The sequence below is a fragment of the Siculibacillus lacustris genome, assembly GCF_004328075.1.
Classification (GTDB): Bacteria; Pseudomonadota; Alphaproteobacteria; order Rhizobiales; family Ancalomicrobiaceae; genus Siculibacillus; species Siculibacillus lacustris.
The window spans coordinates 1-55,256 of record NZ_SJFN01000028.1 but is presented as its reverse complement, the minus strand read 5'-3'; the positions used below and the strand labels follow the sequence as shown (position 1 = coordinate 55,256).

At 68.3% G+C, this 55,256-nt stretch carries 55 protein-coding genes (1 of these 55 running past the window's edge); 22 read left to right on the top strand and 33 right to left on the bottom strand.

The genetic code is table 11. The features are described 5' to 3' along the window. Together EYW49_RS16870 and EYW49_RS16865 are read left to right on the top strand one after the other, a co-directional pair. A protein-coding gene (locus EYW49_RS16870; protein WP_131310797.1) for a peptidoglycan -binding protein crosses the window boundary here: on the top strand, positions 1 to 489 show its 3' end. 537 nt of this gene lie to the left of the window's left edge; only the last 489 of its 1,026 coding nucleotides appear in the window; its start codon lies off the left edge, out of view; it ends in the stop codon at positions 487 to 489. A 23-nt stretch (positions 490 to 512) separates the two neighbouring features. Further along, positions 513 to 1,103, top strand: coding sequence for a GNAT family N-acetyltransferase (locus tag EYW49_RS16865; protein ID WP_228259654.1), 591 nt, complete (start codon positions 513 to 515; stop codon positions 1,101 to 1,103). Between the two features lie 69 nt (positions 1,104 to 1,172). Here EYW49_RS16865 and EYW49_RS16860 read toward each other — a convergent pair whose 3' ends face one another. Further along, positions 1,173 to 1,442, bottom strand: a complete 270-nt coding sequence (locus tag EYW49_RS16860; RefSeq protein WP_131310796.1) for a hypothetical protein — start codon at positions 1,440 to 1,442, stop codon at positions 1,173 to 1,175. Between the two features lie 555 nt (positions 1,443 to 1,997). Between EYW49_RS16860 and rcdA the strand changes: the two genes are divergently transcribed. Next, positions 1,998 to 2,537: a protease adaptor protein RcdA gene (gene rcdA / locus EYW49_RS16855; RefSeq protein ID WP_407695481.1), complete on the top strand. Its 540-nt coding sequence runs from the start codon at positions 1,998 to 2,000 to the stop codon at positions 2,535 to 2,537. A 102-nt stretch (positions 2,538 to 2,639) separates the two neighbouring features. Here rcdA and EYW49_RS16850 read toward each other — a convergent pair whose 3' ends face one another. Next, complete coding sequence (locus EYW49_RS16850; protein ID WP_165498303.1) at positions 2,640 to 3,575, bottom strand: PfkB family carbohydrate kinase; 936 nt, start codon at positions 3,573 to 3,575, stop codon at positions 2,640 to 2,642. A 144-nt stretch (positions 3,576 to 3,719) separates the two neighbouring features. Then, complete coding sequence (locus tag EYW49_RS16845; protein ID WP_131310794.1) at positions 3,720 to 5,537, bottom strand: cation:proton antiporter domain-containing protein; 1,818 nt, start codon at positions 5,535 to 5,537, stop codon at positions 3,720 to 3,722. Positions 5,538 to 5,658: 121 nt separating this feature from the next. Between EYW49_RS16845 and EYW49_RS16840 the strand changes: the two genes are divergently transcribed. Continuing rightward, complete coding sequence (locus EYW49_RS16840) at positions 5,659 to 5,901, top strand: hypothetical protein (protein ID WP_131310793.1); 243 nt, start codon at positions 5,659 to 5,661, stop codon at positions 5,899 to 5,901. Beyond that, on the top strand, positions 5,898 to 6,374 hold the full coding sequence (locus EYW49_RS16835; RefSeq protein WP_131310792.1) for an SRPBCC family protein: 477 nt from the start codon (positions 5,898 to 5,900) through the stop codon (positions 6,372 to 6,374). The genes EYW49_RS16840 and EYW49_RS16835 overlap by 4 nt, the downstream gene beginning before the upstream one ends. Positions 6,375 to 6,381: 7 nt before the next feature. Here EYW49_RS16835 and EYW49_RS16830 read toward each other — a convergent pair whose 3' ends face one another. From EYW49_RS16830 to EYW49_RS16820, 3 genes are all read right to left on the bottom strand, one after another. Further along, the gene (locus tag EYW49_RS16830; RefSeq protein ID WP_131310791.1) at positions 6,382 to 6,996 is read right to left on the bottom strand and encodes an HAD family hydrolase; all 615 of its coding nucleotides are present in this window, start codon (positions 6,994 to 6,996) and stop codon (positions 6,382 to 6,384) included. Positions 6,997 to 7,084: 88 nt separating this feature from the next. Beyond that, positions 7,085 to 8,311 carry a polyphosphate kinase 2 gene (ppk2, locus tag EYW49_RS16825; protein WP_131310790.1) on the bottom strand — a complete coding sequence of 409 codons (1,227 nt, stop codon included), beginning with the start codon at positions 8,309 to 8,311 and terminating at the stop codon, positions 7,085 to 7,087. Positions 8,312 to 8,450: 139 nt separating this feature from the next. Beyond that, entirely contained in the window at positions 8,451 to 9,245 is a 795-nt protein-coding gene (locus tag EYW49_RS16820; protein ID WP_131310789.1) for a class II glutamine amidotransferase, read from the bottom strand. Positions 9,246 to 9,545: 300 nt separating this feature from the next. Here EYW49_RS16820 and ettA point away from each other — a divergent pair, with 300 nt between their 5' ends. Then, positions 9,546 to 11,213 (top strand): energy-dependent translational throttle protein EttA, encoded by a 1,668-nt coding sequence (gene ettA, locus EYW49_RS16815; RefSeq protein WP_131310788.1) that lies wholly within the window; start codon positions 9,546 to 9,548, stop codon positions 11,211 to 11,213. Positions 11,214 to 11,384: 171 nt separating this feature from the next. Here ettA and EYW49_RS16810 read toward each other — a convergent pair whose 3' ends face one another. Next, positions 11,385 to 12,776, bottom strand: a complete 1,392-nt coding sequence (locus EYW49_RS16810) for an MATE family efflux transporter (protein WP_165498302.1) — start codon at positions 12,774 to 12,776, stop codon at positions 11,385 to 11,387. Positions 12,777 to 13,104: 328 nt separating this feature from the next. Here EYW49_RS16810 and lysA point away from each other — a divergent pair, with 328 nt between their 5' ends. Then, positions 13,105 to 14,391 (top strand): diaminopimelate decarboxylase, encoded by a 1,287-nt coding sequence (lysA, locus tag EYW49_RS16805; RefSeq protein ID WP_131310786.1) that lies wholly within the window; start codon positions 13,105 to 13,107, stop codon positions 14,389 to 14,391. A 253-nt stretch (positions 14,392 to 14,644) separates the two neighbouring features. On the opposite strand, the gene EYW49_RS16800 is transcribed toward lysA, so the two are convergent. Both EYW49_RS16800 and EYW49_RS16795 read right to left on the bottom strand, forming a co-directional pair. Beyond that, a complete protein-coding gene (locus tag EYW49_RS16800) occupies positions 14,645 to 15,694 on the bottom strand; it encodes an Ldh family oxidoreductase (protein ID WP_131310785.1) in 1,050 nt (349 codons plus the stop codon). 96 nt (positions 15,695 to 15,790) lie between these two features. Beyond that, entirely contained in the window at positions 15,791 to 17,611 is a 1,821-nt protein-coding gene (locus EYW49_RS16795; RefSeq protein ID WP_131310804.1) for an ABC transporter transmembrane domain-containing protein, read from the bottom strand. Between the two features lie 368 nt (positions 17,612 to 17,979). On the opposite strand from EYW49_RS16795, the gene rpmE reads away from it, so the two are divergent. Beyond that, the gene (gene rpmE, locus EYW49_RS16790) at positions 17,980 to 18,201 is read left to right on the top strand and encodes a 50S ribosomal protein L31 (protein ID WP_131310784.1); all 222 of its coding nucleotides are present in this window, start codon (positions 17,980 to 17,982) and stop codon (positions 18,199 to 18,201) included. Between the two features lie 129 nt (positions 18,202 to 18,330). On the opposite strand, the gene EYW49_RS16785 is transcribed toward rpmE, so the two are convergent. The 5 genes from EYW49_RS16785 to EYW49_RS16765 form a co-directional block, all read right to left on the bottom strand. Next, positions 18,331 to 18,636, bottom strand: coding sequence for a hypothetical protein (locus EYW49_RS16785; RefSeq protein WP_131310783.1), 306 nt, complete (start codon positions 18,634 to 18,636; stop codon positions 18,331 to 18,333). Between the two features lie 124 nt (positions 18,637 to 18,760). After that, positions 18,761 to 20,365 (bottom strand): peptide chain release factor 3, encoded by a 1,605-nt coding sequence (locus EYW49_RS16780; RefSeq protein WP_131310782.1) that lies wholly within the window; start codon positions 20,363 to 20,365, stop codon positions 18,761 to 18,763. A 75-nt stretch (positions 20,366 to 20,440) separates the two neighbouring features. Then, positions 20,441 to 22,918: a leucine-rich repeat domain-containing protein gene (locus tag EYW49_RS16775; RefSeq protein WP_131310781.1), complete on the bottom strand. Its 2,478-nt coding sequence runs from the start codon at positions 22,916 to 22,918 to the stop codon at positions 20,441 to 20,443. 68 nt (positions 22,919 to 22,986) lie between these two features. Further along, positions 22,987 to 23,880, bottom strand: coding sequence for an RNA polymerase sigma factor RpoH (rpoH, locus tag EYW49_RS16770; protein ID WP_131310780.1), 894 nt, complete (start codon positions 23,878 to 23,880; stop codon positions 22,987 to 22,989). A gap of 151 nt (positions 23,881 to 24,031) precedes the next feature. After that, positions 24,032 to 25,150 (bottom strand): RluA family pseudouridine synthase, encoded by a 1,119-nt coding sequence (locus EYW49_RS16765; RefSeq protein ID WP_131310803.1) that lies wholly within the window; start codon positions 25,148 to 25,150, stop codon positions 24,032 to 24,034. Between the two features lie 93 nt (positions 25,151 to 25,243). Here EYW49_RS16765 and EYW49_RS16760 point away from each other — a divergent pair, with 93 nt between their 5' ends. From EYW49_RS16760 to EYW49_RS16750, 3 genes are all read left to right on the top strand, one after another. Continuing rightward, positions 25,244 to 25,606, top strand: a complete 363-nt coding sequence (locus tag EYW49_RS16760; RefSeq protein WP_131310779.1) for a DUF6476 family protein — start codon at positions 25,244 to 25,246, stop codon at positions 25,604 to 25,606. Positions 25,607 to 25,708: 102 nt separating this feature from the next. Beyond that, a complete protein-coding gene (locus EYW49_RS16755; RefSeq protein ID WP_228259652.1) occupies positions 25,709 to 26,545 on the top strand; it encodes an inositol monophosphatase family protein in 837 nt (278 codons plus the stop codon). A gap of 319 nt (positions 26,546 to 26,864) precedes the next feature. Next, entirely contained in the window at positions 26,865 to 28,010 is a 1,146-nt protein-coding gene (locus EYW49_RS16750) for a glycosyltransferase family 4 protein (RefSeq protein ID WP_131310777.1), read from the top strand. Between the two features lie 92 nt (positions 28,011 to 28,102). Here EYW49_RS16750 and EYW49_RS16745 read toward each other — a convergent pair whose 3' ends face one another. Continuing rightward, positions 28,103 to 30,004: a propionyl-CoA synthetase gene (locus EYW49_RS16745; RefSeq protein ID WP_131310776.1), complete on the bottom strand. Its 1,902-nt coding sequence runs from the start codon at positions 30,002 to 30,004 to the stop codon at positions 28,103 to 28,105. A gap of 264 nt (positions 30,005 to 30,268) precedes the next feature. On the opposite strand from EYW49_RS16745, the gene EYW49_RS16740 reads away from it, so the two are divergent. From EYW49_RS16740 to EYW49_RS16725, 4 genes are all read left to right on the top strand, one after another. Continuing rightward, positions 30,269 to 31,183 carry a universal stress protein gene (locus EYW49_RS16740; protein WP_131310775.1) on the top strand — a complete coding sequence of 305 codons (915 nt, stop codon included), beginning with the start codon at positions 30,269 to 30,271 and terminating at the stop codon, positions 31,181 to 31,183. A 65-nt stretch (positions 31,184 to 31,248) separates the two neighbouring features. After that, positions 31,249 to 32,520 (top strand): phosphopyruvate hydratase, encoded by a 1,272-nt coding sequence (eno, locus tag EYW49_RS16735; protein ID WP_131310774.1) that lies wholly within the window; start codon positions 31,249 to 31,251, stop codon positions 32,518 to 32,520. Positions 32,521 to 32,651: 131 nt separating this feature from the next. Next, positions 32,652 to 33,089, top strand: a complete 438-nt coding sequence (locus EYW49_RS16730; protein WP_131310773.1) for an EamA family transporter — start codon at positions 32,652 to 32,654, stop codon at positions 33,087 to 33,089. 108 nt (positions 33,090 to 33,197) lie between these two features. Then, a complete protein-coding gene (locus EYW49_RS16725) occupies positions 33,198 to 33,959 on the top strand; it encodes a sulfite exporter TauE/SafE family protein (RefSeq protein WP_131310772.1) in 762 nt (253 codons plus the stop codon). Between the two features lie 7 nt (positions 33,960 to 33,966). Here EYW49_RS16725 and EYW49_RS16720 read toward each other — a convergent pair whose 3' ends face one another. From EYW49_RS16720 to EYW49_RS16710, 3 genes are all read right to left on the bottom strand, one after another. After that, positions 33,967 to 35,970 carry a methyl-accepting chemotaxis protein gene (locus EYW49_RS16720; protein WP_165498300.1) on the bottom strand — a complete coding sequence of 668 codons (2,004 nt, stop codon included), beginning with the start codon at positions 35,968 to 35,970 and terminating at the stop codon, positions 33,967 to 33,969. Between the two features lie 172 nt (positions 35,971 to 36,142). Continuing rightward, on the bottom strand, positions 36,143 to 37,270 hold the full coding sequence (locus EYW49_RS16715; protein ID WP_165498299.1) for an HD-GYP domain-containing protein: 1,128 nt from the start codon (positions 37,268 to 37,270) through the stop codon (positions 36,143 to 36,145). A 162-nt stretch (positions 37,271 to 37,432) separates the two neighbouring features. Continuing rightward, a complete protein-coding gene (locus EYW49_RS16710; protein WP_131310769.1) occupies positions 37,433 to 37,612 on the bottom strand; it encodes a YdcH family protein in 180 nt (59 codons plus the stop codon). A gap of 364 nt (positions 37,613 to 37,976) precedes the next feature. On the opposite strand from EYW49_RS16710, the gene EYW49_RS16705 reads away from it, so the two are divergent. From EYW49_RS16705 to EYW49_RS16680, 6 genes are all read left to right on the top strand, one after another. Beyond that, positions 37,977 to 38,183, top strand: coding sequence for a YdcH family protein (locus tag EYW49_RS16705; protein ID WP_131310768.1), 207 nt, complete (start codon positions 37,977 to 37,979; stop codon positions 38,181 to 38,183). Positions 38,184 to 38,285: 102 nt separating this feature from the next. Next, positions 38,286 to 38,783 (top strand): 5-(carboxyamino)imidazole ribonucleotide mutase, encoded by a 498-nt coding sequence (gene purE, locus EYW49_RS16700; RefSeq protein WP_131310767.1) that lies wholly within the window; start codon positions 38,286 to 38,288, stop codon positions 38,781 to 38,783. Beyond that, positions 38,776 to 39,870 carry a 5-(carboxyamino)imidazole ribonucleotide synthase gene (locus tag EYW49_RS16695; RefSeq protein ID WP_131310766.1) on the top strand — a complete coding sequence of 365 codons (1,095 nt, stop codon included), beginning with the start codon at positions 38,776 to 38,778 and terminating at the stop codon, positions 39,868 to 39,870. The genes purE and EYW49_RS16695 overlap by 8 nt, the downstream gene beginning before the upstream one ends. Positions 39,871 to 40,085: 215 nt before the next feature. Then, complete coding sequence (rpsU, locus tag EYW49_RS16690) at positions 40,086 to 40,325, top strand: 30S ribosomal protein S21 (RefSeq protein WP_131310765.1); 240 nt, start codon at positions 40,086 to 40,088, stop codon at positions 40,323 to 40,325. A gap of 142 nt (positions 40,326 to 40,467) precedes the next feature. Next, entirely contained in the window at positions 40,468 to 41,322 is an 855-nt protein-coding gene (locus EYW49_RS16685) for a tetratricopeptide repeat protein (protein ID WP_131310764.1), read from the top strand. A gap of 308 nt (positions 41,323 to 41,630) precedes the next feature. After that, complete coding sequence (locus tag EYW49_RS16680) at positions 41,631 to 41,900, top strand: YMGG-like glycine zipper-containing protein (protein ID WP_131310763.1); 270 nt, start codon at positions 41,631 to 41,633, stop codon at positions 41,898 to 41,900. A gap of 137 nt (positions 41,901 to 42,037) precedes the next feature. Here the strand turns inward: EYW49_RS16680 and EYW49_RS16675 are convergent, their stop codons facing one another. The 9 genes from EYW49_RS16675 to EYW49_RS16635 form a co-directional block, all read right to left on the bottom strand. Continuing rightward, positions 42,038 to 43,438, bottom strand: coding sequence for an NAD(P)(+) transhydrogenase (Re/Si-specific) subunit beta (locus tag EYW49_RS16675; RefSeq protein WP_131310762.1), 1,401 nt, complete (start codon positions 43,436 to 43,438; stop codon positions 42,038 to 42,040). Positions 43,439 to 43,448: 10 nt separating this feature from the next. Further along, positions 43,449 to 43,913, bottom strand: a complete 465-nt coding sequence (locus EYW49_RS16670) for a proton-translocating transhydrogenase family protein (protein ID WP_131310761.1) — start codon at positions 43,911 to 43,913, stop codon at positions 43,449 to 43,451. Positions 43,914 to 43,937: 24 nt separating this feature from the next. After that, complete coding sequence (locus tag EYW49_RS16665; RefSeq protein ID WP_131310760.1) at positions 43,938 to 45,068, bottom strand: Re/Si-specific NAD(P)(+) transhydrogenase subunit alpha; 1,131 nt, start codon at positions 45,066 to 45,068, stop codon at positions 43,938 to 43,940. A gap of 246 nt (positions 45,069 to 45,314) precedes the next feature. After that, on the bottom strand, positions 45,315 to 45,449 hold the full coding sequence (locus tag EYW49_RS16660) for an aa3-type cytochrome c oxidase subunit IV (RefSeq protein WP_131310759.1): 135 nt from the start codon (positions 45,447 to 45,449) through the stop codon (positions 45,315 to 45,317). Between the two features lie 153 nt (positions 45,450 to 45,602). After that, entirely contained in the window at positions 45,603 to 46,964 is a 1,362-nt protein-coding gene (locus tag EYW49_RS16655; RefSeq protein WP_131310758.1) for an ABC1 kinase family protein, read from the bottom strand. Between the two features lie 101 nt (positions 46,965 to 47,065). Beyond that, the gene (locus tag EYW49_RS16650; RefSeq protein WP_131310757.1) at positions 47,066 to 47,473 is read right to left on the bottom strand and encodes a type II toxin-antitoxin system death-on-curing family toxin; all 408 of its coding nucleotides are present in this window, start codon (positions 47,471 to 47,473) and stop codon (positions 47,066 to 47,068) included. Then, positions 47,470 to 47,694: an AbrB/MazE/SpoVT family DNA-binding domain-containing protein gene (locus tag EYW49_RS16645; RefSeq protein ID WP_131310756.1), complete on the bottom strand. Its 225-nt coding sequence runs from the start codon at positions 47,692 to 47,694 to the stop codon at positions 47,470 to 47,472. The genes EYW49_RS16650 and EYW49_RS16645 overlap by 4 nt, the downstream gene beginning before the upstream one ends. 405 nt (positions 47,695 to 48,099) lie before the next feature. Continuing rightward, positions 48,100 to 48,774, bottom strand: a complete 675-nt coding sequence (locus EYW49_RS16640; protein WP_165498298.1) for a uracil-DNA glycosylase family protein — start codon at positions 48,772 to 48,774, stop codon at positions 48,100 to 48,102. Between the two features lie 44 nt (positions 48,775 to 48,818). Continuing rightward, complete coding sequence (locus EYW49_RS16635; RefSeq protein WP_131310754.1) at positions 48,819 to 49,286, bottom strand: peptidoglycan-binding domain-containing protein; 468 nt, start codon at positions 49,284 to 49,286, stop codon at positions 48,819 to 48,821. Between the two features lie 349 nt (positions 49,287 to 49,635). Here EYW49_RS16635 and EYW49_RS16630 point away from each other — a divergent pair, with 349 nt between their 5' ends. Beyond that, positions 49,636 to 49,959, top strand: coding sequence for a hypothetical protein (locus EYW49_RS16630; protein WP_131310753.1), 324 nt, complete (start codon positions 49,636 to 49,638; stop codon positions 49,957 to 49,959). A gap of 58 nt (positions 49,960 to 50,017) precedes the next feature. Here the strand turns inward: EYW49_RS16630 and EYW49_RS16625 are convergent, their stop codons facing one another. The 6 genes from EYW49_RS16625 to EYW49_RS16600 all read right to left on the bottom strand — a co-directional run. Beyond that, a complete protein-coding gene (locus tag EYW49_RS16625) occupies positions 50,018 to 50,614 on the bottom strand; it encodes a hypothetical protein (RefSeq protein WP_131310752.1) in 597 nt (198 codons plus the stop codon). A gap of 20 nt (positions 50,615 to 50,634) precedes the next feature. Next, positions 50,635 to 51,216, bottom strand: a complete 582-nt coding sequence (locus EYW49_RS16620) for a hypothetical protein (protein ID WP_131310751.1) — start codon at positions 51,214 to 51,216, stop codon at positions 50,635 to 50,637. Continuing rightward, the gene (locus EYW49_RS16615) at positions 51,216 to 53,090 is read right to left on the bottom strand and encodes a terminase gpA endonuclease subunit (protein ID WP_131310750.1); all 1,875 of its coding nucleotides are present in this window, start codon (positions 53,088 to 53,090) and stop codon (positions 51,216 to 51,218) included. The genes EYW49_RS16620 and EYW49_RS16615 overlap by 1 nt, the downstream gene beginning before the upstream one ends. Further along, the gene (locus EYW49_RS16610; protein WP_131310749.1) at positions 53,090 to 53,689 is read right to left on the bottom strand and encodes a hypothetical protein; all 600 of its coding nucleotides are present in this window, start codon (positions 53,687 to 53,689) and stop codon (positions 53,090 to 53,092) included. The genes EYW49_RS16615 and EYW49_RS16610 overlap by 1 nt, the downstream gene beginning before the upstream one ends. Before the next feature lie 2 nt (positions 53,690 to 53,691). Further along, positions 53,692 to 54,237, bottom strand: a complete 546-nt coding sequence (locus EYW49_RS16605; RefSeq protein ID WP_131310748.1) for a hypothetical protein — start codon at positions 54,235 to 54,237, stop codon at positions 53,692 to 53,694. 877 nt (positions 54,238 to 55,114) lie between these two features. After that, the coding region (locus EYW49_RS16600; protein ID WP_228259569.1) for an ATP-binding protein at positions 55,115 to 55,256 on the bottom strand (142 nt) is incomplete at its 5' end.

Genomic DNA, 55,256 nt, shown 5'->3' with positions numbered 1-55,256 from the left:
CTCAATCTGGCCCTCGCCCAGCGCGTCCAGGAACTGCAGAAATACCGCTCCGACTTCTTCGGTCGCCTCAAGGAGATCCTCGGCACCCGTCCCGACATCCGCGTGGTCGGCGACCGCTTCGTGTTCCAATCGGAGGTGCTGTTCCCGGTCGGCTCGGATCAGATCGACGACGCCGGCCGCGCCGCCGTCGATCGGCTGGCCGCCGCCGTGCTCGATCTCGAGCGCGAGATCCCGCCGGAAGTCGCCTGGACGCTGCGCATCGACGGCCACACCGACGCCCGCCCGATCTCCGGCGGCCGCTTCCGCTCCAACTGGGAGCTCTCCGCCGCCCGCTCGATCGCCGTGGTGCGCCGCCTCGCCGAGGACGGCGTCAGCCCGCGCCATCTGGTGGCCGCCGGCTTCGGCGAGTTCCAGCCGCTGGAGGAGGGCACCAGCGAAGAGGTCCACGCCCGCAACCGCCGCATCGAGATCCGCCTCACCGACCGTTGAAGCCCCGCACCTTCGGAGCGCCCATGAACGACGACGACGAACGCCGCGCCGGTTATCTGAGGCTCGCCATGGTCGCCCCGGCCGATCGTCCGCCGCTCGTCGCGCCGCTCGACGAACCCGTCGGTTTCGAGGACGCCGCCGACCGGCCGGACCTCGCCCGCCGTCTGCACCGGGTCCTCGCCTTCGACTTCGCCCACTTGCCCGAGATCGCCGATCTGTGGGTCGAGTCCTGGGCGCGCACGTTGCCGGCGATCGACTTCGAGGCCCGCCGCGTGTGGTTCTGCACCCATGTCGACGAGGCGCTGCGCAAGGGCGCGAAAATCCGTGTGGCGCTGGTCGAGACCGGCGACGTCGTCGGCTTCGTGCTGATCGATCCCGCCACCGGCTATCTCGACCAGATCGCCGTGCATCCGGATCTGTGGGGCGAGGGCATCGCCGAGGCTCTGCTCGATGCCGCCCGCGCGCTGTCGCCCGCCCGCATCCGCCTCGACGTCAACACCGACAATCCGCGCGCCGTCGCCTTCTATCTGCGCGAGGGCTTCCGCGAGATCGGGCGCGGCGTCAACCCGCGCTCCGGCCTCGCCACCATCGCGCTCGAATGGCGCCCCGGCTGAGGCGCGCCGACGCGAACGCCCGGCGCCGTCACCGGCACCGGGCGTCTCCGTTTCGATCGAAGTTCGATTTCAGCCGCAGCGCTTGAACAGATCGTCGAGCGCCTGCAGACGGCTGTTCATCGACTCGTTCATGGCGCGGGCCACCGGAATCGCCGCCAGCTCGATGCGTTTGCCGGTATGGAGGTCGACGCAGATCTCGCCGCCCGGACCGTCGACCGCCACGCCGCGCACGGTGGGCAGATCGGAGACCATCGAGGCGATGAGGTCGGTCATCTCGGTGACCGTGAGGCGGGCCTTGGAAAGAAGTTGCTCGGAATGAGCGATGCGCTCGGCGGTCATGGGTCGCAAGTCCTCGTTCCCGCCGTTGCCCTTGCGGCAACGGTCTTCGAATTCATGGACATCCTACACACCGGATCTTGAACCGATCTTAAGAACACGCCGGCCCGAGCGAAATATTTCGCTGAATGGGACGAGAGCGAGGGTCTCGGATCGTCGAAGTCTCGGGGCATCGACGGGAAGACCTCTGCGAGGGCTCATGCCGATACCACCGTTCTGTGGCCGGCCCTGATGGCTTTTTTGCGAATGCGAAGCGGCCGCGGTGGCGTCGCGCCTCAGGTCCGCTCCCGAAGCGGGACTCCGTCCCGATTTGGCACGGGTTCGCGCGCCCCCATCCCGAACCGAACGGCGCGCGATCGGCGGTGCCCACCGCCGCGCCCCGCGGCGAGGGCCGCCGGCGGTGGGTGTTAACCATGCCGCGAGGTTCCGGAGGAGCCTTTGCGCCGCCCGGCCCGGCGTGGCACTGCGCCTGCTATGCATCTCGCGACCATCCCGGAGGGAGACGCGTGGACCCGCGACCCACTCTTCGCTTATGATGCGTCGAGGAGAGCGCGAACGATGACTCAGGACGTCCCCATGGATTCCGACGACGGGCGCGGCGAAACCATCGACTTCGGAACACGTTTCGCCAATTCCGAGACGTTCCGGACCCTGTTTCGCGAAGGCATGGCACTGGTCGAGGAGACCGCGTCCTATCTCGACGGCCCCGGCCGCGCCGAGAGCCGCGGGTTGTCGCGTTCCGCCTCGCTGATCTACGCCACCGAGTCGATGCGCCTGACCACCCGGCTGATGCAGCTGGCCTCGTGGCTGCTGCTCCAGCGCGCCGTCAACGAAGGCGAGATGACCCAGGCCCAGGCCGGCGCCGAGAAGTCCAAGGTGCGCATCGAGAGCCCCAAGAGCGAGCGCTCCGGCCCCGGCTGGGACGAGGTGCCGGAGATGCTGCGGTCGCTGGTGGAACGCTCCCAGCGCCTCCAGGACCGCATCCGGCGCCTCGACGAGGCGATCTTCAGCGACGACCGCCCGGACGCCGAGGTCGCCCCCAATCCGGTCGGCGAGCAGCTCGGCCTCCTGACCCGCGCCTTCGGCTCCGACGACTGAGGCGCGGCCCCGCCGCCCTCCCCTCGCCCGATCCCGGCTCCACAGACGACGACGCCCGCGAAGGTCGCTTCGCGGGCGTCTCGATTCGGGACATCGACGGGCTCACTGCGCCGGGACGACGCCGTAGCCCATGGACGGATCGATCGGCTGACCGATCAGGAAGCCTGTGACCTCGTCGCGGTTCGGCACGCCGGCACGGCCGCCGAAGCGCGAGCACTTGATCGCCGAGACGGCGGAGGCGAAGCGCAGGGCTTCCGGCTCCGACTTGCCCTCGGCCAGCGCCAGGGCGAAGGAGCCGTGGAAGACGTCGCCGGCGCCGAGCGTGTCGACGGCATGGACCGGGAAGGACTGCATGCGGCGGACGACGTCGCCGTCGAGCCACAGCACGCCGCCCGAGCCGAGCGTCACGGCGAGGAAGGCGTCGGTGACGCCGTGCATCGCCTTGAGGCCCTTGATCGGATCGGAGATGCCGGAAGTGCCGCGCAGGCCGGGGGTGCCGAACACCACGTGGCTGGCGGCCTGCAGCATCTGCGGGGCGTCACCCTCGGCGCGGTCGCCGTCGAGCACGCCGGGGATGCCCTTGCGCTTGGCGGCTTCGAGCAGCGGGATGGCGATGGTCGGATAGCGGTCGTCGGTCAGGACCGCGTCGACGTCGGCGACCAGCGCGTCGGCGTCGTCGATCTCCGGCGGCGCGACATGGGGCGGATGCCAGGTCAGGATGGTGCGCTCGCCGTCACCGTCGACGATCGCCGAGCAGACCGGCGAGGCGCGGCCGGGGATGCGCAACACCTTGGAGGTGTCGACGCCTTCCTTCACCAGCCCCTGAATGATCATTTCGCCGATCAGATCGTCGCCGAGCGGCGCGAGCACTTGGCCCTTGCCGCCGAGACGGACGACCGCGACCGCGGCGTTGGCGCCCGAGCCACCGCCGATCGACGCGAAGTCCTTGGCCCGGCCCTTGGTGCCGCGCGCGGGCGCGGCGTCGAACCGGTAGATGAAATCCTGCACGGCGGCGCCGGCGACGAGAACGGTCGGCATGGGGGACATCTCACATTCGATTCAGCAAGAAATTCCTAGCACCCGAACTATTACCATTTCGAGACCGGTCGAACCCTCATGGTAGTCCTCCGAAGGAATTACGACTCGACGCGTACGCCTTGCACCGCGGCCTGAATTTCATCATCAGCTGCGCGGCCGGCGGCGCGCCCCCAGGCTGCCACGCCGCGCATCGGCCGAGGCGTTGGGAGACTGTTCGGCGGCGTGCGACAGCTCGTGGCGGAAGACGTCGCGCTTCTCGTGGATCGAGGCGATCACCGGCCCCATCGCCACGCCGAGCCCGACCAGCGCCGCTTCCGACAGCTGCAGGCTCGCTTCGATCGTCTCCGGCACCGCATGGGTCACGCCCTTGCGATAGAGCCGGCGGGCGTGCGCCGCGTCGCGGGCGCGGGCGATCAGCACGATGTCCGGCCGCAGTTTGCGCACCGCATCGACGATGCCGTCGGCCGCGGCGGTGGCATCGACGGTGACCACCACCGCCGAGGCCTCGGCGATGCCGCAACTGGTGAGGAACAGCGGATTGGCGGCGTCGCCGTAATAGACCGGTCGACCGGCCCGCCGCCCGGCCGCGACCACCGCGGCATCGCGATCGATGATCAGATGCGGCAGGCGGTGTTCGGTCAGCATGTCGGCGACCAGCGTGCCGACGCGGCCGTGGCCGACCACCAGCGCCCGCACCGCGCCGTCGACCGGCGGCACGATGGTGGTGACCGGATCGGCCGGAGCGTGGCGCTCGATCTCCCGCGACAGGCGCTTGCCGAGAAAGTCGAAGGCCGGAATCGCCGCCATCGACAGCGACACCACCGCGAGCACGTAGGACGAGGTCGCGGCGTCGACCAGTCGCAGCCCGCCCGCCAGCCCGACCACGATGAAGGCGAATTCGCCGCCGGCGCCGATCAGCAGGCCGGTCTTGACCGAATGGCTGAGCGGAATCCCGAAGGCCCGGGCGCCGAGCGCCGTCACCGCGGTCTTGACGCCGACCAGACCGAGGGCCCCGGCGACCACCGAGAGCGGGTGCGCCGCCACGAAGTCGAGATCGACGCTCATCCCGACCGAGAAGAAGAACACGCCGAGCAGCAGGCCCTTGAAGGGCTCGATGGTCGCCTCGATGGCGCGGCGGTATTCGGTCTCGGCCAAGAGCAGGCCGGCGACGAAGGCGCCGAGCGCCATCGACAGGCCGGCCAGCGCCGTGGCGACGCCGGTGGCGATGGCCACGAACAGGATCGCCGCCATGAACAATTCCGCCGAGGCGGTGTCGGCGACGGTGCGGAACAGCGGCCGCAGCAGCAGCCGCCCGGCGACGACGATCGCCGCGACCACCGCCACGCCCTGCGCAAGTGCCAGAGCGATGCCGAGCCAGATCGAACCGCCGTCGTCGGCGCCGCCCATGGTCTCGACCATGAACAGGATCGGCACCACCGCCAGATCCTGGAACAGCAGGATCGCGAAGGCGGTGCGGCCGGTGGTGGTGGACAGTCGCTTCTGTTCGGCCAGCACCTCGACCACCACCGCGGTCGAGGACAGCGCGAGACAGGCCCCGAGCACCAGCGCGGCCCGCGGCGACTGCCCGAACTGCAGCGCGAAGGCGCCGATCAACGCCCCCGACAGCAGCACCTGGAAGCCGCCGAGCCCGAACACCAGCCGCTTCAGCGACGACAGACGGGCGAGCGACAGTTCCAGGCCGATCACGAACAACAGGAACACCACCCCGAAGTCGGCGATGCCGGCGATCTCGTCGCGTTTCTCCACGGTGATCCAAGAGATCCAAGGAATTTCGGAGGTGAAGCGGGCGAGGCCGAACGGCCCGAGCACCGCACCGGCGAGCAGGAAGCCGAGCACCGACCCGACCTTCCAGCGATGCATCAGCGGCACCACCACCCCGGCGGTGCCGAGCACCACCAGGACATCCTTCATCACCGCGACGTCGAGCGTCGTTCCCGCCATGCCGTCTCCTCTGCGTGCGAACCGAATACGTAGTCTGGACCATCGCGACCTCCGGCGAAAGGCGCGAGGGCCGATCGGATCGACCTTGTGTGTACCAAGGTACAATAGTACAGATTATCCCATGCAGATCGAACGCATCCAGACCGGCATCCGGCTCGAGAAACGACTGGTCAAGGTCCTCAAGGGCCTCGCCGAGGCCAAGGACCTCGGCCTCGGCGACCTCGTCGAGGGCATCCTGCTCCACGCCCTGGAGGGCCGCGCGCCCTTCTCGCCGGCGACTCTGGAGATCGTCGCCAGCCTGCGCGCCATCTATGGGCTCGACCTCACCGCCGCCGACGCCCATCGCCTGGAGGAAGCGCCGTGACCACCCCCTCGCCCACCCACGTCGACCGCCGCTACGATTTCGTGCTCGCCCGTCCCATCGCGGCGGTGTTCCCGCTGTTCACGCCGCGCGGTGAAGAGGCCTGGGTGCCGGGCTGGGATCCGGAGTACCTGCACCCCATCGACGGGACGATCGGCGAGGGCTTGGTGTTTCGCACCGGGATCGGCGGCGAGTGCACGCTGTGGGCCTGCGTCGCGTGGCACCCCGAGGACCACCGGGTGCGATATGCCCGGGTCAGCCCCGACAGCCGCTTCGCCTTCGTCGAGGTCGCCTGTCGGGCGCTCGACGCCGCCACCACGCAAGTGACGGTCGCCTACGCCATCACCGCGCTCAACGCCGCCGGCGAGGCGGTGATCGCCGCGACCACGCCCGAGGTCTTCGCCGCGACCATCGACGGCTGGCGGCAGCGCATCGAGACCGCCTGGGCGGCCGAGACGGCGGGGACTGCGGCCTGACCTCGCCTCAGGCGAGCGCCACGCCATGGGCCGCGAGGTCGGCGACGAAGGCCGCCGGCGAGGTGAACAGCACCGCATTCAGCCCGACCGCGCGGGCGCCGGCGACATTGGCGGCGAGGTCGTCGACGAACAGGCAATCGGCCGCATCGAGACCATTGCGGTCGAGGAACAGCCGGTAGATCGCCGGATCGGGCTTGACCAACCCGACATGGGCCGAGACCACCGTGTCGCGAAAGCCGGTGAGAAACGGAAAGCGCGCCAGCGTCTCGGCGAACTTCTCGCTGGAGAAATTGCTGATCGCCCAGGTCGGCACGCCGCGGGCCCGGAGCGTCTCGAGGATCTCGACCATGCCGTCGATCGGCCCCGGTACCATCTCGTGCCAGCGCTCGTCCCAGGCACGGATCTCGTCGACCCAGTCGGGGAAACGTTCGATGCGTTCGGCGATCCCCTCGGCCATCGGCCGGCCGCGATCCTGCTCGAGGTTCCACTCGGCATCGCAGATCTCGGCGAGAAACCGCTCGGCGTCGGCGGCGTCGCCGAAGATCCGGTCGTAGAGAATGTGCGGATCCCAGCGCACCAGGACGTTGCCGATGTCGAAGACGACGTGGGTGACGACGGGCAAGGGGAGCCTCCTGGGCAGCGAATCGCCGATGGCGACGGGAGGCCGACCCTCGTCGCCATCTGCGTCGGAACGATGAAGCGAGCGACCGTCAGCGCCCGCGCTTCAGATCGGGATGCAGCGCCTTGCCCAGAACCTTGGTGTCGCGGCCGATCACGTGCTCGGTCGAGCCGACGATCAGTGGATCCGGGCCGACCAGCAGCGAGCGGTCCTTGTTGGGATAGGGCATGTTGATCAGGAAATGCTGCATGCAGTTGAGCCGCGCCCGCATCTTGTCGTTCGACTTGACGATCGTCCAGGGCGCGTCGGCGGTGTCGGTATAGAAGAACATCGCCTCCTTGGCCTCGGTATAGTCGTCCCACTTGTCGAGCGAGGCCCGGTCGATCGGCGACAACTTCCACTGCTTCAGCGGATCGTTCTCGCGGCTGGCGAAGCGGCGGCGCTGCTCTTCCTGGGTCACCGAGAACCAGTATTTGAACAGCCGGATCCCCGAGCGCACGAGCATCCGTTCGAACTCGGGGCATTGGCGCATGAACTCGAGATATTCGTTGGCCGAGCAGAAGCCCATCACCCGTTCGACCCCGGCCCGGTTGTACCAGGACCGGTCGAACATCACGATCTCGCCGGCCGAGGGCAGGTGATTGATGTAGCGCTGGAAGTACCACTGGGTGCGTTCCCGCTCGGTCGGCTTCTGCAGCGCGACGACCCGGGCGGTGCGCGGGTTGAGGTGTTCGGTGAAGCGCTTGATCGTGCCGCCCTTGCCGGCGGCGTCGCGCCCCTCGAACAGCATGATGATCCGCTCGCCGGTCTCCTCGACCCAGCGCTGCAGCTTCAGCAGTTCCCGCTGCAGCTCCAGCTTGTGCGCCTCGTAGGCGTGGTTGCGCATCTTGGTCTTGTAGGGGTACTCGCCGCTCTCGAAGACATGGGCGATCGCGTCCGGATCGCGCCGCATCTCGGCCAGCATGTGACGGGTCTCGCCGCCGTCCTTGGGGGCCCGCGCGATCGCCGGCGCCGCGATCGGCGCGATGGGCTCGGCGGGCTCGGCATTCGGAGCCGCTGCCGGTGCGGCGACGACCGCAACGGGCGCTGCCGGAGCAACGACGGCTTCGACCGGCGGCGGCGCGTCGGGAGCGACCGGCGCGGCGGCGCGGGGCCGACGGGGGGCGCGCGGCGGCCGATCGGCCGCGGCGACGCGACGGCGCCGCAGCGGAGCGGCGAGTTCGACGGGAGCGACGGCTTCCGCGGGCGGGACGGCTTCGTCGGGCGGGACGGGACGTTCGCTGATGAGCGTGTCGTCGACGCGATCGGAAGTCGTCATGGCCTGTCCTCGGTCCCTACCCGGGCGACGGATCGGATCGACCGTCGCACTCCGAACCGCAGACTAGACCCGCGACGGTTGCCACTTCCTTGATCGCACTGGAATTTCGGCGGATTTCAAGGGTTTTCCGACGAAGGACTCAGTCGCGGCAGTCGCAGATCGCCCGGTCGAGGCTGCCGTAGGTCGGGCTGCCGTCGCGGGGGATCGACACCCAGCCGCAGCGCGGCACCTCCGACCAGTCGCCGCCGCCACAGCCGTCGATCGGTTCGGAGACCACCACCGTGCCCTCGTCGCGGCCGCGCAGATAGAGCGTCGGCATCTCGCGGTCGGACGACCAGCGGAAGGCCCACAGCCGATCGCCGTCGGTGAAACAGGCGGCGAAGCGGAAGGCCTCGGTGATGCCGGCTTCCTTCTGCAACTCCAGCACCAGGCGCAGGGCCCGGGCGATCGCCCCGACCGGATCGGTCTCGAGACCCTGGCCGAGGGCGGCGAGAAAGATGCTCTCGGAATCGGTCGAGCCGGCCCGCGCCGAATAGAGCTCGTCGGGGATCAGCGCCTCGACCTTGCGGCGGATCTGCCTGTGGCCGCCGATCTGGCCGTTGTGCATGAACATGAAACGGTCGTGGACGAAGGGGTGGCAGTTGACCCGCGCCACCGCCGCTTCGGTGGTCGCCCGGACATGGGCGAAGAACAGACCGGAGCGCACCTGGGCGCAGATCGAACGCAGGTTCTCGTCGGACCACGCCGGCAGGGTCTCGCGATAGCAGCCGGGGATCGGTCGTTCGCCGTACCAGCCGATGCCGAAACCGTCGCCATTGGTGACGGTGCGAGCTTCCTGGGCGGCCAGAGCCTGATGGATCAGGGAATGATCGGGCCGGCAGACCAGATCCTCGAGCAGGATCGGGCGGCCGGTATAGGCGAGGAGACGACACATGCGGGCGAATTCCAGACGTCGACTTTGCCGAGAATCACAATGTACTGAAAACAGATGCTCGAATCTCGCCCAAAATGCGAATGGCACGCCTGCACTCTGCGTCGATCACGCAAACCGGTTCCGATCGCCGTCCCGGCCGGCGGCCGCCGCCCGCCGACGCCGCGACCATTGCCCCGGCGGCTGCGGATCGCTACATGATGCAGCGAGATCCGGCCTTTTCCGGAGAGCCGCGCGCGCCGCGAGCCCTCCCCCCGTTTGCGACCGTCCCGACGGATGGTCGATCCGAGAAAGCGACCTTCCATGGCGAGCTACCAGTACATCTATTACATGCACGGCCTGTCGAAGGCCTACCCCGGCGGCAAGAAGATCCTCGACGACGTCCACCTGCAGTTCTTCCCGGACGCCAAGATCGGCGTGCTCGGCGTCAACGGCTCGGGCAAGTCGACGCTGCTCAAGATCATGGCCGGCATCGACAAGGAGTACCAGGGCGAGGCCTGGGTCGCCCAGGGCGCCACCGTCGGCTACCTCGAGCAGGAGCCGCACATCGATCCGGCGCTGTCGGTGGTGGAAAACGTCAAGGTCGGCGTCGCCGACAAGACCGCGCTGCTCGACCGCTTCAACGAGATTTCCATGCAGCTCGCCGAGGATTATTCCGACGAGCTGATGGAGGAGATGACCGAGCTCCAGGACAAGATCGAGCATCAGGGCCTGTGGGATCTCGACAGCCAGGTCGAGATGGCGATGGACGCCCTGCGCTGCCCGCCGGCCGACGCCGACGTCGCCAAATTGTCGGGCGGCGAGCGTCGCCGCATCGCCCTGTGCCGGCTGCTGCTGTCGGCCCCCGACCTGCTGCTGCTCGACGAACCGACCAACCATCTCGACGCGGAATCGGTCGCCTGGCTCGAAACCCACCTGCGCGACTACAAGGGCGCGGTGCTGATCGTCACCCATGATCGCTACTTCCTCGACAACGTCACCAGCTGGATCCTCGAGCTCGATCGCGGCCGCGGCATCCCCTACGAGGGCAACTATTCCTCGTGGCTCGGCCAGAAGCAGAAGCGCATGGTCCAGGAAGGCCGCGAGGAGGAGGGCCGCCAGCGCTCCCTCGCCCGCGAGCAGGAATGGATCTCGGCGTCGCCCAAGGCCCGTCAGGCCAAGTCCAAGGCGCGCATCCAGCGCTACGAGGATCTGGTCCAGAAGGCCGCCGAGAAGCAGGTTTCGACCGCCCAGATCATCATCCCGGTGGCCGAGCGGCTGGGCAACAACGTCGTCCACTTCGAGAACCTGTCGAAGGGCTACGGCGACCGCCTGCTGATCGACGATCTGACCTTCAAGCTGCCGCCCGGCGGCATCGTCGGGGTGATCGGCCCCAACGGTGCCGGCAAGACCACGCTGTTCCGCATGCTGACCGGCCAGGAGCAACCCGACAAGGGCACCATCACCATCGGCGAGAGCGTCCAGCTCGGCTATGTCGATCAGTCGCGCGACGCCCTCGACCCCAAGAAGAACGTCTGGGAAGAGATCTCCGGCGGCAACGACGTGATCTATCTCGGCAAGCACGAGATCAATTCCCGCGCCTATTGCTCGACCTTCAACTTCAAGGGCGGCGACCAGCAGAAGAAGGTCGGGATGCTCTCCGGCGGTGAGCGCAACCGCGTCCATCTCGCCAAGATGCTGAAGACCGGCGCCAACCTGCTGCTCCTCGACGAACCGACCAACGACCTCGACGTCGAAACCCTGCGCGCGCTCGAAGAGGCGCTCGAGGACTTCGCCGGCTGCGCCGTGGTCATCTCCCATGATCGCTGGTTCCTCGACCGCTTGGCCACCCACATCCTGGCCTTCGAGGACGACAGCCACGTCGAATGGTTCGAGGGCAACTTCCAGGACTACGAGGCCGACAAGATCCGTCGTCTCGGCGCCGGCGCGGTGCTGCCGCACCGGGTGCGCTACAAGCCGCTGACCCGCTGAGGCGGCGTCCCGACGCGATAACGAAAGAACCGGTGGATCGCGGAGATCCACCGGTTCGAGTCGATCGTCGACAATTCGGAAGCTGAAACAGGCCGCGACGATCGTGTCGTCGCGGGCCCCGTATGCCCGACATCGATCACGATCCGATGACGGCCGCGATCGCACCCGTCCTCACGCCGCCACCGGCCGCCGGAACAGACCCCAGCGCAGATCGTGCCGCCGGGCGTTCCAGCCGAGCAACGCGGCGGCCACCGCCAGCATCAGCACGTCGCCGATCGGCGTGGAGAGCCAGATGCCGCGTTCGCCCAGCAGCGACGGCATCGTCGACAGGAGCGGCAGTCCGATCGCATAGGTGCGCGCCAGACTGAGCACCGCGGCGTTGCCGGCCATGCCGAGCGCCTGGAAATAACCACCGACCACCATCATCGGCATGGCGACGGCGTAAGTGGCGCAGATCACCGGCATGATCCGGGCGATCTCGCCGACCACCCGGGGCGCATCGACGAACAGCCCGCCGATCGCCGCCGGCCACAGCAGGAACGCCGTTTCGAAGGCCGCGGCATAGACCAGGGCGCAGCCGACGCCGATCCGCAGTACCGCGCCCGAGCGGTCGAACCGCCCGGCCCCGGCGTTGTTGCCGGCGATCGACTGGCAGGCCATCGACATGCCGAGCAGCGGCAGATAGGCGAAGGTCAGGATGCGGTTGATGATGCCGTAGGCGGCGACCGTGTCGGCATAGCCGCTCGGCGACCACAGCTGCACCTCGACGATCACCAGCCCGGTGGTCAGGCTGATGCCGAGGAAGCCGAGCGACTGCGGCGCGCCGAGCGCGAGGATGGCGCGCCAGTCGGCGAGGATCGCGCCGCTGCCGCGGGCGAACAGCGGCAGGCGGGTGTGGCCGGACAGGCGCAGCCCGACCACCCCGGCCATCGCCAGGGCCTGGGCGAGGATGGTACCGGCCGCCGAGCCGGCGACGCCGTAGTCGAACACGCCGATCAGCAGGTAGTTGAACAGGATGTTGAGCACCGTGGCGACGACCGCCAGCAGCGCCATGGCGCCGACGTGGCCCTCCGAGCGCAACGTGTCGGCCTGGATGCCGAGAAAGAAGCTGAACGGCGCGAACACCACCATGATCGACAGGAAGACGATGCCGAGCCGGGCGATCTCCGGATCGTCGCCGGACAGCGCCCGCGCCATCGTGCCCCCGGTCAGCGCCAGACCGAGGATCAGCACGGCGCAGACCGCGACCGCCAGGAGATGGGCCGCGAACACCGTCCCCTCGGCGGCGCGCAGATCGCGGGCTCCGAGTTGGCGCGCGACGATCGACGCCATGCCGCTCGCCACCATGGTCTGCAGCGCGATCATCAGCATCATCAGGGGGAACATCAGGGTGACGGCGGTCAGGGCCTTGGCACCGGCGTAGTGCCCGAGGAACAGCGCATCGACCACCGTGAACAGGCCGTTGACGGTCATCACCAGGATGATCGGCGCGGCGGTGCGGACGAAGACGCGGGCGACGGGAGCGACGAGATAGGGATTCCCGTCGACGTGCGGGTCGGTCATGACGTTCCTCTGAAACTGAGAATCAGGGAAGCCGAGGGGCCCGCGTTGCCCCGTCTTCATCTGCCACGAGCGAAAATGCGAGTGAACGTGCCGTCTCTACCGGGGGCGAAGAGCCTGCGGGCGGTGGGTTCGGGCGACCGGACCGGACTATTGCGGGCGGCCACACGCCTTGTCAATCGAGGCGCGTGACCGCATGCCCGCGTCTGCCCGCGCCGCGCGAGGCCTCGGCTCCCCGCGCGAGACCCCGGCCGGTCCCGCCGCGCCCTTCCCGTCCGCCGTCGAAACATGCTACCGAGCCGGTTCGCCCCTCTCGCCGGAAGAGCCGCCGATGATCGATCTCGCCCGCCGCTTGCCGCCGTCCGCCTTCGGAGTCGTCGACGGCCAACTCGCCGTGGAGGGCGTCGCGATCGCCCACATCGCCGCCGAGGTCGGCACGCCGTTCTATCTCTATTCGGCCAAGCGCCTGCGCGAGAACTGGCGCACCCTCGCCGACGCGGTGGCGCCGCTCGGGGTCGCCGTCCACTATGCGATGAAGGCCAACGCCAACCGCGCCGTCGTCGCGGTGCTCGCCCGCGAGGGCGCCGGCGCCGACATCGTCTCGGGCGGCGAACTGACCCGCGCCCTCGACGCCGGCATTCCCGCGAACCGCATCGTATTCTCCGGAGTCGGCAAGACCGACGCCGAGATCGCCCGCGCCCTCGACGTCGGCATCCGCCAGATCAACGCCGAATCCTTCGAGGAACTGGCCCGCATCGACGCGCTCGCCGGCGCCCGCGGGGTGGTCGCCGAGGTGGCGCTCAGGGTCAATCCGGACGTCGACGCCGGGACCCACGCCAAGATCACCACCGGCAAGCGCGACAACAAGTTCGGCATCGACGCCGATCGCCTCGCCCGGCTCGACAACGAGTTGAAGGTCCTGGCCAACGTCCGCCTGGTCGGCCTCGCCGTCCACATCGGCTCGCAGATCCTGTCGACGGCCCCCTTCGCCGCCGCCTATCGGCGGATGGCCGATCTGACCCGCGAGTTGCGCGCCCGCGGCCACGCCCTCACCCGCCTCGATCTCGGCGGCGGCTTCGGCATCCCCTATCGCGCCGAGGCGGGGCTCGCTGCGGCCGACCTCGCCGAGACGATCCGCACCACGGTCGGCGACCTCGGGGTCGAACTGGCGATCGAACCCGGCCGCTCGATCGTCGGCGACGCCGGCGTGCTGGTCTCCCGCGTCGCCTTCGTCAAGGACGGCGGCGACATCCGCTTCCTGGTGCTCGATGCGGCGATGAACGACCTGATGCGCCCGGCGATGTACGACAGCCACCACGACGTGGTGCCGGTGCGGATGCCGGCACCGGGCGCCGAGCGGATCGATTACGACGTGGTCGGCCCGATCTGCGAGAGCTCCGACACCTTCGCCCGCCGCCGCTCGCTGCCGATCCTCGCCGCCGGCGATCTCGTCGTGTTGGCCACCGCCGGCGCCTATGGCGCGACCATGGCCGGCACCTACAACGCCCGCGCCCTGGTGCCCGAGGTGATCGTCGACGCCGGCCGCTTCGCGGTGACCCGGCGGCGCATCGAGGTCGAGGAACAGCTGTCCTGGGAGACCGTGCCGGATTGGCTGTGAGCCGCGCGGCGGCGGCGCGGCGCGGCCCAGCCGACCGCGCACGCGGGGCCGATCGCATCGGGCCGGCGTGAGCGCCGTCGCTGCCGCCCGAATCCACCGCGCGGGGTCACGGACAAGCGATCGCCTCAGCTCCGTTCTGCGTATTTTCCCCAAGGGATTTTTCAGGGGGTCGAGCACAACCCGACGCCATCGACGGGTTGTGTCAGGCCCCACCGGTGCGGCCGCGCGTCGAAGCGCGGGCGGACCGTCGCGGTCACGCTCGCCCGTCGAGCGCCGCCACGCCGAGCCTTTCGGCCCACGGCACCAGCGCCTCGAGGATGCCGGGGAACAGTTCCAGCCCCTCCGCCTGCGCCCGGGCGACGCCGGCGGCCGCCTTGGAGCCGGGCAGCCGCACCGGCTTTTCGGGATCGATCGGCGGATTGGCGCGGCAGTTCTCCGCCAGCCATTCGGTCTGACGCCGGAAGGCCGGACCGCCGGCGAACAGTTCGGGGTCGAACACCTGGACGAACACCGCGCCGCCCCAACCGGCTTCGCCGTCGGCGCGGCCCCAGCCCGACAGGCCCTGGGTCAACGCCTCGATCCACAGCGCCAGCCCATAGCCCTTGTGGCCGTGATCGATGCCACCGATCGGCAGCAGCGAGCCGCGCGGATCGGTCGACAGCACGTCGGCGGCGTCGGTCGGCCGTCCCTCGCCGTCGAGCGCCCAGACGCCCGGCAGAGGGCGGCCCGCGGTGGTGAGCCGCGCGGCGAGGCCGGCGGTGGTGATCGAGGCGGAGATGTCGATCAGGATCGGATCACCCTCGGTCGGGATGCCGATCGCCACCGGATCCGGCGTGAACAGCGCCCGCTTGCCGCCGTAGGGCGCGACATGGGCGGCCGCCGGATCGCTCGACGCCACCACCACCATCATCCCGGCATCGGTGGCGGCGGTGAGATAGGCGGCGAGCGCCGCGATGTGATGGCTGCGCCGGATCACCACGGTGCAGGTGCCATAGTCCCGGGCGCGGGCCACCGCCAGATCGACCGCCCGCGCCGTCAGCCACACGCCGGGCAGACGCCGCCCGTCCCACACCACCGCGGCCGGGCGGTCGACGACGATCGCCGGCTCGCCGCTGCGGGTCATCGCCCCCGAACCGATGTCGCGCAGATAGGCCGGCAGCAGCGCGAGGCCGTGGGTGGTGTGACCCATGGCGTCGGCGCGGACCAGCCGCTCGGCGACCACCGTCGGCTTGTCGCCGTCGAGGCCGGCGGCGGCGAGGAGATGGGCGGCATGGGCGACGAGGTCGGCGTAAGGATGGCGCATGGGGGCTCTGTCCGGTCGGAGGCGGGGCCGCGACCATAACCGAGTCGGCGCCGCCCTGTCCGCCCGATAGACCCGCGCGAGCGATTGCCGCTCGCCTCACGCGCCGACGAGATCGGTCCCGGCGCCGCCCTGGAACTGCAGCCGGGCGAGGCGGGCATAGAGTCCGTCGCGGGCGACCAGTTCCTCGTGGGTGCCGTCCTCGACGATGCGGCCGTGGTCGAGCACCAGGATGCGGTCGCATTCGAGCACGGTGGCCAGCCGATGGGCGATCACCAGGGTGGTGCGGCCGACCATCAGCCGTTCGAGCGCGGTGTTGACCGCGGTCTCGCTCTCGGCGTCGAGCGCGCTGGTCGCCTCGTCGAGGAGCAGGATCGGCGCCGCCCGCAACACCGCGCGGGCGATCGCCAGACGCTGGCGCTGACCGCCCGACAGCGTCACGCCGCGTTCGCCGACCTGGGTGGCGTAGCCTTCGGGCAAGGGCCGAACGAAGTCGTCGACCAGCGCCGTCTCGGCGGCGGCGAGCACCTCGGCGTCGGTCGCGTCGCGACGGCCGTAGCGGATGTTCTCCATGATCGTGTCGGCGAAGATCACCGTATCCTGCGGCACGATGGCGATGCGCGCCCGCACCTCGCCCGGATCGGCGCGGGCGACGTCGACGCCGTCGATCAGCACCCGCCCGGCATCGGGGTCGTAGTAGCGCAGCAGGAGATGGAACAGCGTCGACTTGCCGGCCCCCGACGGCCCGACCAGGGCGATCTTCTCGCCGCGCCGCACCATCAGATCGACGCCTTCGAGAACGTCGCGGTCGCGCGCGCCCGGATAGGCGAAGCGCACGCCCTCGAACCGCACCTCGCCGACCGGCGGGGTCGGCAGCGCCACCGGATCGGTCGGCGGGCGGATGGTCGGCACTTCGGCGAGCAACTCGGCGAGCCGTTCGGCGGCACCCGCCCCCTGGCTGATCTCGCCCCACACCTGGGAGAGTTCGCCGAGCGCGCTCGCCGCCAGCACCGAATAGAGCACGAACTGCGACAACGCCCCCGGCGACAGCCGCCCGGCCAGCACGTCGGTGGCGCCGATCCACAACACCGCCACCACCGAGCCGAAGATCAGGAAGATCGCGAAGGCGGTCAGGAAGGCGCGCGCCAGGGTCGAGGTCCGGGCGGCGTCGAAGGCCTGTTCCACCGAGCGGGTGAAGCGGCCGATGGCGTGACGCTCGTCGCCGAAGGCCTGGAGCGTGCGCATCGCCCCGATCGTCTCCGAGGCGAAGGCGGCCGCCGCCGCGAGCGTGTCCTGGGCGAGGCGCGAGCGCGAACGCACCGAGCGGCCGAAGGCCACCAGCGGCAGCACGATGAACGGAATGGCGAACAGCACCATCCCCGACAGGCGCGGACTGGTGACCACCATCAGCGCCGCGGCGCCGATGAACAGCACCAGATTGCGCAGCGCGATCGACGCCGAGGCGCCGACCGCCGACTTGACCTGGGTGGTGTCGGCGGTCAGCCGCGAGACGATCTCCCCCGACTGCGAGCGATCCCAGAACTCGGCCGACAGACGCGTGACATGGGCGAAGACGTCGCGGCGCAGATCGGCGACGACCCGTTCGCCGAGCCAGGTCACGAGGTAGTAGCGGGTCGAGGACGCCACCGCGAGCGCCCCGGCGACGACCACCAGGACCGCGAAATAGCGATCGATGAAGGCTCCGTCGGCGGCCGAGAAGCCGTGGTCGATCATCCGCCGGAAGGCCATCGGCAGGACCAGCGTCACCGCCGCGGCGGCGATCAGCGCCACCAGCGCGGCGGCGACGTGACCGCGATGATGCCCGAGATAGGGCAGCAGCACGGCCAGTGGGCGGATCGAACGGCGGCGGGCGGGGGCGGCGTCGGACGGCGGGGTGAGCGGAGTGGGGCGGCGCACGATGGGATCGTCCTCGTCGGTTCGCGGGGGCCGGAGGGGCTCGAAGCTTCGATCGCGCCGTCGCCTGCGGGCAGTCGCCTGTTCCTTGACGCGATCTGCCGCCGGGATCAAGTCCGCCGTTCGAACGGTCGCAGGCGACCGCGGCGGCGCACCCGGCGATTTCCCCGGGCGAAGTCGCACCGGCGGGCGCCGCGGTGCTTGTCGGATGCGGCGAGATGGGCTATAGACCGCGCCGAAACGACGAGAGGGGGTCGCCCGCGCCTGCCGGCGTGCGACCCCTCGTTTTCGTCGAAACTTCTGTGTCAAACGATCGTGATCGCCCTCGACGCGCCTCGAGCTGCCGGGAAGGTCACCAGAGCGAGGACGTCACGATGAAGCAGGGCATCCACCCCGACTATCACACCATCAAGGTGGTGATGACCGACGGCACCGAGTATTTCACGCGTTCGACCCTCGGCAAGGAAGGCGACACGCTGAACCTCGACATCGATCCCAAGGTTCATCCGGCCTGGACCGGCGGTTCGCAGCAGCTGCTCGACCGCGGCGGCCGCATCTCGCGCTTCAAGGACAAGTTCAAGGGCTTCGGCCTCTGAGCCGATCCTCGGAAACGACCCGCGCAGAATTCAAGACCCCGGTCATCGACCGGGGTCTCTTCGTAGGTGCATGGGCGATCGAATCGCAGTGGCCTTCCCCTCGCGGGGTCCGGCCGGGCGCCGGCGCGGTCAATCCTCGCCGCCGAGGCTCTGTTGGCGCAGGTTCTCGAAGACGATCAGCGCAAACCATCCGGCCTGAGCGACGAAGATCGCCGCAACCACTGCGACCACCGACCAGATCGTCGAGAGCCCGAACGACAGGGCGACCACGATGGCGAGAAGTCCCGCGACGACACTCAGCATCACGACGCCGGAAAGGCCACGAAGAGCGTACCGCCACCGCTCCATCGGCGATTGCGAATCGGAGCGGCGGGCGGACTTGTCGGCGCTGAGAGCGCTCTGCAATCGGGAGGGATGGAGCGGATGAAAGAACATCGGATCTCTCTTCGGATGGATTGCTCACCCGAAGGCATATCATCAAGGTTGTCGGTAGTGAATAGCGACAACCTGATATTGCAGGAGAGAGTCGGCAATCCGCGGTTGCATCGCCCGTCCGACCTCAGGCGGCGATGCCCTTCTGATAGTCCTTGACGTCGGCGAAGCGCAGCATCTGCCAGCGCTCCTGCTCGTATTTGAGCGAGAACACCGAGGTCGCCAGATAGACCGGATCGCCGTCGAGATCCGAGCACATCGCCGAGGTGTCGCGCTTGGCGAAATCCTCGAGCTTGTTCGGCTCGTCGGTGGTCACCCAACGGGCGACCGCGAAGCGGGTCTGCTCGAAGGTGATCTCCAGCCCGTATTCGCCGGCCATCCGCTCCTTCAGCACGTCGAGCTGCAGCGAGCCGACCACCCCGACGATCGGCTGCGTGCCGTCGCGCGGCTGGAACACCTGCACCACGCCCTCTTCGGCCATCTGCTGCAGGGCTTCCTTGAGCTTCTTGGCCTTCATCGCATCGGCGACCCGGACGCGGCGCAGGATTTCCGGGGCGAAGCTCGGCACGCCGCGGAAGATCAGATCCTCGCCCTCGGTCAGGGTGTCGCCGATCCTGAGCGTGCCGTGATTGGGGATGCCGACGATGTCGCCGGCGAAGGCCTCGTCGGCGATGGTGCGATCCTGAGCGAAGAAGAACTGCGGCGCGGTCAAGCCGATGGTCTTGCCGGTGCGCACCAGCTTGACCCGCATGCCGCGGGTGAGCCGGCCCGAGCACACCCGCATGAAGGCGATGCGGTCGCGATGGTTGGGGTCCATGTTCGCCTGGATCTTGAACACGAAGCCGGCCATCTTCGCCTCGTTCGCCTCGACGACGCGGGTCGCGGCGTGCTGCTCGCGCGGGGACGGCGCGAAGCGGCCGAGCGCGTCGATCAGATCCTGGACGCCCATGTCCTTCAGCGCCGAGCCGAAATAGACCGGGGTCAGGTGGCCTTCGAGGAAGCTCTGCTGGAGGAACGGCTTCGACGCCCCTTGCGCCAACAGCACCTCGTCCTGGAACTGCGCGAAGTCCTGCGGCGGCAGCAGCGCGGCGATGCGCGGATCGTCGGGGCCGGAGACCGGGATCGACTCTTCGGCGTCCTTGAGGCGGATGGTGTTCGTATCGAGATCATAGGTGCCGGCGAAGGCCCGGCCGCGGCCGATCGGCCAGGTCTTGGCGGTGGTGTCGAGGGCCAGCGCCTTTTCGACGTCGTCGAGCAGCTCGAACGGGTCCATCGTCTCGCGGTCCATCTTGTTGACGAACGTCACGATCGGAATGTCGCGCAGCCGGCAGACCTCGACCAGCTTGAGGGTCCGCGCCTCGACGCCCTTGGCGGCGTCGAGCACCATCACCGCCGCGTCGACCGCGGTCAGCGTCCGGTAGGTATCTTCCGAGAAGTCCTCGTGGCCCGGCGTGTCGAGCAGATTGAAGACGTGGCCGCCGTATTCGAAGGTCATCACCGAGGTGACCACCGAGATCCCGCGTTCCTTCTCGATGCCCATCCAGTCCGACCGGGTCTGACGGCGATCGCCCTTGGCGCGCACCTGACCGGCGAGCTGGATCGCCCCGCCGAACAGCAGCAGCTTTTCGGTCAGCGTCGTCTTGCCGGCGTCCGGATGCGAGATGATCGCGAAGGTCCGGCGACGAGAGACGGGATCGGCGGCAGCAACGGGCGCCGGATGGGGAGCGGTCATGGGGCGGGGTCTCGGAAAACGGCATTCGGCGCCGGTTCGGCGCCGCCCGCTAGATGCGGGGCGAGACGCCGCGTGTCAACCTTCGGGGGGAGAGGGAGCGCGAGGTTCGAGAGCCTCGACCCAGAATCGGAACGGAAATGGATCGTCGCCTCCTCCGCGCCGGATCGTCCCGTCGGGGGCGACACGCCAGGGAACTTCGGGCAGCGGCCGGTCTGCCGGCCAATGGCTTCCACGAAGGTTCAACTGCCGGAGAGAGGCGGGCCATACGGTAGGGATTTCGATAAGATCAGTGAGATCGGTTGCCTCCACATTCTCGAGTTTGTCGAGCAAGCCGAACACGCGGAGGTCGTTCACCTGAGTCCCGGAGATGTCGAGCGTCGTAATCTGCAGAAGCCCGGCAAGGGGTGCGAGGTCGGCGACCGAGGTGTTCGAGACGTGGAGGCTGTGGAGATTCTGGAGACCGGTGAGAGGGGAAAGTTCTGCGACGGCAGTATACTCCACGCTGAGGCGCTCAAGATTTTGGAGCCCCGAGAGGGGTGTCAGGTCGGAGACGGAGGTCTTCGAGACGTAAACGGCCTTGAGATTTTGGAGCCCCGAGAGGGGCGTCAGGTCGGAGACGAGGGTATTCGAAACGTAGATCCCCCTGAGATTTTGAAGTTGCGCGAGCGGGGTAAGGTCGCTGACAGGGGTATTGGAGACGTACAGTAACTCAAGATTCTGCAAATCGGCGAGAGGCGCTAGATCGGCGATGGATGTGGACGAAAGAAAGAGGGTCTCAAGTCCGGAGAGCCGGGCGAGGAGCGCAAAGTCGACGATGCCTGTCTCCGAGATGTAGAGGGCTTTGAGATTCTTGAGCTCAGCGAGAACTGCGAGGTCGGCGACAGTGGCACCCAAGAGGTTGACGTCCGTGAGAGTTTGGAGCTTCGCGAGGGGTTTGAGGTCGGCAACGGAGGGGCGAGTGACTTGGAGGAGAGCGAGCTTTCGGAGTTTGCCAAGGGGAGCGAGGTCAGTGACACCTGTGCCAGAAATGTCGAGAGTCTCAAGATTGCGGTATGGAGTAAGGGAGGTGAGATTATCAAACAGCGTCACCCCAGCGAATTCCAGATTTCGAACATACGGAACCCAATCCTTCGGGACATCCTGCCCGCTCAGGATCATGTCGCGGACAACGTCCTCATCGAAATCCGCGGGTGGCTCATCCAGGTCAACGGTCATCGCCACCCGCTTTCCGGCCAGCCCGCCGAGGGTCCGTTCGACGTAGCGGCGCAGATCCGGGTTCTCGGCGGCGAAGGCGGCGATCGTCGCCTCATGGCGCTCGATATAGGCGAAGGCGGCGATGAACGTCGCGAGATTGGGATCGCTGGCGAAGTCGTCGCGGATCCGGGCCTCGTCGGTGCGCCGCGACGGGCCGGCGCGGACCAGCGGCTCCAGCGCGCCGAAGAAGGCGGTGACGGCATGGAGCGCCGTCCGGAGCCCCGCTTCGATCTCGTCGACGCGCTCGGTGCCCTCGCCGAGCGGCTCGGCCACCGCCCCGACGAATTTTCGGGTCACCGGCTCGAGCAGGCCCTTCTGTCCGGTCATCGCCGCCAAGACCGCATGGGCCGACCGCTCGGTGGTGGCGAGCGGCGTCGAACTCGACCGGTAGGCGGCAACCTTGCCGGTGAGCTCACGCCCTTGCTCGGTGCTCATCATCAGGACGGCGTGGACGTCGCGCAGCCGGTGCAATTCACCGGTCAGATCACGCAGCGTCCGGGCCTCGAAGATCTCGGCGAGTTCGGGGTTCGACAGCGTCTCGATGCGTTCACACAGGCGCCCGCCGAGCGACCACAACCGGTCGAGCGGCACCTCCGCGAACGGCTTGCGCGCCGCTTCCGCATAAGTTCGCACCGCCTTGACCAATTTCGGGTCGACATTGCCGAGCCGGTCGAGATGGGGCTCGATCTCGGCGAGCGCGTCGAGGATGTCGTCGTGATGGCCCTTCAACGACGGGTCGGCCCGTTCCACCTCGCTCGGAGGCCGACCGATAATCGCGAATCCGGCCGGCGTCGGCGCCATCGCCGGCCCCGGGCCCGGGTCCGGCCGCGGCGGCATGGCATTGAGGAAGTCGACGATCGGCCGCTTCAACTGCAGGCTCGCCTCGTGGAAGCCCTCCTGCTTTTGATTCCATTTCGAGATCGGGCGCAGGCCCGGCTTCCGTGCCTTGGTCTTGGGAACGGCCTGGGTATCGGCGAATTCCAGATCCCAATGGCTCGGCTCGGCGATCACCGGCAGCACGAGCGCGCCGCGGCTCTTCTCCGCGGCGCGGATCATCGGCAGTTCGGTCTTCAGGATATAGCCGCTGGGCTTCAGGAAGGCATTGGTGACGAAGCAGACGAAGACGTCCGAGGCGTCGAGTGCCGCACGGATACGGGCGTCCCATTTCTGCCCGGCCTGGAGTTCCTCGTCCCACCACAGAACGAGGTCCAGACGGTCGGCGACCGGCCGCAGCGCCTCGAGAAACTTCTCGAGCAGGGCATGGTCCGCATGGGCATACGAAACGAAGATCTGCGCCATGACGCAAGGTCGCACGAGTCGGCGCGCCCCGGCAACCCAGGGGCGTCCGCTCCGACCTCACGCCGCCCTCACGCCGGGACCGGCACCAGCGCCGCCAGCGCGCCCTTCTTGACCGCTTCCTGGACCTTCTCGAAGGCGCGGACCTCGATCTGGCGGACACGTTCGCGCGAGATGCCGAATTCGGTCGACAGGTCCTCGAGGGTGATCGGGTCTTCGGCCAGCCGCCGGGCCTCGAAGATCCGGCGCTCGCGATCGTTGAGCACGCCCAGCGCCGAGGCCAGCAGCTTGCGCCGGCCGTCGAGCTCCTGGCTCTCGCCGAGCGTGGTCTCCTGGTCTTCCGAATGGTCGACCAGCCAGTCCTGCCACTCGGCACCCTCCTCGTCGGAGCGCACCGGCGAATTGAGCGAGGCGTCGCCGCCGAGGCGGCGGTTCATCGACACCACGTCCTCGTTGGTCACGCCGAGCTTGGTGGCGATGTACTGGACCTGATCGGGATGGAGATCGCCCTCGTCCAGCGCCTGGATCTGGCTCTTGACCCGGCGCAGGTTGAAGAACAGGCGCTTCTGGTTGGCGGTGGTGCCCATCTTGACCAGCGACCACGAGCGCAGGATGTACTCCTGGATCGCCGCCTTGATCCACCACATGGCGTAGGTGGCGAGCCGGAAGCCCTTTTCGGGCTCGAAGCGCTTGACCGCCTGCATCAGGCCGACGTTGCCTTCCGAGATCACCTCGGAGATCGGCAGGCCGTAGCCGCGATAACCCATGGCGATCTTGGCGACGAGGCGCAGATGCGAGGTGACCAGCCGCTCGGCGGCGCCGGTGTCCTCGTGCTCGCGCCAGCGCTTGGCCAGCATGTATTCCTCTTGCGGCTCCAACATCGGGAACCGGCGAATTTCGTCGAGATAGCGCGACAGGCCCCCGTCGAGGGCGGCGAGCGCGGGAAGAGAAGCGGCACGGGCCATGGATGCGCCCTTTCGATGGTTCGGGATCAAGGGTCTCGATCCCGAGACGTCCCCCGTCCGGGCGAACGCCTCGTGTGATCGGCGCCCGACGAAGCGGCACGCCTGCATCGATCATACCGCAACTCGTGGCAAAAACGCGACAGCCGCGGCTTCACGACCCCGCGAGCGGCGCGGCACCGTCGTCGAGGGTCGCGAGCGCCGCGGTCAGACGCGTGAGATCGGCCGGCAAGTCGCTCTCGAAGCGCATCGCGCGGCCGGTTGCCGGGTGCTCGAAGGCGAGCAGACGGGCGTGCAGCGCCTGCCGGTCGAGGGCGGTGAGCGCTTCCGCGGCCTCGGGCGCCAGCTTGGCGAGCTTGTCGATCTTGGTGCGGAAACCGGCGCCATAGACCGTGTCGCCGAGCAGCGGATGGCCGATGTGGGCGAGATGGACGCGGATCTGATGGGTCCGCCCGGTCTCGAGCCGGCATTCGATCAGGCTGGCGATCGGCTCGGGCGCGGGGCGGGTCTTGCCCCGCGGCCCGGGTCGCGGGGTCGGCGGGAAGGTCTCCAGCACTTGGTAATGGGTGATCGCCACGCGACCGCCGGCGACCACCGCCATCGCCTGACGATTGCGCGGATCGCGGCCGATCTCGGTCTCGATCGTCCCGGCGAGCGCCTTCGGCACGCCCCACACCAGCGCCAGATAGGCCCGCTCCAGCGGCCCCGTGCGGCCGTGGTCGGCGAATTGCGCGGCGAGCGAGCGGTGGGCGCGATCGGACTTGGCCACCACCATCACGCCCGACGTGTCCTTGTCGAGGCGATGGACGATGCCCGGCCGCTCGACCCCGCCGATCCCCGACAGAGTGCCGCGGCAATGGTGGAGGAGGGCATTGACCAGCGTGCCGCTCCAGTTGCCCGCCCCCGGATGGACCACCAGGCCGGCCGGCTTGTCGACGACGATCACGTCGTCGTCCTCGTGGAGCACGGTCAGCGGAATGTCCTCGGGTTCGGGCAGCGCCGGGCTCGGCGCCGGCACGTCGACGATCAGCCGGGCGCCCGCGTTGATCTTCCGCGAGGCGTCCTCTAGGGTCACGCCGTCGAGCGTCACCCGGCCCTCGCCGATCAGCGCCTTGAGGCGCGAGCGGGACAGGGTGGCGATCCGCCGGGCGAGAGCCGCGTCGAGCCGTTCCGGGGGCGATCCCGCTTCGATCTCGATCTCGATCGGCCCCGCAGCGCTCGCGCCGGCCTCGATCTCGAGGTCGTCGGGATCGATCGTCGGGATCGACGCCATCGGCTCCGCCGGCCGGAGCGCCTCGACCGTCGTCTTCGCCCTGCCCTTGCCGCGCGCCACCGGCACCTTCATTCCACGAGACCCCGATCTCACATGACCAATGCCAATTCTCTCGAAGACGACGACAAGCCGCTCGACGCCGCCCAGCTCCGGCTCCAGGCCAAGCTGAAACGGTTGCTGTTCTGGTCGTCGGGCGTGATGGTGCTCGGCCTCGTCGCGGTCTTCGCCGCGATCTTCTATCGCGTCACGCGGGTCGATGGGAAGCCCACGCCGGCCTTCGACGTGCCGATCATCGCCGAAGTGGCGATGCCCGAGGGCGGGCGCGTCGCCGCCACCCGCCTCGACGGCAACCGCATGACCGTCACCCTGGAGACCCCCAAGGGCGCGGCGATCCTGGTCCTCGACCTCGAGACGATGAAGGTGATCCGCCGCCTGGAGCTGACCGGTCCGCGCTGAAGGCCCGCTTCCCGCACGGCGGCAATGCCCGCCGCCGGCTCGCGGTCGTCATACGAAAGGTCTATCAAGGAGCCTTCCCCGTCCCGACAGGAAGGTCTCGCCTTGACCCAGAGCTTCACCCGCGCCGATCTCGACGATCTCGCCGCCATTCTCGCCGCCGCCGCCGACGTCGAGATCATGCCGCGCTTCAAGCGCCTCGGCACCGACGAGGTGACCACCAAGAGCGGTCCCCAGGACTTCGTCACCATCGCCGATCAGGCCGCCGAGCGCTTCATCCAGGCGCGCGTCGCCGAGCGCTTCCCGACCGCCGTGTTCATCGGCGAGGAGACCACCGCCGCCGATCCGACCCGCCTCGGCCGGCTCGCCGGTGCCGAACTGGCGATCATCGTCGATCCGATCGACGGCACCTTCAACTTCGCCAACGGCATGCCGCTGTTCGGGGTGATGGCCGCGGTGGTCGCCGGCGGCGAGACGGTCGGTGCCATCATCTACGATCCGATCGGCCGCGATTTCGCGCTGGCGGTCAAAGGCGAAGGCGCCTGGCTGGTGCCGCGCGACGGCGGCCCGGCGCGCCGCCTGCGGGTCGCCGCCGCCGACGACCTGCGGGTGATGCACGGCCCGGTGTCCTGGCCCTACCTGCCCGAGGGCCTCCGCGAAGACGTCGCCCGCCGCCTGCCGCGGCTGTGGGGCTCCTACGGCTATCGCAACGCCGCCCATGAATATCGGCTGCTCTCGTCGGGCGGCTGCCACTTCCTGCTCTACAATCGCCTGATGCCCTGGGATCACCTGCCCGGCCACCTCATCCACACCGAGGCCGGCGGCTGGTCGGCGCATTTCGACGGCACACCCTATGTGCCGACCGACCTCGGTGGCGGCCTGCTGCTCGCCCCCGATCGCGAGAGCTGGCAGCGCATCCACGACGCCCTGTTCCAGGATTGACGCAATACCCCGAAGTTCCGATGCGCATCGGGACTTCGGGGCTCTGGCCTGACTCTGCGTAATCCTCCCATCGGTAGTCTTGCGGAGCCCTTTCCGCGCGGAGATTCCGTGCGGATTCATCTTCGGCGCGTAAGGTTGCTTTCGCGCCGTGCCGCGCCTCCGACGATCCCGCCTCGGCCCGCCCGTCGGACCGCGCGCACGGCGCACCAGACCGAACGCCGCCCGGCGCCGCGTCCCTGCCGGCCTCCGCCCGGAGGCGGCTCGCGCAGATCCGCTCGCGCGGCTCGGCCGTCGACCGCAACGTCGAGGGAGCGCCGATATGACCGACCACAGCGGCGAGCGCGTCGTCTTCGCCCAGCTGAGCAATTTCTCCAACACCAACGCGCTGCTCGACCGCCACCTCGGCCAGTTCCTCGACGGCCGGCGCCTGGACGTCGTCCGCATCTGGCCGATCTTCCGGCGCAACCCGCTGTGGCTGGCGATCGGCGTGATCGCCGCGCTGTGGTACCACGGCCTCGGCCGGCTCAAGGAGCGCGGCGCCCTGATCGAGGCGATCATCAAGACGCCGATCTTCTTCCGGCTGGCGAGTTTCATCGCCCGCCGCAAGATCGCCGCCCAGGGCCCGGCCTATGCCGTCCTCCAGACCCAGGGCCTGTTCGACGCCGGCGTGCCCGATACGCCCTTGGTGGTCTACACCGACGACGTCATCCTCAATCCGGTCAATGCCGCCTATCTGACCTCGGAGCTCCTGCCCGGCGAGATCGCCCTCGAGCGCCGCCTCTACGCCCATGCCGACCGCATCGCCGTCGCCGCGACCCATGTCGCCCGCTCGCTCGAGGCGCAATACGGCATCGGCGCGGACAAGGTCGTCACCGTGCTGATGGGCGCCAACGTGCCGAGCGACACGGGCGCGACCGATCTGTCGCTCGCCCGCTATGCCGCCCGGCGCATCCTGTTCGTCGGCATCGACTGGCCGCGCAAGGGCGGGCCCGATCTGGTCGCCGCCTTCCGGCGTCTCGCGCCGCGCTTTCCCGACGCCCGTCTGGTGATCGCCGGCGCGTCGCCGCCGCTCGACGATCCCGCCATCGAGGTGCTCGGCAGCGTCGCGCCGGAGCGGGTCGCGGCGCTGATGGACGGCTGTTCGATCTTCTGCATGCCGAGCCGCGCCGAACCCTTCGGCATCGCCACCGTCGAGGCGGCCCGCCACGGCCTGCCGTCGATCGGCACCACCACCGGCGGCTTCGCCGACACGGTGATCGACGGCCGCACCGGCCTCCTGATCCCGCCCGGCGACGTCGACGCGCTCGAAGCGGCGCTGACCCGCCTGCTCGCCGATCCCGAATTGTGCCGGACCATGGGCCGCGACGCCGCCGAATGGGCGACCCGCCGCTTCGATTGGCGCAGCGTGTCGAAGCACCTCGCCGACGTGATCGACGACGCCGCCCACGCCCGCCACGCCGCCTGACGGCCCCGGCGAACCGGCGCCCGAAACGTCGACGGCCCGGCCGCGCCCCGAAGGGCGGACCGGGCCGTCGCGCGTTTCGCCCCCCGCGAAACTCAGACGCCGATGCCGCGCTCGCGGATCGCCGCTTCGATCTCGGCCAGCACCGACGCGTCGTCGATGGTCGCCGGCATGTTCCAGCTCTCGTGATCGGCGATCTTCTGCATGGTGCCGCGCAGGATCTTGCCCGAGCGGGTCTTGGGCAGGCGATCGACGGTGATCGCCACCTTGAACGCCGCCACCGCACCGATCTTGGCGCGGACCAGGCTGACCAACTCCTTCTCGATGGTCTCGGCGTCCTTGGTGACGCCGGCCTTGAGCACCACGAAGCCGCAGGGCATCTGGCCCTTCATCTCGTCGTGGACGCCGATCACCGCGCATTCGGCGACGTCCGGGTGCGAGGCCAGCACCTCCTCCATGCCGCCGGTCGACAGGCGATGGCCAGCGACGTTGATGATGTCGTCGGTGCGCGCCATGATGAACAGGTAGCCGTCGTCGTCCATGAAGCCGGCATCACCGGTCTTGTAGTAGCCGGGGAAGTCGATCAGGTAGCTGTCCTCGAAGCGCTTGTCGGCGTTCCACAGGGTCGGCAGGCACGAGGGCGGCAAGGGGAGCTTGATGACGATCGAGCCCATCTCGCCGCGCTTCATCTCGTGCAGCCCGTCGTCGACGATGCGCACGTCATAGCCCGGCATCGGCACGGTCGGCGAGCCGTGCTTGACCGGCAGCAGGCCGAGACCGACCGGATTGCCGGCGATCGCCCAGCCCGTCTCGGTCTGCCACCAATGGTCGATGACCGGCACGCCGACATGTTCCTCGGCCCATTTGACCGTGTCCGGATCGGCGCGCTCGCCGGCCAGGAACAGGTTCCGCAGGCTGGAGATGTCGTATTTTTTCAGGAACTCCCCGTTCGGGTCTTCCTTCTTGATGGCGCGCAGCGCCGTCGGCGCGGTGAAGAAGCCGGCGACTTTGTATTCTTCGATGATCCGCCAGAACGTGCCCGGATCGGGCGTGCCGACCGGCTTGCCCTCGAACACGATGGTGGTCGCGCCGTAGAGCAGCGGCGCGTAGCAGATGTAGGAATGGCCGACCACCCAACCGACGTCGGAGGCCGCCCAGAACACTTCGCCCGGCTGGATCCCGTAGTGGTTGAACATCGTCCAGGTCAGCGCCACGGCATGGCCGCCGTTGTCGCGCACCACGCCCTTGGGCGCGCCGGTGGTGCCGGAAGTGTAGAGGATGTAGAGCGGATCGGTCGCCTTGACCGCCACGCAGGGCACCGCGCGGCCGCGATTGGCCTCGACCGCCGCACCGAGATCGTGATCGCGGCCGGGCTGCAGCACGGCCTCGACCTGCGGCCGCTGGGTGACGAACACCGCGGTCGGCTTGTGGGTGGCGATCGAGATCGCCTCGTCGAGCAGCGGCTTGTAGGGCAGGACCTTCTTGCCCTCGATGCCGCAGGAGGCGGTGACGATCGCCTTGGGCTTGGCGTCGTCGATGCGGGTGGCGAGCTCGCGCGGCGCGAAGCCGCCGAACACCACCGAATGGATCGCCCCGAGCCGTGCCACGGCGAGCATCGCCACCAGCGCTTCCGGCACCATCGGCATGTAGACGATCACCCGGTCGCCCTTGGCGACGCCGGCGTCGGCCAGCGCCGCGGCGGTGGCCTGGACCCGCGACAAGAGCTCGGCGTAGGTGATCTTCGCCTTCACGCCGGTCACCGGGCTGTCGTAGATGATCGCCGTCTGCTCGGCCCGTCCTCCCGCGACGTGCCGATCGACCGCGTTGTGGCAGGTGTTCATCTCGGCCCCGGCGAACCACCGGCCGTAGGGTCCGGACGTAGGGTCGAACACCTGGTCCCAGGGCTTCGACCAGTCGACGGCCTTGGCGGCCTCGGCCCAGAAGGCCTCCGGATCGGTTTTCCAGCTCTGGTACACTTCCGCGTATCGGCTCGTCATGGGATCTCCTCCACGCCGTCGTCCGCCCGGCGCCGGCGACGTTCGGCTCGCTCCGCTTTCACACTTCGGCGGGAAGCGCCGCAATGCTACGTTCGACTACGCGAGATTTCCCCGACGTCGGGGCCGCCGCGCCGCCCGCCGTGGCCGCGCCCGTGGCTCCCTTTCGCCCCCGCGGCGCGTCCCTGCCGCACCGCTGGGGCACAACGCCGTCTCGCGCCCTTTCGGCTTCGGGTGTAGGGTCGGGGCGATGGGAGGAGTGCGCAGATGACCGCTCCGGACAAGTCCCCCGCCGACGTCACGACCGACCGTCTCGCTGAGACCACCGCCCCCGAGGGTTCGACCGCGCGGCCCGCCGCCGCGCCCTTGCGCCGGGTCCTCGCGCTGCTCCCGGAGGTCGAAACCGTCGCCGCCTGTCTCGACTGCGCGGCGGCCGCCGCCTTCGATGCCGAAGCGGTGATCGCCGCGGTGCATGTCGGCTTCGATCCGGTGCGCGCCCGCGTCTCGACCGAGGAACTCGACATCCAATATCTCCGCGACGCCACCGAGGGCGCCGCCTCGGTGCGCAGCGCCAGGATCAAGGCCGCCTACGACGCCTGGGCGTCGACCGCCGTGCACCCCGATCGCGCCCACTGGACCGACGAGGCCGGCGACGTCACCGCCGCCGTGGTCGCACAAGCCACCTCGGCCGACCTCGTGGTGATCGGGCGGCCGATCCATCTCGATGCCAAGGACGCGCTCCGCGCCGCCCTGTTCAAGATCCGCCGTCCGGTGCTGATCGCCCCGCCGCGGGCCGTGCCCGGCGGCCGAACTCTCGGTCGCCACATCGTCGTCGGCTGGAAGCCCGGCGAGCCGGCGCGGCGCGCGGTCGAAGCCGCGGCCCCGTGGTTGCGCCGCGCCGCGTGCGTCACCGTCCTCTGTGTCGCCAAACTCGGCGCCGAGCCCTACCCCCCGAGCGCCCGGGCGCTGTTCGCCCGGCTCGGAATCGCCGCCGAGATCGTCGACCTGGACAAGGACGCGCGCAGCGTCGGCCGGCTCCTCCTCGACGAGACCGGCCGCCGCGGCGGCGATGCCCTGGTGATCGGCGCCTACCACCACGGCCAGTTCTGGGAAGCCGTCCTCGGCGGCGTCACCCGCGACGTCCTGGCGAGCGCCGAGATCCCGGTCTTCATGATGCGGTGAGGTGGCTCGACCCGGAATGGCGACCTTGCCCGTCAGCGGCAGGGCGCCGCGACAGGAGAACAAGCATGACCGAGATCACCTCCGTCACCGCCCGCGAGATCCTCGATTCGCGCGGCAATCCCACCGTCCGCGTCTTCGTCGGTCTCGACGACGGCACCCGCGTCTCCGCCTCGGTGCCGTCGGGGGCGTCGACCGGGGAGAACGAGGCGGTCGAACTGCGCGACGGCGACAAGAGCCGTTACGGCGGCAAGGGCGTATTGAAGGCGGTCGCCAACGTCGCCGAGACCATCGCGCCGACGCTCCTCGGCCGCGACCCGACCCGCCAGGCCGAGATCGATCGGATCATGATCGACCTCGACGGCACGCCGACCAAGGCCAAGCTCGGCGCCAACGCCATCCTCGGCGTGTCGATGGCGGTGGCGCGGGCGGCGGCGGAAGCCTCGCACCTGCCGCTCTACGCCTATCTCGGCGGGGCCGGCGCGACCCGCCTGCCGGTGCCGATGATGAACATCCTCAACGGCGGCAAACACGCCGACAACAGCGTCGACTTCCAGGAATTCATGGTCATGCCGGCCGGCGCGCCGAGCTTCGCCGAGGCGCTGCGGATGGGCGCCGAGACCTTCCACACGCTCGCGAAGATTCTCGCCAAGAAGGGCTATTCCACCGCCGTCGGCGACGAGGGCGGCTTCGCGCCGAATCTGAAGAGCAACGAGGAGGCCTGCGAACTGATCGTCGAGGCGATCACCGCCGCCGGCTATCGCCCGGGCGAGGATGCGGTGATCGCGCTCGATCCGGCGGCCAGTTCGTTCTTCGTCGACGGCGGTTACGAACTGTCGAAGTCGGGCCTCGGCCGCAAGACCGGCGAGGAGATGATCGCCCTCTACCAGACCTGGATCGACAGCTATCCGATCGCCTCGATCGAGGACGGGCTCGACGAGAACGACTGGCCCGGATTCACCGAGCAGACCGCCCGCCAGGGCGACCGCATCCAGATCGTCGGCGACGACATCTTCGTCACCAATCCGCTGTTCGTGGCGCGCGGCATCAAGGAGAAGGCCGCCAACGCGGTATTGATCAAGCTCAACCAGATCGGCACGGTCAGCGAGACCATCCGCGCCATCGGCCTGTGCCGGGCGGCGGGCTGGAACTACGTCATCTCCCACCGCTCGGGCGAGACCGAAGACACCTTCATGGCCGACTTCGCCGTCGCCATGGGCGGCGGTCAGATCAAGACCGGCTCGGCCTGCCGCAGCGAACGCATCGCCAAGTACAACCGCCTGCTGGAGATCGAAGGCGAACTCGGCCGCGGTGCCGAATTCCGCTCGCCCTTCGCCTGAGCGACGGCCCGCCCCGGCGGCCGGCGGTGGACAGCGACGACGGGGCATCGTCTAGTGAACGGCGCGCGGCACCGGGCGAGATCGCCCGGTCCGTCCGTCGCGCCGTGACGCCAGCCCCGCGAGGCCGCTCGATGAAGACCCTGGTACAGTCGTGGCAGGCCTGGGCCCTGCTCTCCGCCGGATTCGCGGCGCTGACGGCGATCTTCGCCAAGGTCGGCGTCGAAAACGTCGATCCCGACTTCGCCACCTTCATCCGTACCGTCGTCATCCTCTGCGTCCTCGCGGGCATCTTGCTGGTCGTCGGCGGCGGACAGCCGCTCGGCACGATCTCCGCAAAGACCTGGCTGTTCCTGGTGTTGTCGGGCCTCGCCACCGGCGGCTCGTGGCTGTGCTACTTCCGTGCCCTCAAGCTCGGCGACGCCGCCCGGGTCGCGCCGATCGACAAGCTGAGTGTGGTCCTGGTGGCGATCTTCGGCGTGGTGTTCCTCGGCGAGCGCCTGTCCGGCACCAACTGGCTCGGCATCGCCTGCATCGCCGCCGGCGCGATGCTGATCGCCTACAAGGGCTGACGAGGATCCCGCCCCCGCACGCCCCCCTGCCCCGCCGCGACGCCCCTGGACGCCCCGCGACTTTCGTCCGATAGGAGGACGTCTCCACCCGCCCGCCCCGGGAGCGCCATGACCACCGCCGATCTCGTGTTCTATCTCGCCGCCCTGCCCGCCGCGATGCTGGTCGGCTTGTCCAAGGGCGGGCTGCCGATGGTCGGCATGCTCGGTGTCCCGGTTCTGGCACTGGCGGTGTCGCCGCTCCAGGCCGCCGGCCTGCTGCTGCCGATCTTCGTGGTCTCCGACTGGTTCGGATTGTGGGCCTACCGGCGCGAATATTCGGCGCGCAACCTCGCCATCCTGATCCCCGCGTCGATCGCCGGGGTCGGCGTCGGCTGGGCCACCGCCGCCTGGATCCCGGAAGCCGCGGTGACCCTGCTGGTCGGGCTGATCGGCGTCGCCTTCACCGCCGACCGCATCCGCGTGCGCGGCCGGGTCAGCGCGCCACGCCCCGCCGACGTGCCGCGCGGCCTGTTCTGGGGCCTGCTCACCGGCTTCACCAGCTTCGTGTCGCACTCGGGAGCGCCGCCCTATCAGGCCTACACCTTGCCCCAGCACATGCCCAAGATGATCTTCGCGGGCACCTCGACCATCCTCTTCGCGGTGGTCAACGCCGTGAAGCTGATCCCCTATTGGCAGCTCGGGCAGCTGTCGCTCGACAATTTCGAGAAGATCGCCGTGCTGATCCCGCCGGCCGTCGCCGCCACCTTCGTCGGCGTGCGGCTGACCCGCTGGATCCCCGAGGCGCTGTTCTTCCGTCTGGTGATGACCGCCCTGGCGATCATCTCGGTCAAGCTGGTGTGGGACGGACTGCACGGCCTGGGGGTGATCTGATCCCGCCTCAGGCCGCGGCGATCGAGGCGAGGAAGCGCTCGACCTCACCCGCCAGATCCTCGGCGCGCTCGCCGAGATCGACCGCCAGCCGGCCGACGTCGCCGGCGAGCCCACCGGCGCCCTGGGCCGCCCCGGCCGCCGCGTCGATCGCCGTCACGCCGGTCTGCGCCTCGACCGTCGCGCGGTGCATGTTCGAGGCGATCTGCGACACCGCCTGATTCTGCTCGGCGGTCGCCGCCGCCACCGCGTCGGCGAGACCCGCCATCTGGGTGATGATCGCGTCGACCTCGCCGACCGCCATCACCGCGTCCGCCGACACCGACTGGATGGCGCCGACCTGGGTGGCGATCTCCTCGGTCGCCTGCGCGGTCTGCGATGCCAGCGCCTTGACCTCGGCGGCGACCACCGCGAAGCCGCGACCGCTGTCGCCGGCCCGCGCCGCTTCGATGGTCGCATTGAGGGCGAGCAGATTGGTCTGACCGGCGATCGCCCGGATCAACCCGACCACCGTGCCGATGCGATCGGCGAGCGCCGCGAATTCGCCGAGCGTCGCGACCGTCTGCCGGGTCTTGGTCACCGCGGTGCGCGCCACCTCGGTGGTCGCGCGCGTCCGCTCGGTGATCGCCCCGATCGACGCCGCCAGTTCCTCGGTCGCCCCGCCCGCCGAAGCGATGTCGCGTCCGGCGCTCTCCACCGCGCCGCGCGCCGCGCCGGCCCGCTCCCCGGCGTCGCCCGCCGAACGATCGAGCCCGGCCGCCGACGACGACAGGTCGTCGGCGGCACTGCGGATCCGCGCCAGCGTCGCCGCCGCCGCGCCCTCGAACCGCTTGGCCGCGCCGTCGATCGATTCGGCGCGCCGCGAGCGCACTTCCGCCTCTTCGACCAGCGCCCCCGACAGGCGTTCGCGCTCGGCGCCGCGGTCGCGGAACACCACCAGGGCGCGAGCCATGCCGCCGATCTCGTCGGCGCGGTCGAGATCGGCGATCGCCGTCGCATTGTCGCCGCCGGCGACCTTGTCCATCGCCGTCTTCAGCCGGCCGAGCGGCGCCAGGATCGACCGCGCGGTCAGCACCGCCAGCGTCAACGCCGCGACCAGCGTCGCCAGGATGATCACCGCCAGCGCCGCGGCGAGCGCCGTGCGCGAGCGGGCGAGCGCGTCGTCGGCCTGGGCGAGACCCTCGCCCGCGACCTTGTCGACGCTCTCGACCACCGGGTCCATCAGATCGAGCGCCGCCACCAGCCGGTCCCGACGCACCACCGCTTCGGCGCTCTCGGCCATCCAGGCCTGCAGCGCCGCGACGTGGTCGGCGAAGGTACTGCGCAACTTCGCGGTGACGTCTTCGGGAAAGCCGGCCCGCCCGATCGCCCGCTCGACCCGGCCGATCGCCGATTCGACGCCGCCGATCATCTCCTGGTCGCGGGTCGCGCCATATTGCCATTGGTTGGCCCGGAGCGTCGCGAAGGCATGGGCGAGGCGATAGACGTCTTCGCCGCCCGACGCCAGGGTCGCCGCCTTGATCGGCGATTCGATCGCCGCGGCGCTCGACGCCAACCGTCCGGTCAGTCCGTCGCCGGCGGTGTAGCCGACCGTCGCAAAAGACTGTTCGAGGGGGTCGATCGCGGCGCGGGCGGTGCCGAGCAGGCGTTCGAGCTCGGCGATCTGGCTTCCCACCACTTCGGTCAGCGGCAGCGCACGCAACCGCTTCAGATCGGCCGCCGCCGTCTCGGTCTCCGGGCGGAGCCGATCGGCGGTGAGTTTGTTGTGGTCGGCGGCCAGCGCGAAGACGCTGGTGCGCAGGCGCGCCGTGTCGGAGCGGAAGTCGCGCACCGCGGTCGCCAGCGTCGAATAGGCGTCGCGCCGCACGATCGCCGTCTCGAGATCGCGGCTGTCCGACCACACCACGGCGCCGACGACGATCGGCCCGATCACCGCGACCCCCGCCAGCGCCCACAGGCGCGCGCGGATCGACAGCTTGGCGAGGCTGCGCCCAACGAATCGGATGATCGACATGAGACCCTCGTATCCCGCGACGGCGTCTCGCCGACGCGACCAAGGTCGCATCCATCGCTTAACGAAATGTTGTGAAATTCCGTTGCGTAACGCCCAGAATTTCAGCGCGGCGCCAAATGCGGCGAGCGGTCGCAGGCGCCGTCATCGGGCGCCGAGTCGTCGTCGCCCTCGGTCAGGCACGACGGCGCAAGGGACGCCGGGCCACCGCCTCGCCCGCCGACAGGGTCGCGAAGGCATCGACCAGGGCGCGCTCGAGCTTGCCGGCCTCGGCCATCGATTGCAGGATCTTCAGAATCTCCGGCGCCTGCATCGGCGCCTTGTAGGCCCGCCGTTCGGCGAGCGCCCCGTAGATGTCGCAGATCGTCATGATCCGGGTGAGGTCGGGGATCTCGCGCCCGGTCAGACCGTGCGGATAGCCGCTGCCGTCGAGATATTCGTGGTGATGCAGCACCGCGTCGAGGATCGCCGGATCCATCGTCGGGTCGGAGCGCCGCAGGAAGTCCCAGCCGTATTCGGGGTGCTTCTTGACCAGACCGAATTCGCGCTCGGCCAGCCGCCCCGGCTTGTCGAGCAGGGCGACCGGGATCTTCGCCTTGCCGACGTCGTGGGTCAGACCGGCCATCGCCAGCCGTTCGAGGTCGAGTCGACCGAGCCCCAGCGCCGTGCCGAACCCGACGGCGATACCGGTGACCAGCAGGCAATGCTGATAGGTGCCGCCGTGATGGCTGCGCACCGCCTCCAGCCACGGCTCGAGGCCGATCTCCTGGATCGCCCCGGTGACCTGCGAACTCGCCGCCCGCACCTGGTCCTGATCGACCGTGCCGCGCCCCAGGCAGGCTTCGAACAGATCGCCGAGCGCCGTGTCGGCGGCCAGGATCGACCGCGCGCCCGGGCCCTCCGCGGGGCTCTCGCCGCGACCGAGATCTTCGGTGATCGAGGCCCGCCGCCACACCGCCGCGAGATGGCCGCGCAGTTCGTCGATCGACGGCGGCCGCATCACACAGGCCGTGGCGCCCAGGACGCCCGCCTGGATCCGCGCCCGGCGGCGATTGCGGTCGACCGCGAACAGCCGCGGCCCGTCCGGCTTGGCGGCGAGCAGGCCCTTCAGCCGCGCCACCCGATCCGCACCGTCGAGATCGACGTCGACGATCACCGCCATGCCCGCGGCGAGATCGGCGGTGGTGGCGCTGGTCCAGGCCCGCGTGGTCACCGCGAAATCGCGTCCCAACGCGCGCGCCAGATCGACTGGAACGGTGTCCGGCTCATGGACGAGGAGAACCCGTGTCTTGGTCGTCGGCATGTCGGTTCCCCAGGGTCCGGACATCGGACGGCGGCGAGAGCGACAGAATGGCAGGCCCGCGTGAAACGACGATTAAATCAATTGCCGAATAAGTCTTAAGAATCGTTGACGCCGCGGAGCGGTCCGCGGCGTCGGAAAATTCGCGTCGGGAGCAGTCCCGCGTCAGTGCAGCGTGGCGTCGCCACGCAACCGATTGATCTCGTCCTTCAATTGCAGCTTGCGACGTTTCATCTCCGCGATTTCGAGAGAATCGCTGCTGGGATGAGCCACGGCCTCCTTGATCTTGTTTTCCAGAGCAGCGTGCCGGCGTTCGAGTTCCGCAAGATGCGATTCGATGGACATTGCTCCTGACCTCCTTGATGGGACATCACACAGGTGAGCATGTCATAAAACGGTGACCGCGCAATGGTCATTCTGAGGGCTCGTGCGTCCTCCGGATCCGTCTTTCGGTGGGATCACCGCGACACGGTCAACGCCCGGTAAACGCCGCGCCACCGCTTCGTCGGCGAAGCGAAACGTCGGCTCGGCTTGGTCGAGGAGACGAGTCCCAATTGCCGCGACGATGGTCTATCGTCGTGCCACGCGCCGCCACTCCGGCGGAGCGGCAGGCAAGAGCGACGGCGCCTCGACGCGCGGGCCCGCGGGGGAAGCCCCCCGGGACTGCGTCCACGGAAGGTGCCGATCGCGCCCCAACTCGGTTGCCCCCATGATGGACGACGAAGATCAAGACATCCGAGCCGATCTGGTTCGCCTGCGGCAGGAGCATCGCGACCTCGATTTCGCGATCGACGCCCTGATCGAGACGGGCCGCGGTGATCACCTGACGCTGCAGCGCCTCAAGAAGAAGAAGTTGGCGATCCGGGACCGCATCACCCATCTCGAGGACAAGCTGGTTCCCGACATCATCGCCTGACCCTTCGTTCGGCGCCGGACGCCGCGGCTTGCGGCCCGGCGCACCTTCCCCTATACGGCGCGGGTCGCGCGTCGCCCCCTCGTCGAACCACCGGAGGATCCGATGGTCTCCGCTTCCCCGCCGGTCGCCGTCATCATGGGCAGTCAGTCCGACTGGGAAACCATGCGCCACGCCGCCGCCACCCTCGACGCCCTCGGCATCGCCCACGAGGATCGGATCGTCTCGGCCCATCGCACCCCCGAACGGCTCTACGACTTCGCGCGCGGCGCCAAGGCCGAAGGCTTCAAGGTGATCATCGCCGGGGCCGGGGGAGCCGCCCACCTGCCCGGCATGACCGCCGCCCTGACGCCGCTGCCGGTGTTCGGCGTGCCGGTCGAGAGCAAGGCGCTGAAGGGCCGCGACAGCCTGTTGTCGATCGTCCAGATGCCGGCCGGCATCCCGGTCGGGACGCTGGCCATCGGCAAGGCCGGGGCGATCAACGCCGCCCTGCTCGCCGCCGCCGTCCTCGCCCTCGCCGACGAAGCGCTCGCCCTGCGGCTCGACGCCTGGCGCCGCACCCAGACCGAGGCGGTCGCGCCGCGGCCGGTCGATCATGGCTGACGCCCGCGCCGACCGTCCCGTCCGCACCGTCGGCATCCTCGGCGGCGGCCAACTCGGCCGCATGCTGGCGCTGGCCGGCGCCCGCCTCGGCCTCGACGCCCATGTCTTCTGCCCCGATCCGGCGAGCCCGGCCTTCGCCGTCGCCGGCCGCCACACCGTCGCGGCCTACGACGACGCGGTGGCACTCGCGGCCTTCGCCGACGCCGTCGACGTGGTCACCTACGAATTCGAGAACGTCCCCGCCGAAACCGCCGCTCTCCTCGCCGCCCGCCGGCCGGTCCGCCCCGGCCCGCGGTCGCTTGAGGTCGCCCAGGACCGGCTCGCCGAGAAGACCTTCCTGGCGGGCCTCGGCATCCCCACCGCGCCGTTCCGGGCCGTCGACGACCGCGCCGACCTCGATGTGGGCGTCGCCCTCCTCGGCTTTCCCACGGTCCTCAAGACCCGCCGCTTCGGCTACGACGGCAAGGGCCAGGCCAAGATCGCGACCGCCGCCGACGTCGCCCCGGCGCTCGCCGCGATGGGCGGCAGCCCGGCGATCCTCGAGGGCTGGGTGCCCTTCGCCCGCGAGATCTCGATCCTCGTCGCCCGCGGCCGCGACGGCCGCATCGTCGCCTGGGATCCTCCGGAGAACGAGCACCGCGACCACATCCTGAAATATTCCCGCGTGCCGGCCCGCATCGCGCCCACCACCGCGGAGGCCGCCGCCCGCATCGGTGCGACGGTCGCCGAGGCGCTGGATCACGTCGGCGTCCTGGCGGTCGAACTGTTCGTGGTCGACGGCCCCGACGGCGAGACGCTGATCGCCAACGAGATCGCCCCGCGTGTCCACAATTCCGGCCACTGGACCGAGAGCGCCTGCCTGATCTCGCAGTTCGAGATGCACATACGCGCCGTCGCCGGTCTGCCGCTCGCCCCCCCGCTGCGCCATTCCGACGTGGTGATGGAGAATCTGATCGGCGCGGAGGCCGACGACCCCGCCGCGATCCTCGCCGAAACCGCCGCTTCGCTCCATCTCTACGGCAAGACCGAGAGCCGCCCGGGCCGCAAGATGGGCCACGTCAACCGCCTCGCGCCGCGTCGCGACTGACGTCGCGGCGCCTTTTTCGGCCCACCGGGCCCGGCGAGTGTGGACATCCCCTCTCGATTCTGCTACCCAACCGCGACTTCATGAGTGGTGTTCCGACACCGCTCGGTCGTGTCATCCCGCAGGATCCGACGCTCGAACGGCTCAGCCGTGGGAACGTCGTCCGACGGGGACAGGGCCTTCCGAAAAACCGATACACTCAAGATGGGATCGCACGCGTGCAGGTTCTCGTTCGCGACAACAATGTCGATCAGGCTCTCAAGGCGCTCAAGAAGAAGATGCAGCGCGAGGGCATCTTCCGCGAGATGAAGCTCCGCGGTCATTACGAGAAGCCCTCCGAGAAGCGGGCGCGTGAAAAGGCCGAGGCCGTTCGCCGCGCTCGTAAGCTCGCCCGCAAGCGCGCTCAGCGCGAGGGCATCCTGCCGGGCCGTCCTGCCGTGGCCGGCGCCAAGCGCTGATTTCGATCGCGCCCTCGGGCCGCGAATCGTGCGACGATGGAACCGTGACGCAGTCCGATGCGTGACGGTTCTTCGCGTTGACCGGCCCTCGGCCGATCGACCGCCCCCTGCGGAGACCCTCCGCGAACCTGGAGCCCGCCCGATGACCCCGACCGCCCCGAGGCTCCGCCGCACCGCCGCCGGATGGGTTCTCGCCCTGGGTATCGGTCTGGCGCTGGGCGGCTGCATGGAGACCGCGACCGGCCCGATGCCGGGTCCCTCGATCGATTCAGGGGCCGGGTCGCAGGCCAACATCTCCTCGCTCAGCGAGGTGATCCGCGCCAATCCCCGCGACGCCTCCGCCTACAACATCCGCGGCACCGCCTTTGCCCGCGGCGGCGACCAGCGTTCGGCGCTGGCCGACTTCGAAGCGGCGCTGAAGCTCGATCCCAACTTCCATCAGGCCTGGGCCAACAAGGGTCTGGTGCTGCGCCAGGCCGGCCGGCTCGACCTGTCGATCGCCGCCTACACCCGCGCCATCGAGATCGCCCCGACCTACGCCAGCGCCTATGTCGGCCGCGGCAACGTGTTCCGTCAGCTCGGCCAGCTCGACCGCGCCACCGCCGACTTCTCCGAAGCGATCCGCCTCGATCCGACCAACGCCGCCGCCCATCACGACCGCGGTCTGGTCCGTCAGGGCCAGGGCGACAAGGTCGGCGCCATGGCCGACTATTCGGCGGCGATCGAACGCGACGCCTCGGCCGCCGAACCGTTCAACGCCCGCGGCCTGCTCAAAGCCTCGGCCGGCGATCTGCGCGGCGCCCTCGACGACTTCAACGGCGCGCTGAACAACGACATCAATTATGCCGAGGCCTGGATCAACCGCGGCATCGTCGAGGAACAGCTCGGCGACCGCAAGGACGCCCTCGCCTCCTGCCAGCGCGGCCTGTCCGGCGACGCCAGCTCGCAGCTCGGCCGCGACTGTGTCCGCCGCCTGACCGCCACCCCCCGCTCCTGACGCCGCCCTTGTGGACCGCCGTGCCGCGACCCTGAGCGCCGGTCGTCGGCGAACCGCCGTGGCCGTTCTCGGGACCTCCGCCGGCGATCGCGATCCGCCGATCTCGGCACTGTCTCCACCCTTCGTCCAATTCCGGTGGAGTCTCGGGTCCGACGGTCTCCCCGATCTTGTCTCCGCCATCTTTGCTTCGCATCTTCGCCATATCGGGTCGATCGAACGGGGGCAGCGCGTCGCCCCCCGAGAAGAACCGAGAGGCGCCTGCCGCCGTCCCGATTCGCCGTCGTCACGAAAACCTTCGAGAGGTTCCCATGTTGAAGTTCATTGCTCCCCTCGCCGCCGTGTTGTTGCTCGCCGGCTGTAATTCCGACAGCCAGTCCGATCGCGCCCTGGGTGGCGCCGCCATCGGTGCCGGCACCGGCGCGCTGATCGGCGCCGCCACCGGCAACGGCTGGGGCGGTGCGGCGGTCGGTGCCGCGGTCGGCGGTGTCGGTGGGGCCGTGGTCGGCGCCGCCACCACGCCCAAGAACTGCATCGCCCGCGACGAATACGGCCGTCGCGTCTACGTCGCCTGCCCGTGATCGACCGGCCGGGTCGGGGGCATCCGCCCCGCCCGGCCGATCGCGCACCCTGACGACCCGCTCACGAAAAAGGCCCCGCGGTTCGCACCGCGGGGCCTTCGTTCGTCCGACCGGCCGTCGCCGGGGGTCGAGGGTCGTCAGGCGAGCGCCTTGACGATCTCCTCGGTGACCTTCTTGGCGTCGCCGAACAGCATCATGGTGTTGTCGCGGAAGAACAGCTCGTTGTCGACGCCGGCATAGCCCGACGCCATCGAGCGCTTGATGAACAACACCGTCTTGGCCTTCTCGACGTCGAGGATCGGCATGCCGTAGATCGGCGACTGCGGATCGGTCTTGGCCGCCGGGTTGGTCACGTCGTTGGCGCCGATGACATAGGCGACGTCGGCCTGACCGAAGTCGTTGTTGATGTCGTCGAGTTCGAACACCTCGTCATAGGGCACGTTGGCTTCCGCCAGGAGCACGTTCATGTGCCCCGGCATGCGGCCCGCGACCGGATGAATGGCGTATTTGATCTCGACGCCTTCCTTCTTCAGCGTATCGGCCATCTCGCGCAGCGCATGCTGGGCCTGGGCCACCGCCATGCCGTAGCCCGGCACGATGATCACCTTGGAGGCGTTCTTCATGATGAAGGCCGCGTCCTCGGCCGAACCGGACTTGACCGACCGGCCTTCCTTGCTCCCCGCCGGCCCCGCCGCGGTGGTCTCGCCGCCGAAGCCGCCGAGGATCACCGAGATGAACGACCGGTTCATGCCCTTGCACATGATGTAGCTCAGGATCGCGCCGGACGAGCCGACCAGCGCGCCGGTGATGATCAGCGCGGTGTTGCCGAGCGTGAAGCCGATGCCGGCCGCCGCCCACCCAGAATAGGAGTTGAGCATCGAGATCACGACGGGCATGTCGGCGCCGCCGATCGGCACGATGATCAGACCGCCGAGCACCAGCGAGACGATCACGATCAGCCAGAAGACGAAATGGCTCTCGGTGAACACCAGGGCGATGACCAGGAGCACCAGCGCCGTGGCCAGGCCGATGTTCACCGCATGGCGCATCGGCAGCAGGATCGGCTTGCCCGACATGTTGCCGTTGAGCTTGGCGAAGGCGATGATCGAGCCGGTGAAGGTGATCGCGCCGATCGCCACGCCGATCGACATCTCGATCAGCGCCTGGGCGTGGACGTGGCCGACGTCGCCGATGCCGAAGGCCTGCGGCGCGTAGAGGGCGCCGGCCGCCACGAACACCGCGGCGAGGCCGACGAGGCTGTGGAAGGCGGCGACCAGCTGCGGCATCGCGGTCATCGCGATCTTCTTGGCGATGAAGGCACCGATGCCGCCACCGATGCCGAGGCCGGCGAGGATCAGCACCGCCGATCCGAACGACGGCTTGGCGGCGAGCAGGGTGACCACCACGGCGATCGCCATGCCGATCATGCCGAAGAGGTTGCCCTGGCGCGAGGTGGCCGGCGAGGACAGGCCGCGGAGGCTCAGGACGAACAGGACGCCCGAGACGAGATAGAGCGTAGCGGTGAGACTTGCGTTCATCGGACCGACCTCACCGTTCTTTCTTCTTGTACATGGCGAGCATCCGGTTGGTCACCAGGAAGCCGCCGAAGATGTTGACGCTCGCCATGACCAGGGCCAGGAAGCCGAACACCTTCGCGAAGGTCGTGCCGTTTTCGATCATCGGCACCGACACCGCCAGCAGCGCGCCGACCACGATCACGCTCGAGATCGCGTTGGTCACCGACATCAGCGGCGTGTGGAGCGCCGGCGTCACCGACCACACCACGTAGTAGCCGACGAAGATCGCCAGCACGAAGATCGACAGGCGGAACACGAAGGGATCGATCACCCCGCCCGAGATCGAATGGGCGGCGGCACCCGCCGCGGTGGCGAGTTGGTCGACATAGGACTGCGCCGCCTGGGCGGCCGCTGCGGCGTCCTGGGCGGCGATGCCGGCGGCCTTGGCCGCGGCGGTCGCTTTCTCCAGCGCCTGATCCGGAGTGATGTTGGACATGTTGTTTCCCCCTACGGCGGTGGATCAGGAAGCCAGAGCCGGATGGACCACGGCGCCGTCCTTGGTGACCAGCGTTGCCGTGACCAGTTGATCGTCCCACTTCGGGGCGAGCGTCTTCGTCGCCTTGTCGACCAGGGTCTCCAGGAAGGCATAGAGATTCTTGGCGTAGAGCGACGAGGCCGAGGCGGGAATCCGCCCGGCGAGATTGGTGTAGCCGACGATCCGCACACCCGCGACTTCGGCGATGGTGTCGGCGACCGAGCCGACCACGTTGCCGCCGCGCTCGACCGCCAGATCGACCAGCACCGAGCCCGGCTTCATCGAGGCGACCATGTCGGCCGAGATCAGCTTGGGCGCATCACGTCCGGGGATCAGCGCCGTGGTGATGACGATGTCCTGCTTCTTGAGATGCTCGGCGACCAGCGCCGCCTGCTTGGCCTGATATTCCGGCGACATCGGCTTGGCGTAGCCGGCGGCCGTCTCGGCCTGCTTGAACTCGTCGTCCTCGACCGCCACGAACTTGGCGCCGAGGCTCTCGACCTGTTCCTTGGAGGCCGGCCGCACGTCGGTGGCGGTGACCACCGCCCCGAGGCGCCGCGCCGTGGCGATCGCCTGGAGACCGGCGACGCCGGCACCCATCACGAACACCCGGGCCGCCGGAACCGTGCCGGCCGCCGTCATCATCATCGGGAAGGCGCGGTGGAACGCCGCCGCCCCTTCGATCACCGCCTGATAGCCGGCGAGGTTGGCCTGGCTCGACAGGACGTCCATGACCTGGGCGCGGGTGATGCGCGGCATGAACTCCATGGCGAAGGAGGTCAGGCCGGCGTCGGCGATCGCCTTGATCTCGTCCGCATGGCCGTGCGGGTCGAGGATGCCGATGACCAGCGCCCCCTTGGGAATCAGGGCGCATTCGGCCGCACTCGGCCGCCGCACCTTGAGCACCACGTCGGCGCCGGCGTAGGTTGCCGCCGCATCCGCCGCGATCGTCGCCCCGGCCGTGACGTAGTCGGCGTCGACGTGGCTCGACGCCACCCCGGCTCCCGTCTCCACCGCCACCTCGAAACCGAGGGCCTTGAACTTCTTCACCGTCTCCGGCGTGGCCGCAACCCGCCGTTCTTGCCCCAGGCTTTCGACGGGAACCGCGATCTTCATGGACTTCTCCCTCGATGTCCGTGCACGCCGCTCCGCGTGCCGGCCCATGTCTTCTTTGCGTCCGGCCACGAGGCGCCCGGACGCCCTTCCCCGTTGGGACGAGCCCCGCCCGGAAGCCGCCGTCGGCGCCCCCGCTCGATCTCCCCCCGTCGATCCCGCTCCCGAGGGGCGCGGTCGTCGATCGTTCACGCCCGCCCCTTCGCCGCCCCCGATCCGAACCTCCCCGGATCGGGGGCGGCCCGGGCGTCAGTGCCGGACCAGGAACAGCGCCATCAGCGCGAGCAACACCACGAGCGCCGTGGTGCCGCGCTTGACCAGTCCGATGAACATCTCGTAGGTGCGCCGGTGTTCGGCGAAATCGTTGGTATCGACGCCCGTCATGGAGTCCCCCCGGTTGCAGACCCTCCTCTCACCGAGGGTCATGCGAACCGTATTAAGACGGCACTCGGGTCATGACGCAACGCCGAAAAACTCATGCGCCCATGCGAACTGCGTGCGACATGCCACGACACCGAAACGCGGCGATGGGAACGCTCAACCCGCCGGCTGCGCAAGCCCGGCGGCGTCCAACGCGGCACTTTGCCGCTGCGCGAGGCGCTCGCGTTCGAAGTCGGCGATCGCCGTCTCGAACAGGCGGTGGAAATTCAATTCCGCGTCGAGATGCAGGAACACCCCGCCGAGCCCGATCGCCGCGCGATCGAGGAACGGGAACTCGCGCGGCGGCCGCACCGGCCCGAGCGTACGCAGCGCTTCGGCGACCCGCTGGGCCTCCCGGCGGCCGAACTCGATCGGCGACACGCCGTCGGCGATCCGCCGCGTGCGGTCGGTGAGCAGCGGCCCGAACAGGAACCGCGCCCAGATGTCGAGCGCCTCGATCAGTTCGCGGGTCAGGTTGCGGAAGCCCCAGGCCTCGTAGGCCGCCACCACCCGGTCGCGATCGTTGGTGAGCAGTCCGCGGTAGTGCTCGATCACCCCCTCCACGAAGCGCGGCGGGAACACCCGGATGCAGCCGTAGTCGAGCAGGTTGATGCCGGCGACCGCACCGTCGTCGTCGGCGACCGCATAGTTGCCGAGGTGGGGATCGCCGTGGATCACCCCGAAGCGACAGAACGGATGCCACCACGCCCGGAACATCGCCGCGGCGATGCGGTTGCGCTCTTCCTGCGGTGCGGATTTGTAGGCGAGCAGCGGCCGCCCCTCGAGCCAGGTCATGGTCAGCAGGCGCCCGGTCGACAGATCCTCGACCGGGTCCGGCACCCGCACTTCCGGGTCGTCGGCATGGATCGCCCGGTAGAGCCGCATGTTGCGCCGCTCGTGTTCGTAGTCGAGCTCTTCGCGGATCCGCTCGCCGATCTCCTGAGCGATCTCGGCGGTGTCGATCTGCGGCCGCAGCCGCCGCATCAGCGAAAACAGCACCGACAGCTGCGACAAATCGGCTTCGACCGCCGAGGCCATGTCGGGATACTGCAGCTTGACCGCCAGGGCGCGACCATCGGGACCGACCGCCCGATGCACCTGCCCGAGCGAGGCGGCGTGGGTCGGCTCCAATTCGAAGCTCGCGAAGCGCTCGCGCCAGTTGGGCCCCAGTTCCGCGACCAGCCGGCGCGATACGAAGGCGCGGCCCATCGCCGGAGCATGGGCCTGCAGCTTCTGCATCTCCTCGGCCCATTCGGCGGGGATCGCGTCGGGGATGGTCGCCAGGAATTGCGCCACCTTCATCAGCGGCCCCTTGAGCCCGCCCAGCGCCTCGGCGATCAGCCGGCCTTCGCCGGCGAGGTCGCCCTGCCCGAACACCCGTCCGCCGGCGATCCGCGCCGCCGCCGAGCCCACGTCGAGCCCGATGCGGGCATGACGGATCATCCGGCCGCCCAGACTATTGCCTTCGTTCTGCGCCATGCGTTTCCCGATTCCGTTGCCACCGTCCCGATCACTCTACGGGTTTTACCGGAAATCGGATCGCCGCTCACGTCATCGTGTCGGGTGCGGCCGGCCAGCGGTCACGGATCCAGCGGGCGACCGGCCACGTCCGCGAGGCGGTCGCGGATCCACGCCGCCAGTCCCTCCTCGGACAGGGTCCCGGCGGCAAGGCTCTGAATGGCCACGACCGCTTCCGGTTCGGGCACCAGGAAGGTGATTTCGTTCAGTCCCAGAAAAGTGACGAGGGCCAGCAGCGCCGCCCGTTTGTTGCCGTCGACGAACGGGTGGTTGCGCGCGATGCCGAACGCATAGGCCGCCGCGAGATCGGCCAGATCGACCTCTTCGTAGGCGTGTTTGTTCATCGGGCGGCCGAGCGCGGACTCGAGCAGACCTCGGTCGCGCAGTCCCGGGGGGCCTCCGAACCGCTGCAACTGTTCGCCGTGAATGGCAATGACCAGTTCCGTGGTCAGCCAGACGACGTCGCTCATTTCGCGAGCTCGCGCAGAGCGTTCTCGTAGGTCTTCATCGCCTTGCGAGCGATTTCCATACCTTTGTCGAAGTGATCGTCGCGTTTGGCCAGCACCAGCTTGCCATCGGGCTCTCGGGTGACGTGGAGCCAATCACCCTGCGCCAGATCGAGGTCGCGCAGCAGCTCCTTCGGCAGGATCAACCCGGTCGAATTGCCGATCTTCTTGACTTCGAGCTTCATGGCGGCCTCCGCACGGGTCGACGTTGTACGAAACGTACAACAGGCGGAGGGCGTTGTACAGAACGTACAACGGCGCTCGTGCGATCGAGCGGTAAAGGCCGACCGGGCCTCCCCCGGCCCTCCGCTGTCGCTCCGGGCGTTCGGCCCTCGCGGAGGTCCACCGGACCTCAGGGAATTGCGACCTAAAACATTGATATATATGAGCTTATTAAATTCACATTCTGATATAAACCTCAGATGGTCCCTCATTTAGTCGCCGCTTCGTTTAGCTCCTTTCGCCCGAATAGCACCACAGCGCGCCAAAATACGGAATATCGACTCGACGTCATCGGAAGGAAGGAAGATCTCCCGGTAGCGCCCTTCCAAGAAATGCCGACACTCCAGCGCCATGGCCGTCACCGTCTTCTACCCGCGCAATTTCCGGAGGAGGGCCGCGGCGGCAGCCCACTGGACGTCCAGGCCTCCGTAGGCCTTTGCACTGATAGTGCCATAGTGTCCAGGGTGCGAGACGCCGACAATGGCAACACCTGCGATCTGACAGATCGGATTACTTGAAATATTATCAAGATATGACGACCACTTCACGGATCTATATCCTGCCGCGAAACGTAAAGCGTTTAATGTGTAATTTCCAAGACAGATCGCGATTTTTGGTCTGATGATCTCTAACATCGGGATAGTGAATTCTCTAGCTGACCTACGCATGTCCTTTGTCGGAATTGGCTTTGACGTCTTTCCTGTCTTGATAAAAACAAATAAGTTAGTCGCGTATGTTTGCTCAAAATCGATGTTAAAATGACATCCGAGCAGGCGAAACAACGATATATTGGTCTTAAAATTGGGATCATGGCCAAGATACGCAATGTTTTGATTAAACGGTAGCTTCAAGCGATCTTCTGATGACCAATCCTGTCCAATGATCATCACGTCCGCATCTTCGTTATGTGCGGATTTTGACCACGGAGAGACATAAGGCCCGTCGTACCGCGGCTCGATTTGGCAAACATTCGAATAGCCATCGTAAGGGCTCGCGTGCCGCTTTGCCGCGAGAGCAGCGAGACGGTTCGCTTTGTCTTTCATGGCCTTCCTCGACTTCATCGCCGCTACTGCCAACCACCTCGCCGTCAGGAAACCCCCACCCGGCTCAGAGCCCGCCGCAGTGCTCCGGCGAGCGCCGGGGGGCAATAGCCATCGCTCGGGATGCCACGCATGATGGCATTGATGGGCTCGATCGGAAGCTGGTTGATACCGAAGCCTGTTGCTCGCCTCGTGTAATTCTCAAGCAATATATCGAATTTATAGGACTTATTGCTAGCGGTATTGTGGCTGAAGGGTTCCGGTATGGGGCTGATATAGCCATCCCGAACCACCCGCCAGCGGGTATTCCGCTCCATGGCATGTATTACCGCGCTGGTTTTCCCGCCCCAATATCCATCAACCTCGGTTAGTTCATAGCCGAGCTCGAATGTGTATGACCAATACACCAGGAGATATTGCGCGAACCGAACGTCATCACCATGGGAACCAGGGCCTATTTGCCGGTCGATATTCCAATAGAGCCAAGGATTATTGTCGGTCGAAAGCATGTACATCGCGTGCATCTTCAGCACTCCCACAAATATGGGCCGCGGTGCAGTCGGGCTTGGAGCCTACGCGAAAATACGCCAGTTGGCGACGGCCGCTCTTCTGAGAGTTGAAGGACGTGGGGGAAGAGGCGCGGCGGGATCGTGTCCGCGGAGATCTGGGGAACCTGCCCTCTGTAGAAATCATCTCGAAAATTACAATAAGAGCCCGCCTAGCACTGGGCTTTCGCGTTGACAGATGTATGGCCCGAGTTAGCATGTCTATACATTGTATTAGCATCGTTATCGTGTCAAAATGACGCGGATACATCTGTCAATTTGTGGATTACACCTTTTGCATTAACAGGGGAGCCATACGATGAATAAGACCGAAGCACTCGACGAGGCACTCTTCGAATTGGAATGCCTGATCGCGTGTCTGTTCGAAGAAGACGACTTCGCCAGTTTCGAAGAGGTCGACGCAGTGTGCGACGGGCTCATCGAGGCATTGCCCCACGAACGGCTGTTCGACGTATGCCCGATGGCGTGTGTCGTCACCGTCCTCCAACGGATCATTCCCGGCGAAAGAGGGCAGACGTTGGCGGCGACCGTGATGCGGGGGGATTGGTCTCGGGGGGAGAGCGAGCGGTGGTGCACCGCTGTCGCGGCTCTGCGTGTCGCGCTTCTCGGCCAAGCCGCCTGATGGTCTACTGACGAAAGAAGCCGGCGACAGGGGACCTCCCCTCGCCGGCTTCTTCGTGTCAGGCGGTCGGCGGCTCGCCGTGCTGGCGACCGAGTTGGATCAGCCGGCAGCGGATGCCGGTATGCCCATCGTGCTCGACCTCGGCGACCTCGAAGGCGTCGCCCGTCCGGTCCCTGATGTACCAGTCGCCCCGCCGTGGCACCTCGGGCAGCTCGTCGCTGTGCAGGCTGAGGACCGGGACACGGGTGGAGACCTTCGCCTCAGAGAGGCCCATGCCGACCGATGCGAGCCATTCGTCGCGCTCGGCGGCGCGTGCGGCCTCGGGGCTGTGCTGGAGGGCTGCCACCTTGGGCGCGGCCTTGAAGCCCATGTCGATCAGGAACCGCGCCTTCTGGTCGTCGGTCACCGCGGCGGTAGCGGGGACAGCCGCCTTGATCAGAACGGCGCCGGTCTCGGCGCCCATCACCATGGCCGCGATGGTGCGAGCCGTCGGGCTGAGCTTGCCGCCGAAGTCGGCGACGAGTTCGGCGACGTCGGCCTGGAGGTTGGCGAACGGGGCATCTCCACGGAGGAGGCGCGACAGGATCGCGGAGCCTCCCTTGGGCGAGGTGGCGTCGAGGGTGGCGGCAAGGGTGTGCAGGTCGTTGCGGGTCATGGTCGTGGTGTTCCTAGATTTCAGAGGGGGGCAACGGAGGACGCGTATGCGGCGACGCCGGCCGACAGGTCGCGGATACCGAAGCCGGTGCCGGGGAGGGTCTTCTTCGCGGGGTCGAGGCCCATCGTCGCGAGGAAGGCGGCCTTCTTCTCGGCAGTCGGCGGGCCGTTGGGGTCGGTCTCGGCCTCGGCCGCCAGGGCGGGCGCGCCGGTCGCACAGACGGTCATCGCCGCGAAGAACGGGTTCGTCGTGGCGCTGTTCGCCGGCACAAATTCCATGGCCGCGGAGATGTCCGGCGCGCACATGTCGGACGTCGCCAACAGCCGCGCGGCGAACTCCAGGCGACGATCGGTGCCAGCGGCCTCGGTGATGACCGACAGCCATCGGGCGCGCTCGGCCGCCAGCGTCGAGGAGGTCAGCGCGTCGACGCGACGACCGAAGAGGCTCACCGCAAGGTCGTCGGCCTTGGCCATTGCGGTGGCCGTGGCGGTCGCCTGGACGCCTTCTGCCCATTCGGTGAGGACCGGAGCGACGGCGTCGCGCTGATTGGGGTTGAGGCTGGTGAAGATTGCCGGAAACAAGGCTTCGATCTCGTAGGGCATTAGGCGGCTTCCATGAGCTTGGCGATGCGCGCGGCTTTCGCTGCGATCGTATCGGCGGGTTTATCGTCGTGATGAACGAGGCGGAAGGCGATCGACTTGAAGTCCGGCTTCGGCGAGATCAGGTGGAACGCGGCGATGGCGTAGACCAGCGTATCAAGCGGTTCATTGCGGATCGCCTTGTCGACGTGGATGAACTCGCGTTTCACCCTTCCGAGCTTGTCCGTCGTGATCCGTTGCCGCTCTGAGGTAATGCCGGCGAAGAATGCCGGCGGGTATTTGCTCGGGAAGGTCAGGGTCGCTTCGTCCAGATCGACGTCGCCGTTGATCGAGCCGAAGATCTCGCTCTTCGCGGTATCGACGCCGACGATCACCAGCTTGTAAGGATCGCCGCGCTTCAGGTAGACCGACGATTTCTTGACGATCACGCGGCCTTCACCGCCCTGCCCTTTGATCGCGAACCAGTTCCGACCCCGTGCCAAGTTCTGAGCGCAGAAGTCCGATACGGCTTGCGTATTCGCCCCGCCGCTGTCGATACAGGCCGACGCTATTCGGACCATCCCGCCGAATGGGTGCTGGTATTCTTTTGTAGAGAGCAGCTTCTCGAGTTCCATCCATGGCGTGGGTCCGTTCGGGTTTCCTCGGATGACGGCGTAGTCCAGGGACCATCGGCGGTTGTTCTCGCCGTGCCCGAGGATCTGCACCTCCAGCCGATCGGGTTGCGTATCGATGCCGGCAGTGACGACCAGAACACCTTCCGGGAGGAGCGAGTTTGCATCGTAGTTCTCGGCTCGGGCCGCCAGGTCTTCGGGGTCGATGCTGACGGTCGCCTGATCGGGGTCGTAGACTTCACCGAGGCATGTGTTCGTGAACGAGTGCAGCCGTTCGGGGTGAAGCCGGGCGGCAGCGTAACGGCGGACGATGTCGGCGATGGTCGATCGAGGGGAAACCAGTTCCGAATAGTAGAAACTCGCGACGGTCGGATCGATTGCTTCGCGGGTCGCCTTGAAGTAACCGTGCCGGATGGCGTCCAGGCGTTCCCGTGCCGTCCAGAGTGAACCGCAGTCGCAGCAAGCTATACCCGAGGTGTCGGGTTGCTTCAGGCTGTAAGCGATATGATGGGAGCCGGGCGCCGCGTCGAACAAGACCGGCGCCTCATGGCCACAGCTCGGGCACTTCACGTGGAAGCGGCGGGCGTCGCCTTGCTCGACGGCTTCCGTCAGGCGGCAGCGGCCTTTGACGCCGGGGCTGCTTTCGATGAATGCCTTCGAGTTCGGGAAGCTCTTGAGCCGCGCGAGCGCGAGGGAGAGTGGATCACCTTCACGGCCGGCACTGGTCGGATAGCCGCGGGCTTCGGTCGCCAAGAGCGTCGCGGCCGGGCGACCGGATAGCGAGCCGGGGCTATTGGCGCCGACGATGTTCACGATCGCCCCGGATGTGAACTCCTTCCGCGTCGTCGTGTTGCCGGCCTGGGTCCGGCGCCCCAGCGTGATGTCCGAGGAATTGACCTCGAGGGACGGTTCGATGCGGTCTTTTGCGAAGGACTGGGCAGAGACCTCGGTCTCGTGCAGGTACAGGACCGGCCCGGGTCGGTGGCGGGCGGCATAGTTCAGCAAGGCCAAGCCGATCAGGGTCTTCCCGGTTTGGCTGGAGGCGCACACAGCGACTTGCGAAATAGCCGGATCAGCGAAGGCCTGGAGAACTTCCGTCTGCCACGGCTCCCAACTCACGAGGCCCGGCGCGGCGCTGTCCTTCGGCGACAGGCGGAAGGCGGCCGTCGTCCAGGCGAGCGCGTCGGGCGGGGTCAGCGGCGCCAGAGCGGCGCGGAAGGCGCGCTCCAGGTCGGACGCATCGTCTGTTCGGAGGTGCACCGTCATCAGATCGCCTCCTCGATGCGCGCCAGGTCGGCCAACGCGGCCACGATCTCGGCGCGGATCGCCGTGTCGATCTCGGCGGCAGTGAGACCGACGAGGGTCGGCGCGAGCCGACCGGGGATCGCCTGGAGCCGGGCACGCCCTTCAGAAAGGATGCGGACGACGATCGTCCGGACGGCCGCGCGCTCGACGAGAAGACCAGCCTCTGCGTCGGCCTTCAGCTCGGAGCGGCGGGCTTCCGATCGGGCACGGTCCAGACGGACCCGGGCGGCTTGCTCGGCGACGGAATGGCCCTCGGCGCCGGGCGCGAATGTCGCGTCGGCGCCGAGGTTTGCGCTATCGGCCGGCGAGCGTGCTATGCCACCGCCAGCCGGCCGACCGCGCTTCGCCCCCGACGGTTTCCCGGCCGCCGAGTTCTTCATTGCGCCCGTCGATGTACTCTGGACGCGAGATTTGTACTCACCCATCGCGGTGACGAACTGATCTTCGTCATAGCAGCCGTTGCTCGCGTGAGCCCACGGGTTATCCTTGGATATCCGCATGACATCGCTACGGCTCAAGCGGTATTGCTTCTGGAGATAGCCGGAAGAGACCTCTTTCATCTTCAGAACCCCGCTTTGGCGATTGCCCTCTCGACTGCGACGGGGAGCGCCTGATTGAGCCGTTCGGTGGTCGTGGTTTCCCACGCTATTCGCGCGGGAGCGTCTTCCTGCGACATCAACGTCGAAGGTTTGGTCGTTCTCAGCGACTTGATGGCATTGCGCGCCGACCCGGTTCGATGAACGGCTTTGCCTTTGATGATAAAGCCGCGAGAGAAGGTCTTGGAACCTTTGGTGACGACATGCGTCAGAGCGGTCAGACCGCCTGGACGGGTCCAACTGATGCCGGTATCGGCCATGTTGGAAGATTTGGTCGAAGGCGTGAAAGTCGATTTCAGGGTCGCCGGACTTGCCCGGATGAAATCGATACTTTGCGATGCGCGGATATCTCTGGCGCGAAGGTGCAGCTCGGATTGCGCCTGCCTGTAGAAGTCCGTCCGGCCGGCACGGGCGGCCGATGTTACCGCCCCCGCCAGTTGTGACCTGAGATCCGTCGACAGGCGCTTGAGGCCCGCCGTGAGCCCCGAGACGTCGAGCTTGACCGTGATCATTCGACGGCGTCGGGGTGCGACGGGCGCGGGAACGTCTGCATCGATCGGAGGTGCCGCATTCGAGTGCGCGACGGGGGAAGCGACAAATCGACGCGGTGCGAGAGCGGGGGCTCGGCGGGTCGGGGCATCCGCGCGGCGGCGATCTGGTCGAGGTCGATCGGCGGGTGACAGATCAAGTTGGCGACCGTCAGTCCGTCGGCGCTGGTCAGGATCGGACGCGGCTCGGCGGAGGCGGCAGCGGCGTCGACGCTGCCGATTGCGGTGGGGATCGTCATGGCGGGCCTCATGGCAGAACGGCGGCGTCGGGGGGCACGAGTTCCGGCAAGCTCGGAAGCGACCGTAGGAACCGCATTCGATCCGGTGGTGGGGGGAGTGAGTGATCGACGAGACGGACGCCGTGCTGGGATTTCCAGCGGGTGTGGATCTGGTCGGGAGTGCCAGTCGTGGAGACGATGGGCATGTCGGGTGCGCCTCATGGGCGAACGACGGCGTCGGCGCGTGTTGCGCGCCGTGGTGCCGGTTCGATGGTGTGGGTGGGGGCGGTGGCCGCCTCAAATCGAAGTGTGCGGCCGTGTAGATGGTCTGGTCAAGCTACCGTTCGTCACGCGGCGCGAGACGGGGACGTCGCGTCGGAAAATTCGTCGTGGTGGTATCCGGTGAGGATCTTCTGCCGGATGTAGGGGTCCTTCGCCACGAGGTCGGCGACCGCGCGAATTGCCGCCGGATCGCGGTTGGCGAATGCGGCGAGCGTGATGGCAGAGAGGTCCAGCTTGCGCGCTTCGCTGAATCCGGACAGCCATTCCGCTAATTCCCGGACAGCGTTTCCGCTAAAGTCCGGACAGTTTTGACGGGGTGGTCCTCGGGTGCCTCGTTTTCGTCAGGGGTTATAGGTTTCGCCGTTTTCGGCGGGGGTCAAGAGGGGCGAGGCCCTTTGCTTGCGCATGCTGTCGCCGGCCAGTTCGATGCGGTGGGCGTTGTGGACGAGGCGGTCGAGCACGGCGTCGGCGACGGTATTGTCG

What these genes read in the sequence shown, in the direction of transcription:
- EYW49_RS16760 (WP_131310779.1), top strand. Translation starts at nt 25,244, where the DNA reads ATGACCAATGCCAATTCTCTCGAAGACGACGACAAGCCGCTCGACGCC.
- EYW49_RS16730 (WP_131310773.1), top strand. Translation starts at nt 32,652, where the DNA reads ATGAAGACCCTGGTACAGTCGTGGCAGGCCTGGGCCCTGCTCTCCGCC.
- EYW49_RS16705 (WP_131310768.1), top strand. Translation starts at nt 37,977, where the DNA reads ATGATGGACGACGAAGATCAAGACATCCGAGCCGATCTGGTTCGCCTG.
- EYW49_RS16665 (WP_131310760.1), bottom strand. Translation starts at nt 45,068, where the DNA reads ATGAAGATCGCGGTTCCCGTCGAAAGCCTGGGGCAAGAACGGCGGGTT.
- ettA (WP_131310788.1), top strand. Translation starts at nt 9,546, where the DNA reads ATGGCGAGCTACCAGTACATCTATTACATGCACGGCCTGTCGAAGGCC.
- EYW49_RS16785 (WP_131310783.1), bottom strand. Translation starts at nt 18,636, where the DNA reads ATGTTCTTTCATCCGCTCCATCCCTCCCGATTGCAGAGCGCTCTCAGC.
- EYW49_RS16775 (WP_131310781.1), bottom strand. Translation starts at nt 22,918, where the DNA reads ATGGCGCAGATCTTCGTTTCGTATGCCCATGCGGACCATGCCCTGCTC.
- EYW49_RS16765 (WP_131310803.1), bottom strand. Translation starts at nt 25,150, where the DNA reads ATGGCGTCGATCCCGACGATCGATCCCGACGACCTCGAGATCGAGGCC.
- EYW49_RS16695 (WP_131310766.1), top strand. Translation starts at nt 38,776, where the DNA reads ATGGCTGACGCCCGCGCCGACCGTCCCGTCCGCACCGTCGGCATCCTC.
- EYW49_RS16605 (WP_131310748.1), bottom strand. Translation starts at nt 54,237, where the DNA reads ATGATCACGGTCAAGCTCGACGTCTCGGGGCTCACGGCGGGCCTCAAG.
- EYW49_RS16650 (WP_131310757.1), bottom strand. Translation starts at nt 47,473, where the DNA reads ATGAGCGACGTCGTCTGGCTGACCACGGAACTGGTCATTGCCATTCAC.
- EYW49_RS16745 (WP_131310776.1), bottom strand. Translation starts at nt 30,004, where the DNA reads ATGACGAGCCGATACGCGGAAGTGTACCAGAGCTGGAAAACCGATCCG.
- EYW49_RS16640 (WP_165498298.1), bottom strand. Translation starts at nt 48,774, where the DNA reads ATGAAAGACAAAGCGAACCGTCTCGCTGCTCTCGCGGCAAAGCGGCAC.
- EYW49_RS16750 (WP_131310777.1), top strand. Translation starts at nt 26,865, where the DNA reads ATGACCGACCACAGCGGCGAGCGCGTCGTCTTCGCCCAGCTGAGCAAT.
- EYW49_RS16865 (WP_228259654.1), top strand. Translation starts at nt 513, where the DNA reads ATGAACGACGACGACGAACGCCGCGCCGGTTATCTGAGGCTCGCCATG.
- EYW49_RS16850 (WP_165498303.1), bottom strand. Translation starts at nt 3,575, where the DNA reads ATGCCGACCGTTCTCGTCGCCGGCGCCGCCGTGCAGGATTTCATCTAC.
- EYW49_RS16660 (WP_131310759.1), bottom strand. Translation starts at nt 45,449, where the DNA reads ATGACGGGCGTCGATACCAACGATTTCGCCGAACACCGGCGCACCTAC.
- EYW49_RS16800 (WP_131310785.1), bottom strand. Translation starts at nt 15,694, where the DNA reads ATGCGCCATCCTTACGCCGACCTCGTCGCCCATGCCGCCCATCTCCTC.
- lysA (WP_131310786.1), top strand. Translation starts at nt 13,105, where the DNA reads ATGATCGATCTCGCCCGCCGCTTGCCGCCGTCCGCCTTCGGAGTCGTC.
- EYW49_RS16630 (WP_131310753.1), top strand. Translation starts at nt 49,636, where the DNA reads ATGAATAAGACCGAAGCACTCGACGAGGCACTCTTCGAATTGGAATGC.
- EYW49_RS16685 (WP_131310764.1), top strand. Translation starts at nt 40,468, where the DNA reads ATGACCCCGACCGCCCCGAGGCTCCGCCGCACCGCCGCCGGATGGGTT.
- EYW49_RS16720 (WP_165498300.1), bottom strand. Translation starts at nt 35,970, where the DNA reads ATGTCGATCATCCGATTCGTTGGGCGCAGCCTCGCCAAGCTGTCGATC.
- EYW49_RS16780 (WP_131310782.1), bottom strand. Translation starts at nt 20,365, where the DNA reads ATGACCGCTCCCCATCCGGCGCCCGTTGCTGCCGCCGATCCCGTCTCT.
- EYW49_RS16820 (WP_131310789.1), bottom strand. Translation starts at nt 9,245, where the DNA reads ATGTGTCGTCTCCTCGCCTATACCGGCCGCCCGATCCTGCTCGAGGAT.
- ppk2 (WP_131310790.1), bottom strand. Translation starts at nt 8,311, where the DNA reads ATGACGACTTCCGATCGCGTCGACGACACGCTCATCAGCGAACGTCCC.
- EYW49_RS16615 (WP_131310750.1), bottom strand. Translation starts at nt 53,090, where the DNA reads ATGACGGTGCACCTCCGAACAGACGATGCGTCCGACCTGGAGCGCGCC.
- EYW49_RS16845 (WP_131310794.1), bottom strand. Translation starts at nt 5,537, where the DNA reads ATGGCGGGAACGACGCTCGACGTCGCGGTGATGAAGGATGTCCTGGTG.
- rpmE (WP_131310784.1), top strand. Translation starts at nt 17,980, where the DNA reads ATGAAGCAGGGCATCCACCCCGACTATCACACCATCAAGGTGGTGATG.
- EYW49_RS16675 (WP_131310762.1), bottom strand. Translation starts at nt 43,438, where the DNA reads ATGAACGCAAGTCTCACCGCTACGCTCTATCTCGTCTCGGGCGTCCTG.
- rpoH (WP_131310780.1), bottom strand. Translation starts at nt 23,880, where the DNA reads ATGGCCCGTGCCGCTTCTCTTCCCGCGCTCGCCGCCCTCGACGGGGGC.
- EYW49_RS16680 (WP_131310763.1), top strand. Translation starts at nt 41,631, where the DNA reads ATGTTGAAGTTCATTGCTCCCCTCGCCGCCGTGTTGTTGCTCGCCGGC.
- eno (WP_131310774.1), top strand. Translation starts at nt 31,249, where the DNA reads ATGACCGAGATCACCTCCGTCACCGCCCGCGAGATCCTCGATTCGCGC.
- EYW49_RS16715 (WP_165498299.1), bottom strand. Translation starts at nt 37,270, where the DNA reads ATGCCGACGACCAAGACACGGGTTCTCCTCGTCCATGAGCCGGACACC.
- EYW49_RS16710 (WP_131310769.1), bottom strand. Translation starts at nt 37,612, where the DNA reads ATGTCCATCGAATCGCATCTTGCGGAACTCGAACGCCGGCACGCTGCT.
- purE (WP_131310767.1), top strand. Translation starts at nt 38,286, where the DNA reads ATGGTCTCCGCTTCCCCGCCGGTCGCCGTCATCATGGGCAGTCAGTCC.
- EYW49_RS16655 (WP_131310758.1), bottom strand. Translation starts at nt 46,964, where the DNA reads ATGGCGCAGAACGAAGGCAATAGTCTGGGCGGCCGGATGATCCGTCAT.
- EYW49_RS16625 (WP_131310752.1), bottom strand. Translation starts at nt 50,614, where the DNA reads ATGACCCGCAACGACCTGCACACCCTTGCCGCCACCCTCGACGCCACC.
- EYW49_RS16810 (WP_165498302.1), bottom strand. Translation starts at nt 12,776, where the DNA reads ATGACCGACCCGCACGTCGACGGGAATCCCTATCTCGTCGCTCCCGTC.
- EYW49_RS16645 (WP_131310756.1), bottom strand. Translation starts at nt 47,694, where the DNA reads ATGAAGCTCGAAGTCAAGAAGATCGGCAATTCGACCGGGTTGATCCTG.
- EYW49_RS16620 (WP_131310751.1), bottom strand. Translation starts at nt 51,216, where the DNA reads ATGCCCTACGAGATCGAAGCCTTGTTTCCGGCAATCTTCACCAGCCTC.
- EYW49_RS16740 (WP_131310775.1), top strand. Translation starts at nt 30,269, where the DNA reads ATGACCGCTCCGGACAAGTCCCCCGCCGACGTCACGACCGACCGTCTC.
- EYW49_RS16860 (WP_131310796.1), bottom strand. Translation starts at nt 1,442, where the DNA reads ATGACCGCCGAGCGCATCGCTCATTCCGAGCAACTTCTTTCCAAGGCC.
- EYW49_RS16725 (WP_131310772.1), top strand. Translation starts at nt 33,198, where the DNA reads ATGACCACCGCCGATCTCGTGTTCTATCTCGCCGCCCTGCCCGCCGCG.
- EYW49_RS16840 (WP_131310793.1), top strand. Translation starts at nt 5,659, where the DNA reads ATGCAGATCGAACGCATCCAGACCGGCATCCGGCTCGAGAAACGACTG.
- EYW49_RS16610 (WP_131310749.1), bottom strand. Translation starts at nt 53,689, where the DNA reads ATGAAAGAGGTCTCTTCCGGCTATCTCCAGAAGCAATACCGCTTGAGC.
- rcdA (WP_407695481.1), top strand. Translation starts at nt 1,998, where the DNA reads ATGACTCAGGACGTCCCCATGGATTCCGACGACGGGCGCGGCGAAACC.
- EYW49_RS16670 (WP_131310761.1), bottom strand. Translation starts at nt 43,913, where the DNA reads ATGTCCAACATCACTCCGGATCAGGCGCTGGAGAAAGCGACCGCCGCG.
- EYW49_RS16635 (WP_131310754.1), bottom strand. Translation starts at nt 49,286, where the DNA reads ATGTACATGCTTTCGACCGACAATAATCCTTGGCTCTATTGGAATATC.